This is a genomic window from uncultured Clostridium sp. (genome assembly GCF_963515715.1).
Lineage (GTDB): Bacteria > Bacillota > Clostridia > Clostridiales > Clostridiaceae > Clostridium_AW.
Map to the genome: position 1 here is coordinate 1 of NZ_CAUPZS010000028.1, position 54441 is coordinate 54441.

A 54441-nucleotide genomic window follows, 5' to 3' on the forward strand; every position below is an offset into this window, starting at 1 on the left:
ATGAAGAAATGACAAGTTATTTTCAAGGGATTGAAAAAGAATTAATATCCCATGTTGAATTTAAAGAAAGAGCTAAAAATGTAAAGGTAGTTATAAAAACTGGAGACTACACTCCTTATTCAAACATAATGTTGATTGCGGGAGTGCCATATTAAAAAATAAATGTTCTGGAGGTTTTAGTATGAAAAAAATAATAAATAACCCAGATAATTTTGTCAATGAAATGCTAGAAGGAATACTTGCTGCTCACAGTAAAGATTTAAGAACTGGGAATGGAGATAAAAGAGCTCTTGTTCGATTCGATGCGCCAGTAAAAGGAAAAGTTGCTATAGCTACGGGAGGAGGATCTGGGCACTTACCAGTATTCTTAGGATACATAGGAAAGGGAATGATAGATGGCTGTGCAGTTGGAAATGTATTTGCATCTCCAAGTGCAAATACTATGCTTAATGTAACAAAGGATATAGATGGAGGAGCAGGGGTTTTATACATTTACGGTAATTACGGTGGAGATGTTATGAACTTTGATATGGCTGCAGAGATGAGTGACCTTGAGGATATTAGGGTAGAAACTGTATTGGTAGCAGATGACGTGGCGTCAGCACCAAAAGGAAATGAAAGTAAAAGAAGAGGAGTTGCTGGACTATTTTATGCCTATAAAATAGCAGGTGCAGCAGCAGAGGAAGGAAAATCCTTAGATGAAGTAAAAGAAATTACAGAGAGAGCTCTAAATGGAACTAGAACAATGGGAATGGCCCTTTCACCATGCACTATACCATCAGCAGGTAAGCCAACCTTTACCATAGGGGAAGATGAAATGGAAATAGGTATGGGTATACACGGGGAACCAGGAATTAAAAGAGAAAAATTAAAGACAGCTGATGAAATAACAGAAGAATTGATAAATAGAATATTAGAAGATTTACCATATGAAAGTGGAGATGAAGTATCCATACTCATAAACGGATTAGGCTCAACACCAAAGGAAGAATTATATATAGTATATAGAAAAGCAAATACTATTTTAAAAGAAAAAGGAATAAAAATATACAGACCATACATTGGAGAATATGCAACTTCTATGGAAATGGGAGGAATGTCCATAACTTTAATGAAATTAGATGAGGAATTAAAGATGTTGTTGGACAAGCAAGCAGATACACCTTTCTTTCAACAGGTATAGGAGAGTATTATGGAAAGTATAAATATAATTCAAGTAAAAGAAATATTAAATAAGATAAGTGAAGTTATGGATGAATCTAAAGACTATTTAATAGAGTTAGATAGTGCAATGGGAGATGGAGATCTAGGGCTTACAATGAGTGAAGGATTTAGAGCTATAGTTGAAGAAATGGATAAGGTAGAAGGTAAAGACATAGGAGCATTTATAGGAAAGATGGGAATGGTTATGGGAAATACTGTTCCATCAACTATGGGTACATTAATGGCTACTGCTATGATGAAAGGTGGAAAAGCCATTAAGGGTTTAGAAAAAATTAGCTTAAAAGATATGGTGGATTTTGGGTATGCAGCAATTGATGGTATAAAAATGAGAGGGAAAGCAGAAGTAGGAGATAAGACTATATTAGATTCTATTTATCCAGCAGTTGAGAGCTTAAAAAAATCCTATGAAAAGCAGTTATGCTTTAAGGAAGCCTTCGAGAATGCTTACGATGCTGCAGAGATAGGTGTTATTATGACAAAAGATATGAAATCAAAGTTTGGAAGAGCAGCTTATTACGGAGAAGAATCTATAGGAAAGCAAGACCCAGGTGCCACTGCAGCAATGCTTTTATTCAAAGGGATATATTTGTATTTTAAAGAGTAATGATGACAAAATAATATATTGGAATGCTAAAGAGGAACCATAATGGTTCCTTTTTAATTTAATTTGAGATAATATAGTACTATAAAAAAGACATATGAATATTTTTAATAAGTATAAATTACTCAGTATTAACTATTAATTGAAATTAAGTTTGGAGGGTTAAGTTGTGTTTGATATAATAGTATTCGATGGTTTAAGTGAAGAAGAAAAGTATGAAAGCATGGTTACCATGTTAGAAGGATTAATAAAGGATGAAAAAGATGTAATAACAAATTTAGCTAATGCATCTGCTTTGATTAATGCTCTAATGGATAGAATAAATTGGGTAGGATTTTATATAATTAAAGATGGGGAATTAGTTTTAGGACCTTTCCAAGGAATGCCTGCTTGCACTAGAATAAAGGTAGGAAAAGGAGTCTGTGGCACCGCTGTAAGTAGCAAAACTATTATGAGAATAGAGGATGTACATAAATTTGAAGGGCACATAGCTTGCGATTCAGCATCAAACTCAGAAATAGTATTGCCTATAGTAAAAAATAATGAAGTATATGGTGTACTAGATATTGATAGTCCAATAGTTGGAAGGTTTACGGAAGTTGAGGAAAAATACTTAGTTCAATGTATGGATATACTAAATAAATATATTGATTGGGAGTTAATTAATTAATTTAATTCGGAATGTATAATTGATTTAATAATTGGTAGTTGAGAGTGGATAATTGAAAACTGATAGTTGGGATGGAAAAGTAGAAAAAAGGATTTTGGGAAGCCAAAGTCCTTTTTTATTTTAATATTTTTTTATAGAGTAGAACATAATAATTATGTAGTTTTTAACGAAGGAGAGAGAGTTATGAAAAATTTATTTGCTAATGATATAAAGAGCGGAGATAAAGTAAATACCAGTTTTATGATTATGAAAAAATTATATAAAGATAATGAAAATAACACCATTGCATATATAGGAGATAATAGCGGGGATATCAAGGCTATAATACCTGATAAAGAGGATCATCTTAATGTTGGAGATGTAATACAATGTGAGGCTTCGATGGATACCTTACTAAATATAGTTAGCTTTAAAAAGGTAGAATATTTCCTAATAGAAGAATATCTACCCACAGTAAAAATTCCTGTAGAAGATATAATGAATGAGATAAATAAAATATCAGAGGAAGAATTTAAAAGAGAAGATGTGAAAGCTTTAAATGATTATTTTTTTAATGATAAAAGTTTTTTAGAAAGATTTAAAAAAGGTATAGGCGGAGTGAGTATGCATCATAATTACTTAGGAGGTTTAGCAGAACACACTTTAAATGTAATGTATTTATCTAAGGTATTTTCCTATAGATATAATTGTAGAAATAAAGAAATAGCGATTTTAGGAGCTAAGCTTCATGATATAGGCAAGATATATGAGTATAATTTTGATGGACCATTTTCCTACACTTTAAGAGGAGAAATGGAAGGACATATAGTTATAGGGATAACTATGCTAGAGGAAGCATTTAAAGCTGATCCAGGAATGTATAGTGAAGATTTTAGGGAAAGAATTAAAGGCTGCATTGTTCAGCATCATGGAAAGCTAGAATTTGGTTCCCCAAAGAAACCTAGTATGGAAGAATCTCATATAGTGCATTATGCAGATTATGTAGACGCAACCTTCAATAAAATATCCCAAATTAAAGAAGGATTAGAACCTGGAACTTGGTCTAATTATGATAGAAGAATTGATGGAAAGCTTTATATTTAGTTTAATTAAAATTTGATAATTAAGAGTAGAGAGTGAGGGAATTTCATTACGAAATTCCCTCTAATATTTGTATTTCCAAATAAGTAATGTAATAGAAGGTGGAGTAAAAAGAAAAAATACTAATTTAATATTGACTTTAATTATTTTGTATATTAATATAGTTTGTATGCGAACTATATTAATGCTTTTTCCTTTATGAATTGACTAACATATATACATGGGTTAGAATTATTCTTATATTACGCTCGAGGTGATTTTATGAACTCAAATTTTGATAGCTTTAGAATAGCTATGTTAATAAAAGAAATATATTCTAAATCTATGTATGTAGTGGACGAAAATTTAAAAAATAGTGGCCTTACTCATCAGCAGATTATGGTAATCAAGCTTATAGCTCATAATAAAGAAATGACTATTTCTGATCTTTGTTGTGAAATGTCATTAGTTAAGGGGACAGTCTCTGGCATCGTTACAAGATTAGAGCAGTATGGATATTTAGAAAAGATAAAGTATGCTGATGACAGAAGAAATACCTATGTGAGATTTTCTAAAGAGGGAATGGAATTTGCTAAGAGTTTTAAAGAAACTATACAGGAAAGCTTTGATAATATATTCAAAGATTGTAGTGAAGAAGAGTTAAGAGAATTTGTAAAGGTGTTGAGAAATATTTCGTCAAAGATTAATAGATAATTTATAAGGAAAAAATCGTAGCATTATAAGTATGCTACGGTTTAAATAATAGAAAATAGTTCGCATGCAAATTATACTATATTAGGAGGGATATTCATGCAAGCTATAATTGAACCAATTTTTCATGTCGTATATCTAACAACGGTAATTTCTCTTGGAATTATTATGATAAAAAAGAGTGGGGACAATAAGTATTTCAAATTATTCGGCTACATGTCATTTGTATTAGGACTAGGGGACTCTTTTCACCTTATACCAAGGATATATGCCTTATTGACTACTGGTTTGGAAGCAAATGCCGCCGCTTTAGGTTTTGGTAAATTTATAACTTCTATTACAATGACTATTTTTTATGTTATTCTATATAAAATTTGGGTATTAAGATTTAATATAAAAAATTCTAAGATTCTAGATAATTGTATTTATGGACTTGCTTTTATTAGAATAGCTATATGCCTTTTTCCTCAAAATCAATGGTTAAATTATTATCCGTCTGTAAGTTGGGGTATTTATAGAAATATACCTTTCACAATTATGGGAATAATAATGATTTACATTATCTATAGGGAAGCTGATAAAAATAAGGACAAAGACTATAAACACATGGCCTTAGCTGTATTTTTATCCTTTGCTATGTATATTCCTGTTGTACTTTTGGCTAATATAAATAAATTGATTGGAATGTTAATGATACCAAAAACTTTAGCCTATGTATGGATTGTATTGATTGGATATAAACAGTTCAAAAATTATTTTAAAGAAAGCAAAAGCATAAACACAGGCGTGGAAATAACAAGTTAGTTAAGTCCTATTTAACTATTTACATTGTTATATTAGAAATAGACAACCCTAAGTAATGGATTCGATTTGTTATCGAATCTATTACTTTATATTAATAGAAAGATAATTGTTAACTGTTAAAAGTTAATTTATATTAATAATTTTAAATACCTTATTATTTTTAATATAAAATCTATTAGTATCGCTTTGAAATATGAAATGATCAGTTAAATCCTCTATTTTATTTACTTTTAAAAGTTCTTCTTTAAGCAATTTTTGAGGGATTTTTAAACCACTACCTACTATATGATTATCTTCTACAGCTTTTAAAAAAAGATGAAGTATAACTTCTTTGTAATCTTCAGGTGTTCTATTTCCTTTTAGCTTATTGCAAAATTTACAACAGATAACGAGATTGAAAACATCAATTGTTCCTTTTTCACTTTTGGGTAAATAGTGATCAAAGGTTATTTTGTTAAATTTTAATTTTTTTTTACAGTAGTAGCATTTACATTCATCGCGCATATATATGTAATGTTTATCTGCGTTAGATATGTTCATAAAGACCACTTATCCTTTCATTGCATATTATAACCCAATATTGAAGAAAAATATATAATTGGATAATGTTTTAATTGTTTTAATATTCCGCAAAAGAGCATATATATTACTTTTTAATGTATAATAAAATTTGTTATATTTTAAGAAAAAAAGGAGAAAGTATCGTGGAAATTAATAATTTTGTATTACCTAATAATGCTTTGGGAAATAGATTTAAGTTAGGTGTGAGATTTACACCAGACAGAACATTAAATAGATACTTAGACTATATACTATTTGTGGTTAAAAATGATTTCAAAGGGGAAGAATTGTATAACCTTTGTTTCAAAAAAGGAAGAAAATTTAATAACTTTACTTTAACTAGAGATAGTTTTGAGGGGTATTTATCTTTTCTTAAAAGTATTGACAACTGCGAGCACTCTCCTGAAGATAAAATTTACAAAGAATTTATTGCTAAAGGGGAGGAACAAAAGATAATAATATCCTCTTTAAATGAAGACTATTTTAAAGTATGTTCAATAAAAGAAACAGAAAAAGTATTTTTCGTATTAACTAGAGAAGAGATAATGGAACATTTATGTGCATTATATTCTATATACAGAGAAAAAGTATTGGTGGATAAATTGAACAAGTCATCAAATAGTTTTTTAAAGATAAATGAGAAGAATGAAGTGTACTTAAATGCTTTAAATATACTTATAAATGATGCCTTAGATAGAAATGATAAAAATATGTTTGATATATTATGTAAAGAAATAAGTAAATTAGAAAAATCCCATTAAAAATTATGGGATTTTTTATTTTTGTGAATAAATTTTATAAAGTTAGTCAAAAATATGAATGACACGAAATATAAAAGAAAATTCCAATTTATCAAAAGGAATTTCATAACATTGCTAACAAGAAAAATTTAATAATAGTCCCCTTTCAAAAAAGCATTCTAATAATAGTAGAGTGCTTTTTTACATGTTGTTTAATTAAGAATTAACAATTGAAAATTGAAAGAGTACTTTTAAGAAATTCCATTAGGGGATTTCTTTTTTATAATTAAATGATATTAATGCTTAACATTCTTCTTTATCAATTCCATAAATGTTTTAGGGGTGACTATTTCCACTTTAGGGTTTTCCTTTAGCTTATTTACAACTTTTTCAATATCATTTAAGGTTTTGCTCCAGGCATGAACATAAACAAAGGTGTAGCTATTAGAATTATAAATATCTGTTTGGCCGGAGTCAATTCTATGATTAATATTTCTCACTAACTCCTCTTCGCTCTCCAGATTACTCCAAAGTAAATCCCTACAGGATACTAAAGGTTTATTATTAGACCAAATGATCTCTCCGTGATAGTTGTCGTGTCTACGATAATCTAGATAAAATAGTCCCTGTATATTAGGCTCAATAGTAAACTTAGCCCAAAGATTAGTATCATGAAAAGAGGAGTCATCGATAATCGTTACATATTTTTGATCTGCTTTTTTCATATAATCATTTAATCTATGGATATATAACCCTAGGGCATTTTTAGGAAATTTGCTTGGGTACATATAGCCATTTCCAGAAGGTGACACTACAAAATAATCATTAGTAGATCCATGGGCTGCACTTTTGTAATATAAATTAAAAACAGTAGGAGCTAGATAATATAAGGATGGACTTAAGGACCAACCAAAATTAAATTTACCTCTATAAGGAGATCCATACCATTTAGGGGAATTATAATTGCTTCCAAGGTTCCATTGTTGATTATCTCCATCAGACATAATAAATGTTACATAATGAACATTTTCTTTATCAGGAATATTTGATAATGCCTTTTGAGTCATAGGTAATGATGGAAAGGCACTTAATACAGTTAAATTATAAGACCAATCTGCAGCAACCATGCTCACACCATATTTTGATGATGTGCTTACATTGATAAATTCATCTGGTCCCCACCCTAAGCAAATTGAATCAGCTTTCATGGAGGAAAATATTCTATCTCTAAGGGATGTATCAGTTATGCTATCCTCATAAAACATTAGAGATTTAGACATTATTCCATAGTCTCTTAAGGCTGTATCTTTCTCTGGAGAAAGCTGAATTATTATTGAATGGTTTAATCCAGAATTCCATAAATTATCATAAGCCCAGTTATTATCTGTGTTCCTACAGTCGCCTTTAATATTTGTTATACCGTGGGCTTGTACTTTATCTTGAATGGATTCATCAACTGCAATGGAGTTATTCAATGAGGCAAGAGAACATGCATTATTTATTGAAGGGTCTTTTAGTGATTTATTGCTATAAAGTACATATCCATCAACATAATTTTTAAACATATCTACTAATTTCCATGGATTTGAAATGTTTTCATATGAAACTCCATAGTTATCCTTTAAATCATCTAGCCATATTTGATAATCTGGTTGAGAGGAATTAAGTGTGTATATTTGAGAAGAACAATGACTATTAACTACCCCTTGAAGGGTAGCTATCATCGTTCTTTCACTAGGAGTCATTATATCTTGAGAAATTACATATAAATGAGTTGGAATTTTAGAGTTCTTTATATAGTTAGATGTATTTTTAGGGATAGAAGCAATAGGAAAAAAACCATTGCTATCACTAGTATGAGTTTTTTTCCAATCACTCCATTTAACATTGAAATCAGCACTATTTTCTTTACTATACTTATAGAAGCTTTGTAAAAAGTCATATCTTTTGCCACTAAAAAAAGATTTACTACGATCTTTATCAAAGTTTGCTAATAGAAGTTGTCTTTTTATAATATCATCAGCGCTAACTTCTTTTGAGTTTTTAACCATATCATACATAATCATGAAGGTAGTAGTTCTTCCTATACCATGTTTACAATGAAAATGGAACCATGCATTTTCAGGTTTAGATTTTACTACCTCGATAAAGTAATCAACCATATCATCCGTAGGTAACTTAGTATCAGTAACAGGAATACGAACATATGATAGTGATTTAGAAGTAACAAGCTGATTTTCATCTTCAACTTTTGTTGGAGTAATAGTTATATTAGGATGATTATAAAAAGAAATAGGCTCATTTAATTTAATACTATTTAGTCTCTTATTTTCATCTAATAAAACTTGATCCTTTGTCAAACCTATATTAGCATCATTCTTTGCATTAGCCCAACTAACAGGAATATCGTTAATAAATCCATGGGATTCTTGTCTTAAATCAACAACTGTTATAGGTAGTGAAGTTCCCATGTTATCTAGCATAAGAGGTAGATTGTATCCTGAAAATTGGTCACTACCAGAAATATTTAATGAGTTTAATCCACTAAGATTTACAGTTGTATCTTTCTTTACATTTGATAAATCAGAGGTTGTACGGAAATTTTTTGGCATATCCTTATAATGTCTTGAATCTAAAACAAGATGTACACTGTTAGGATCTATGGGTGCCGCAGAAACCTGTGCCATTCCATTTTTTATTGGTAAAGAGCAAAAGATGCTTAATAGAATTAAGAAAATAGATACGCGTACTTTTAAATTTTTATGCAATTAGAATCACCTGCCTTATATAAATTATAAATATATTTAATTTTTACTATACTTAATAAGTTCTATAAATATAATGTGGGCTATTTATAGAGCTTTTATACAAATTGCTAATTGGTTTCTAATGGAAAACAAGGCTAGGTGAATCATGATGTGAAAAATTATGAAGAAAGGATTAATTATAGTATAGATAGCGTTGGAAATTTATAAAAACAAAAGACATACAAATTTATGTATTTGCATGCCTTAAAATATTACTATAAAAAAATTTGCGTTATTTATATATTTTCAATTTGCCAGTCTATAGGCTCCTTACCTATTGAGGTAAGAAAATTATTAGCTTTAGAAAAAGGTTTACTTCCCAAGAAACCTCTGTGTGCAGATAATGGACTTGGATGAGTAGATTTTATTATGTAATGTTTGCTATTGTTTATTATATTTAATTTAGATTGAGCATTATTTCCCCATAATATAAAAACAATAGGATCTTCTCTATAATTTAATAAGCTAATTACTTTATCAGTAAAATGTTCCCAACCCATGTCTTTATGAGAATTTGCCTGGCCTCCTCTAACTGTCAATACAGTATTAAGAAGCATAACTCCCTGGCCAGTCCATTTCTTTAAATAACCATTATTAGGAATAAAACAGCCTAAATCACTATTAAGTTCTTTATAGATATTCATAAGAGAAGGAGGAGCTGGTACACCCGGTTTTACAGAAAAACTCAAACCATGTGCCTGATTAGGACCATGATATGGGTCTTGCCCTAATATAACTACCTTTACATCCTTGTACTGTGTATAGTGTAAAGCGTTAAATATATCATACATATCTGGATATATAGTTTTTGTTCTATATTCATTTATTAAAAATTTTCTAAGCTTTAAGTAATAATCTTTGTTAAATTCATCTTCTAATAAATTCTGCCAATCATTTTTTAATATTTGCATACAAATCACCCTAATAGATTATACCATAAAAGCTGGGAATATATAAAATCACTTTATAGTAAATAACTTAAGCTTTTATTAAGTATCGCTATGAAAATTTCATGATATAATTAACTTAATTTTCATTAGTAATAGAAAAATTGATAAATATTATATAAATGAGACGGTGGTATTTGATATGAATGATAATATAAATATATTGGTTGTGGAAGATGATGCAGATATAAACAATCTGCTATGTAAAATATTGGCTAAAGAAGGGTATAAGGTTAGGAGTGCTTATTCAGGTTCTGAAGCAAAAATGTGTCTTGAACATCAGGATTTTCAATTGGTTTTATTGGATTTAATGCTACCTGGGTTAACAGGGGAGAATCTTATTTATGAAATAAGAAAGGATAAAACCATGCCTATTATAGTTATTTCAGCAAAGCCTGGACAAGATATAAAAATAGAGGTGCTAAAACTTGGTGCAGATGATTTTATTTCCAAGCCTTTTGACACTCATGAAGTCTTAGCAAGGGTTGAAGCCCAGTTGAGGCGGTATACTGTATTTTCTAATATAAATGTGAAAAATAATATGTTAGTATATAAGGATTTGATTTTGAACCGTGAAACTGTAGGGGTTACAGTTAAAAATCAGTATATTTACCTTACGGCAAGAGAATTTACTATATTAGAACTTTTAATGGCTAATCCAAGTAAGGTTTTTACAAAATCCAATTTGTTTGAACACGTTTGGAATGAGGATTTTCTTGGTGATGATAATACAGTGAATGTACACATAAGTAACATTCGTTCAAAATTAGCTAAAATTGATCCTGACACAGAATACATACATACTGTATGGGGAATCGGGTATAAAATTAGTGATAAAACTTAATACTTTCTTAACCTTTTCTTTAGGTTATCTTGGTGATTATATTTTAATATATGATTATGCAAGAAAAAGGAGGGGAATTTAGATGTGTGATACAATACTTAAGACTAAAAACATTACTAAAAAGTATGGTAGTCATCTAGTCGTAAATAATGTGAATATAGATGTAAAACAAGGAGAGATTTATGGTCTCGTTGGTAAAAATGGAGCAGGAAAAACCACTCTGCTTAGAATGATATGTGGACTTACAATGCCCTCAAAGGGAGAAATTGATTTATTTAATGAAACATCTCAGAGTGGATTAAATAAATCTAGAAGGAGGACAGGATGTATAATTGAATCTCCAAGCTTTTATCCTTATTTATCTGTAAAAAAGAATCTTGAATATTATAGAATACAAAGGGGCATTGCAGAAAAAGAATGTATAGATGAAGTACTTAGAATTGTAGGTCTTGACGATGTCTCGAAGAAGAAGTTTAAAAAACTTTCTCTAGGTATGAAACAGCGTTTAGGACTAGCTTTAGCTTTAATGGCAACCCCAGATTTACTAATTTTAGATGAGCCTATTAATGGCCTTGATCCTACAGGAATTGTAGAGTTTAGAGAAATTTTATTAAAACTCAATAAGGAAAGAAATACTACAATAATTATATCCAGTCATATATTAGGTGAACTTTCTCAAATGGCAACTATGTATGGATTCATTAATAATGGAGAGCTTATAGAGCAAATATCCTCCAAAGAATTACAAGAAAAATGTAAGCGTTCCTTATCAATTAAAGTAAAAAATATTGAAAAAGCTATTGTTGTAATTGAAAAAGAACTTGGTTGCAATGAGTATGAAGTGTTAAACGATAATGAGATTAGATTATATGAGCACATAGATACTCCAGAAATAATAGCAGAGACACTTGTAAGTAATGGAGTAGTATTCTCTTCAATGAATCAAATTGGTGTAAATCTAGAGAATTATTTTATCAATTTGATTGGAGGTGCTCATCATGCTTAATTATATAAAAGCAGAGCTTTACAGAAACTTTAATAGGGCATATTTTTGGGTATATACAGGTTTTATGGCTATTTTTCCATTGATAATTAATATTTTTATTAAAACAACTAAGTTTGCATCTAATATGAACTTAACTGTGTTATTTGAATTTGCTAACGCTATAATTATAGCGGCAATATACTTCGTATTACCTATGGTTGACATAGCTACGGCAGAAGAAGAGAAGAATCTTACTTTAAAAAATGTAGCAGCCTTTGGAGTTTCAAGAAATAAATTAATAATGTCAAAAGTTATAGTGGCAACAATTCTTTCTATAATAGCATCAGTTATTATATTAACTGTGTTCTTTGGAAGTGGTACAATTTTATTTGGTGTCGGACAAAGTTTTACCTTAAATATTGCATTGGATTTTATGAGGAGATTATCAGCGGCAACCATACTCTGGATTGGAGCTATATCAGTATGTACATTCTTAGCTTTTGTTATTAAAAACAATAACGTGTTTGCTTTTGTTTATGCGGGAATATTTTCTATTTTGGGGATTATTATTTTACTTCTTTCAAAGTTTGTTTCTGATAAATTTCAGTACATTTATAATATACTCATTACCACTCAGTTAAAAAATTTAACTAGAGATGATTTAACCGTATTTGTAGAAGTAACAAATTCTCAGTTGAGTTATGCAGCTTTAGTAGGGATTATATATACCATAGTATTCATAGGTTTAACTATGATGTATGTTAAAAATAAGGAGATTAAATAAAGAGGGTGAGCGGTGTTTATGCAAGGGGTTACGTTAGGGTTAATAATTGTTTTTCTTATAATTATAGCGGGGATATTTGCCACCCTTTATATTTTACTATATAAAGAAGTAAGGAATATAACCAATCAATTGAAGGAAATTAATAAAGTTAAAACCAACTCAAAAATATTATTATCCTCTTCTAATAAGGGAGCAGAAAAGCTAGCTTTAGAAATAAATAAAGCTTTAGAAGAAAAACAGAAAGCGGAAGTTGAACATAAGAAAATGGATTTGGAAATTAGGCAAGCTATTGCAAATGTATCCCATGATTTAAGAACACCTTTAACATCGATAATGGGATATATCCAACTTATGGAGGATAGTAGCCTATGCGAGGAGGAAAAGAAGGAGTATATAGATATAGTAAAAAAGAGAACTAAGTCCCTACAAGTTTTAATAAATAGCTTCTATGATTTATCAAGGCTAGAGGGAAAAGAATATAAATTTTCTCTTAAATCCATGAATTTATATAATATACTATGTGACACAATAGCTTTATTTTATAATGATTTTTTAGATAAGGGAATAGAGCCTAGTATGAATTTAGAGGAGAATTTTCCTTTAGTTATTGTTGATGACAATGCAGTGAGGCGCATAATTTCAAATTTGATACAAAATATGCTTAAATATAGTAAGGAATTTATAAATATATCTCTAAGGCAGCAGGAAAGTTATATAATAATGACTTTTACAAATGATGCTAAAGATTTAAAGAAAGAGGATGTAGAGCATTTGTTTAATCGTTTCTTCACGGCGGATCGTACTAGAAGCGGAAAAAATACAGGGATTGGTCTTGCCATAACTAAGGAACTAGTAGAACAAATGGGTCACGAAATCTTTGCAGAACTATTAGAGGATAAGCTTAGCATAATAGTAAAATGGAAAATAAGGTATGGGGCATGAAGGTAATTTGTTTAATTGAGAATTGAAAATTATGGATGAAATTTTTAAGTTAAGAATTGAAAATGAAAAGTGAAGAGTGAAGGAATTTCATCCAGTACTCTTCACTCTTAATTTTTAACTTTTAATTCTATAAAATTGCTTTGCAATTTTATTATTTTGTATAGTTATCAAAATATCCTTGTATATATATAATAGGTGTACCCTTATCTCCACTTCCTGAAGTTAAGTCGGAAAGAGAGCCTATAAGGTCAGTAAGTTGTCTAGGGGTAGTACCCTGTGATTCCATAGCACCCATTAAGTCTGACTCTTTATTTGAGATATATTCTGAAATAGCTTTCTTAAGTTCTTCTCCTCTTAAATCAGAAAAGTTATTATCTGCAAGATATTTTAACTTCACTTCGTTAGGAGTACCTTCAAGACCTGATGTATAAGCTGGTGATACAACAGGGTCAGCAAGTTCCCAAATTTTACCCACTGGATCCTTGAATGCGCCATCTCCATAAACCATAACTTCTACAGTTTTTCCAGTCTTTTCTTTAAGGATGGATTGTACAGTATCAACCACAGGCTGACAATTACGTGGGAAAAGTTTAACGCTTTCTTCGGTTGCTTTATTTGAACCTAAAAGGCCATAGTTTTCGTTATATCCACTACCATCTATAGATGAGGAAAGAATATCATCTAGGCTATAAACTTTATCTGCACCATTTGCTTTTAATATTCTTTTTGTTCTAAGTCTTGTGTGAATGTCGCAAGTAAGAACAGATTTTGTATAGTTTAAAATGGTTTTCGCATTGTTTGAAAATATAACTTCACAGTCAACACCGTACTCTTCAATTAAAGATTTATAATAATCAATATAATCAACACCAGTAAAAGTATGTTTGTTATGTCCAAAATGGCCACGAAATTCTTCTTCTGTTAAAGAATCTGTCCAAGGATTGATTCCTTTTTCATCAAGTAAATCTATATCTACTAAATGATTACCTACTTCATCTGATGGATAGCTAAGCATTAATACAATTTTTTTAGCTCCTTTTGCTATACCACGAAGGCAAATTGCAAAACGGTTACGGCTTAAAATAGGAAATATTACTCCAATAGTATCGTCACCAAATTTTGAATTTACGTCTTTTGCAATTTGGTCAATAGTTGCATAATTTCCTTGAGCACGAGCAACTACAGATTCTGTTACAGTAACAATGTCTTTATCATTAATTGAAAATCCTTCTACTTCTGAAGCTTTCAATACCGCATCTACAACTATTTTTGCAATATCGTCTCCTTTATTGATAATTGGGGCACGTAGACCTCTAACTACAGTTCCAACAACTCTTTCCATTTTATCTCTCCTTAATTAATTTCAATTTGAATTAAGTTTTATTTTATACTTGTAGTATACATCATTTTTATGGTATAAGTAAAATAAATAGATATAATGTTAGATATAAGGGGTGCTTATATGGTAAACAAGTTAGATTTATATAGAGTGTTTTGTGAAGTAGGTAAATGTGAAAGTTTTTCTAAAGCAGCAAAGTCACTTTACATGACACAGCCCGCTGTAAGTCAAGCAATTATGCAACTTGAAAGAGAACTTGAGATACGATTATTTATTAGAACGCCTAAGGGAGTAATACTTACTAATGAAGGTAAAGTTTTATTTGAATATGCAAGTTCTGCCATAAACTTAATTAGTGCAGGAGAAAAAAAGCTTTTAGAATCAAAAAATTTAATGTTGGGTGATTTAAAAATAGGGGTAGGAGATACTATTTCACGATATTTTTTATTGCCATATTTAGAAGAGTTTCATAGCCAATATCCAAATATTAAATTAAAGATTATAAACAAAACAACCTTAGAGCTTTGCCCTATACTAAAGTCAGGAGAAATTGATATTGCTATTTGCAATTTCCCTATTGAAGACTCCTCTTTAGAGATAAGGAAATGCGCAGATGTTCAGGATATTTTCGTTTGTGGAGAGGATTATAAAAATAAGCTATCAACTCCTTTAAGCTTTAAGGACATAATAAATTTTCCGTTGATATTGCTTGATCCTAAATCAAATTCAAGACAATATGTAGAAAAATATATGCTATCAAAGGGTGTTAAAATTACCCCGGAAATAGAACTTGGCTCCCACGATTTACTATTAGAATTTGCAAAAATTAATTTAGGTATAGCTTGTGTTGTTAAAGAATTCTCTAAGGAGTATTTAGAAAAAGGCATATTGCATGAGGTAAAGATGATTGAGGAAATACCCAAAAGAAGCATGGGATATTGCTTTTTGAAAAGTGTATCTCTTTCACCCGCTTCAAAAAAATTTGTGGAGATATTGGATGGGAGATAAGGTAAACCGTATCATAAGTGAACGCGAAACTTACTAGAATTGGATAAAGAGTTATTAAAACAGCTTACAATATAAGAATTAATATGGTTTAGAATATATACTTCTCCCATTAAATAATAAGAAAGATGTTAAATGCATGAAACTTTTAACATCTTTCTTAAGCTCTATTTAATTACATTACTCGTATTGTATGATATCCTTCATGTACTGCAGTAAGGATTTTTCTTGGTGATTCTGCATCTCCGATAACAGTTAAATCTTCAACCTTTCCTTCCAATTCATTCTCTAATTGATTATTTGAATAGTAGCCAGCTGCAATAATAACTGTGTCACATTCAATTATATGTTCTTGTCCATCTTTTGAGTAACTAATTCCGGATGGAGTTATTTTTGTTACTTTTGCATTACCTACAACTTCAATGTTTCTTTCTTTAATGATTGTTCTTAATGCTTGATCATTGTTTAGGCAATGTTCTGAAATTGCCAAAATATCTTCTAACATTTCTACGATTGTTACTTCCTCAGCAGTTTCCTTCATATATGCTGCAGTTTCACAGCCAACAAGACCACCACCGATTACAACGACTTTATTACCTGGTTTTTTAAGTCCTAATAAATAGTCATTTGCAGGAGCAGCTGTTTCAATTCCCTTAATTGGAGGCATAAACGCTTTTGAGCCAGTAGCTAATACAACCTTGTCATATTTACCAGCTAAAACAGTTTCTGCTGTAGCTTCCTTATTCAATATAATCTTAACTCCAAGTTTTAACACTTGACGTTCCATATATGTAATCAATCTTAATACGTCATGCTTAAATGTTGGTAGACCTGCCGCCCATAGATTACCACCTAATCGTGAGGACTTTTCCCATATTTCCACATCAAATCCACGTTTAGCGGCAGCAATAGCAGCTGACATCCCACCAGGACCACCACCAATAATCAATACAGATTTCATCACATCATTTTTTTCTGGAAGTTGATAGTCACCCTCTGCATAGCATAATGGATTTACAGCACAATAATAATGTTTACCTGAAAAACCTGAAAGCAAGCATTCATTACATCCAATGCAAGGAGCTATGTCCATTGTATTTCCTGCCTTAACTTTGTTCGCCCAAGCTGGGTCTGCTAACATTTGATGTGCTAATACAATATAATCAGTTTTACCTTCAAGAACAGCTTTTTCAGCTTTCTCAGGATCAAACATTTTACCTTGTCCAAGAACTGGTAAAGTTACTGTCTTCTTAACAGCTTCGACAACATCCATTTGATGTTCTTCTTTTTCATATACTGTAGAGATTGCTTTATGCCAAGCTTCATAGCAACCAACGTCAACATGAAGAGCATCTATATTTGCAGCTTCAAGTATTTTAGCCATTTCCAATCCTTCTTCTAATTCACGTCCTCCTTCAACACGATGTACAGGTGTGAATTTAACAAGTATAGGGAATTTTGCACCAACATTTTTTCGAATTGCTTCAATACATTCTAAAGTAAATCTCATACGATTTTTTAGTTCTCCACCATACTCATCTGCACGATTATTCCATTGCTTTGAATGGAACTGATCTAATAAATATCCACCATATGCATGTAATTCTACTGCATCAGCACCAGCCATTTTTGCAAGACTAGCTGAAAAACCTACTTTTTCTACAATGTCATGAATCTCTTCTTTTGAAAATGGTTTGCATTTCAAATTTGGGAACCAAAAAGCACTGCATTCACTTGCTGAATAAGGTGGAGTAAATGGATCTGTAAATTGTTGACGACCTAAACCTGGTGAAATTTGTACACATACCTTAGTACCATAATGATGACAACGTTCTATTAACATATTCAAACGTTCAACATGATGAAAATTACTAAGTTCGGTGCAAGGACGGGGCTCATATTTAGTCGTAACAACGTTTGCACCAGTGATGATAAGACCTGTTCCTCCTTTAGCACGTTCCTCAAAGTAACGAATACCTTCTGAGCAGTATGAACCATCAGCTTCTCCTGTTGTTCCCATAGGTCCCATAACAATACGATTTTTAAGTTTCATACTCCCAATTTGTGTTTTCTCAAATAATTTTAACATAAAAACCCTCCTCTTACCTCGGTTATATATTATAGTACCGCAGTAATATAGTATCAATTTGGTAAATAATAGTCAATATGGATTTTGGAGAAATAATATGTTACTATATAATTGATTTTGTTCACTATTTATTGAATAAATTCGGAGGAAATTATGACAAAGAAAACTACTAAAGATTTTATAATAGAGACAGCCAATAAATTATTCCTTGAAAAAGGTTATCAAAACGTTACAGTTGTAGATATCTGCGAAGCATGTGGCATTTCTAAGACTACTTTTTATTATCATCTTAAATCAAAGGAAGATATTATTTTACGTTTCTACGATTCATTGACACATAATATAAGCCAGCATCTTATGTCTATTCTTACCATGGATAATTATTGGGAACAATTAATGGTATGTTTTGAATCTCTTGTAGCTGAAGCTTATAAATATGGGACTGATTTTTTTAGTCAAATGATGATTAGCAATTTAAAAGAAGACTTTGGAAGCTATGATTTTAGGGATGAATTAACTAATATTGCCATAATGATTATTAAAAAAGGTCAGGAATCAGGCCAAATAAGGAATAAAAATAGTGCGAAAGACTTATATAAAGCATCTGCCTACGCATTTTTAGGATATGAAGTGACTTGGTGTATTAAAAAAGGGAAGTTTGATTGGAAACAAGAAATTCGTAAATCATTGGAAAATATTTATGATGTGGCACCAGAATTTAGGAAGTGATTGAAATTTATTATAACGAGGAGAAAACAACCCCCAATTTGGGTTATGCTTCCTCGTTTTTTCATATATGCTTTATATTTATATTATATTTGCAATTTCATTTAATTCTTCTGATAATGAAGTTATTTGTTCTATAGTAGCACTAACTTCCTGAGTTGCGGCTGCTTGTTCCTGACTGGATATTAATGAACTTTGACTTTTTTGATTTGATTGTTCTACTTTACTTATGATATCATCTGTAAGTTTATTAATTTTAGAAATTGTACTTTTTGATTGTTCAGATAAATTTCTAATTTCATTTGCAACAACACCAAAACCTTTACCCAAATCTCCTGCTCTAGCTGCTTCAATAGAAGCATTTAAACCTAACATTTTAGTTTGATTAGCTATTTGATGTATGAAATTACTAACCTCATTAATTTGCTCTGATAATTTTGTTATTTCTTTAATATTTTCACTTAATGCTTGTTCGTTTATATGTATTTCTGATGCTGATGCAGCTAGCTCTTCAACTGTAGCTGCTATATTTGAAAGACTGTTTTTCATGCTATCTGACATATTACGTAGATTTATTTCAGCTTCTTTTGCTCTAGTTACCATTACAACTCCAGCAGATTCATTACTCTCTTCATCAAAATACGGTGATACTAATACTCTAATAGGCTTTCCATACTCAAAACTATCAAAATCAAACCTTTTATTTTTGCCAGTCCTTAGACATTCACTAATATTTGCATCATCTGTTATATCAAAACCTGGACCTACTTCTGGTATATCAAATTTTTCAGTTGCATATTTTTGAAGTACTTCCTTTTTATCTGTTATTGTTATGTATGCACCCTCTATAAACGTTTCATTTATAATTGGGGCAAAGTATTTAAATGCATTTTCTAAATGATGTATTATTGGAATTATCATATAAAATGTACCAACACTCTCATTTTCATCATTAATAATAGGAATAGCTGTTATTTTTAATCTAGTTCCATATACTTCTTTAGAAATATTTTCAGTTATAATCTTTTTTTCATGACTAGCCCTTAATATTACATTATTTCTATCTACTTTTTTACCAATCTTAAACTCTTCAATGTTGAATGAGTTTGAAGAAATCTGCCAAGTTATATCATCTCCCTCCATAATTCCAAATATCCCTTGATTTATTACATTGTTAAGTTGTACTTCGGCTAAATCCTTTATATAATTTAATGTATTAACATGAATCATTGTCTTTCCCTCCTGCTAAATAAAAAATTATAAAACATTATTTTAAAATTATGTTAGTTAATACTATTATTGTTATTATTTCGACAAATATTTTAGTAATCCTTCTTATTTATTCTAATATTTGTATGTAATCTTTTTTTATACAGAAAATAATTGTTATATGGCCAGTTGGCCAGAGTACTTATTATCAATTATTCTTTATTTTTTCTATAAATGCTTTTGCAGCCTTGGATATAGAAATGGAGCTATTTAGTATGTATGAAAAATGTCGTCTATAGCTTTGATCTAATTCCATAGGACGCGCTACAGAGTATGAAATGGGTGATAGAATCAATTTTGGAAGATGTCGCTGAAAAGGCTAAACAAGCAGCTAAAAACTTTTAGCCATTACAATAAAACTGTAATGGTAACAAAGGTAAAAAAGAAGATGATTAGGTGATTTTCACGTTAATCGTCTTCTTTTTAATTGTAGAAAATTAAAATAGTTAGAATAAAACATATTAGGTATAGCATTAAATTGGTAGTATTTAGTATATGCACGAAAAATTTCATATTGGATAAATAGCTAGTAAAGCAGAAGATGTTTTACTAGTTTATTTTTTTACAAAATGATAATATTTAATTCATTGACTACATGGTCTGTTTTTAATATAATAAATACAGACCATGTAGTCAATATTTATTTGGAGGAAGAAAAAATGAAGCAAGAAGAAAAAAATAAAATTAGCAAAGATAAAATATTAAATGCAGCTATTGTAGAATTTGGAACTAAAAATTATGGAGATGCATCTTTAAATAATATTTGTAATGATAATAATATTTCAAAAGGTCTTATCTATCACTATTACAAAAATAAGGATGATTTATTTTTAAGTTGTGTAAAGTATTGTTTTGATGAATTTGTAGATTATCTTCAAAGTGAAGAGTGTGGTCAAAATGATCAAAATGATTTTCAAAGTATTATGCAAAAATATTTAAATTTAAGATATGATTTTTTAAAAGATAATATTTACTTAAGCCATATATTTTTTAATGTGGTTTTACAACCACCTATGCATTTAAAACAAGAAATCAAAGCTTTAAGAAAGAATTTTGATAATCTTAATATTAGTACTTATCGATTTGCTTTAAGTAAAATAACACTAAGAGAAGGTATAACAGAAGAAGAAGCAATAGAATATTTTTGGATTTTTCAAGAAATGTTCAATGGATATTTTGAAAGCAAAGCATATGAGAACTGTGATTTTAATGGTTTAATTAAAGCACATGAAATCAACATTGGAAAAATATTAAATATTATGATTTATGGCATTGCAAAGGAGGACTAATAATAATGGTACTTTTACTGTTAAGATTAATAACAGCAGTTGTAATTGCTTTTTTTATTGGTAAATTAGTTTCAAGAATAAAACTACCTGCTATTTTAGGGTGGTTACTTACGGGGATGATACTTGGTCCTCACGCAGTGGGACTTGTAAATGAATCTGTTTTAAATGCTGAATGGTATAAAATTGCTGTGGATATTTTGGAGTGTGTGTTAGGGCTTTTAATTGGAACAGAGTTAATTTGGAATAAAATTAAAAATTCAGGCAAACAACTTATAATAACAACTTTAACACAATCCTTAGGAGCATTTTTTGTAGTTACTTTAGTATTCGGAGTTATATTTTACTTTACAGGTATTCCAGTATATCTTGCTTTTATTTTTGGAGGCATTGCTCTTGCGACAGCACCAGCACCTGCGTTATCAATTGTAAGAGAATTTAAAACAGATGGTCCTGTAACTAGAACATTGATTCCTATGGCGGCACTTGATGATATGGTAGCAGTTGTTGTATTCTTCTCAACTATTGGAGTTGTAGCTGCTAATGTTTCAGAACAAAAGATACCTATATATATGATTTTATTATTTGTATTATTGCCAATTATTATTGGGATTGTTACAGGATTTTTGGCAGGATTTTTACTTAAAAAAGATAATACATCCAAAAAAACTATATTACTTTTAGTTACAACTATATTAATATCAGTAGGTGTAGGATTTATATTCGATAATGTAATTTTACCTAAGCCAGTATTAAACTTTATGTTAATTGGAATGGCTTTTTCAGCTACATTTGCTAATATGATTTCAGAGGATAGACTAAATGAAATAATGAATGCATTTAATCCTATTTTAGGTATATCTATGATTGTAGTAATATTAAACCTAGGCACACCACTTGACTATCATTTAATTTTTGGTGCAGGGTTATTTACTGCAATCTATATTATTGCAAGAGCGGTAGGAAAATATACTGGAGCATTCTTTGGAGCAACTATTACTAATTCGCCAAAAACCGTAAAGAAATATTTAGGACTTACATTATTACCGCATTCAGGAGTATCACTAGTATTTACAGGAATAGCAGTTTCTGTTTTAGCAGGTCCTGATCCAGAAAGTGCAAAAATTATACAAGGTACAATTGCAGCAGCAGCAGTAATAAATGAAGTTATTGCAGTAATTGTCGCTAAAAAAGCTTTTGAATGGTCAGGAGAATTCAATAAGAAAGATGATATTGAACTTGGTGGAAGTAAATCAACTACCATAGCCTAAAGGCGAAGGGTTGTCTAGCGGTGGAATTATAACCACCGCTTTAACTTTATTATATGGACATAGATGAGACAGAGTTATTTACGCATTAACTATACTCTTTGTGGTTATGATATTATTTAAGTAATTAAAATATCATCAGGAGGCTTAACATGAATAAAATAAATGTATTGGAAGTAAATTTTAATTTTAATGGAGAAAGCAATACTATTTATCCAGTTATATTAGAAGATGAAAATGAGATGATCTTAGTTGACTGTGGATATCCTAATTTTTTAAATTTAATTGAAGAGGCTGCAATAAGTAGTGGCGTTAACATAAAAAATTTATCTAAAATAATTATAACTCATCATGATTTTGATCATATGGGATCCCTAGCAGAATTTAAGAGAAAATATCCTACTATACAGGTGTTAGCATCAAAAGAAGATGAGCCTTATATTAATGGTAGTGAAAAATCATTAAGATTACAGCAAGCAGAAAGCATATATGATTCTTTATCAGAAGTAGAAAAAGAGAATGCGGAAGGTTTTCATAAAATGCTTGAATCAATAGAAAGTTGTAATGTAGATATATGTTTAGAGGATAGAGAGGATTTTGATTTTTGCGGCGGTATCGAAATAATATCTACACCAGGTCATATGCCAGGACACATATCGATTTATAATAAAGAGAGTAAATCATTAATAGCTGGAGATGCTTTAGTTATAGAAGATGGAGAATTAGTTATTGCATTGCCGCAGTATACTTTAGATATGAATGAAGCTAGAAATTCTGTTAAAAAACTTTTAAATTATGATATAGATAGAGTTATATGTTATCACGGTGGAATATATACAAAGGATATAATAGAAGCGCTTAAAAGAATTTAATATTGAAAAATACAATTATGAAACCCTAGATAATAAAGAAGTATGTTGTCTAGGGTCTTTATTATACATCCAGAATATAGTTTATATCAAATAGAAATTGATAATATAAAAAATTAATCTGATTGGATAGTTGGAGATGGAGATATTTACATTTTGTATATTTTATAATTTCAATTACAATACAAATAAGAGTGTATATTTTCACTCTGTTAATAAATTATACATTGTTATTTTACATATCTAATTTATAATAAACGAATAATATGGAATAATATGCGGAAATATGACTGTTTATTGTTTTTAATGTAGTGGTAACAGCAATCAGAGTGAGGTGCATTTAACTTTGGAAGAACAAGAAACTATTCTAGGATTAACAGAAAAAGAAGTCATGGAAAGAAAAGAAAAAGGAAAAGTTAATATTGTAGAAGAAAAAAATGTGAAGTCAAACTGGGAGATTATTTCAGACAATGTATTTACCCTATTTAACTTATATAACTTTCTAATTGCCATTGCTTTGGCGATGGTTGGAGCATATTCTAATTTAGCCTTTATTTTAATAATTATATTAAATGTAAGTATTGGAACTTTTCAAGAGATACATGCTAAAAATATGGTGGCTAAATTATCTGTATTAACAGTATCAAAAATAGATGTAATAAGAAATGGAAAAGAAATTAAGATAAATGTTGATGAAATAGTTTTAGATGATATTACTATACTTAATATGGGAGATCAAATTTCTTCAGATTCAGTTGTTTTAGATGGAAAAATAGAGGTAAATGAATCTCTACTTACTGGAGAATCAGATACCATAGTAAAGAAACCAGGAGATAAACTATTTTCTGGAAGTTATGTTGTTAGTGGAAAATGCCATGCAAAAGTTGAGAAGGTAGGTAAAGATAATTTTGCAACACAGATTGCTCAAAAGAGTAAAAAACATAAAAAGGTAAATTCAGAATTATTAAATTCTATGAGAAAAGTTACAAAGTTTACAGGTTTTATAATAATACCAGTTGGTATATTGCTATTTGTTGAAGCATTCTTCTTTAGAGGAGAGTTACTAAAAAGCTCTGTAGTATCAACATCAGCAGCATTACTCGGAATGTTACCAAAGGGATTAGTATTATTAATTAGTATTTCTCTTGCAACTGGAGTAATAAAGCTTGCAAAGAAAAAAGTATTAGTTCAAGATTTATATAGTGTTGAAACTTTAGCACATGTAGATACCCTATGTCTTGATAAAACCGGTACTATTACAGAAGGTAAAATGCAAGTTTCAAATGTGGATATCTTTAATGATAAAATCATGCCCATTTCAGTAGATAAAGCATTAAGTGCCTTTGTTGCTGAAATAGGGGATAATAATGCTACTTTTCAAGCATTAAAAGAATATTTTCAAGGAAATGATAGGTATGAGATAGTAGATAAAACAACATTCTCATCTGAAAGAAAATGGAGTTCAATTACTTTTAAAGGTATAGGATCTATAATTGTTGGCGCACCAGAGAAATTGATGGATAAAAGTGACTTTATAATGCCAGAAGAAAAGATAGAACTACAAAAATCAGGGAAAAGAGTTTTACTTTTAGGTTTCTCTAAAGACATAGTAGAGGAAGAAGTATTACCAAGTCTAGAGATTGTAGCAACAATAGAATTGTCAGATCCATTAAGAAAAAATGCAAAAGAAATGTTAGGTTTCTTTAAAAGTGAAGGTGTTACGGTAAAAATAATTTCAGGAGATAATCCATTAACAGTTTCAAGTATATCTAGACAGGCTGGTTTAGAGGATTATGAATCTTATATAGATCTATCTACAATAGAAAATGATGAGGAAATAATAGATTTAGTAGATAAATATAGTATATTTGCAAGGGTATCACCAAATCAAAAGAGTTTAATAGTAAAAGCACTACAAGCAAAAGGACATACTGTGGCAATGACAGGAGATGGAGTAAATGATGTTATTGCATTAAGACAAGCTGATTGTAGTATAACACTTCCAGAAGCAAGTGATGTAGCAAAACAAGTTTCACAAATTGTACTTTTAAATTCAGATTTTAGTGTGCTAAAAGATGTTTTAATGGAGGGAAGAAGAGTTGTAAATAATATTACAAGTGTTGCTAGAATATTCTTTATAAAAACATTATATTCAGTAATGCTATCAATATTAAATATTATAACTTGTACACCATTCCCATTTATACCAATACAAATTACATTAATAGATCTTATAATTGAAGGGTATACATCATTCTTTATATCCTTTGAGCCAAATGGTAAACAAATAAAGGAACCTTTCTTGAAAAGTGTACTTAAGAATTCATTCCCATATTCTTTGGTTATAATAATTAATATTATAATACTATATTTGGCAGCACCAGCTTTAAATATGTCGGTAGCAAATATGACTACAATTATGTATTATATGATTGGATTTACCAGTATTTTAGCGGTGATAAGAGTATGTAGACCATTTAATAAAATGCGTGTATTCTTATGTAGTACAACAGCTGTAGGATTTTTTGTAGCAGCACTTTTATTTAGGAAACTATTACATTTAAGTAATTTAGGGATGCAAGAATTAATTATATTCTTGATAATGGCCACTTTAAGTACAATATTGATTTTGATAAAGAATGTTATATTTAAAAAATATGAGATTTAATTAAATATTAATAAATAGAGGGCTGTATCAGATTGATATATTAAATCAATTATGATACAGTCCCTTTATTTATGTGTGTGAAAGAGGTAACTAAGCTAGTAGATAAACATAACAATATTGAGGCTGAATGTACAGTGATAAATCATGACACTTTAAAATCCAAAGGCGTCTATGATATAATTTAGAAGTTGAAATTATTTACATGTTAAGAATATGGGGTGACAATAAATATGACATATGAAAATGGATTTAAATATGATAAAGAATTACATGAGAGTTTGAAAATTGACTGCCAAAAATGTTTTGGATTTTGCTGTGTTGCATTATACTTTTCTGCTTCTGAAGGTTTTCCAACGGACAAAGATGCCGGCAAGCCTTGTATAAATTTACAATCTGATTTTAAGTGTACTGTTCACAAAAATCTCAGAGAGAAGGGTCTTAAAGGATGTACTGCTTATGACTGCTTTGGAGCGGGGCAAAAGGTTGCTCAAATTACATATGGTGGACAGGATTGGATGAAAAACCCAGAGACTGCAAAGAAAATGTTTGATGTGTTTTTGGTTATGAGGCAACTTCATGAAATGCTATGGTATCTAACAGAAGCATTTAGAATACAATATGATAGCGTTATTAAAGAGGAAATTAGTCATATGATAAGTGAAACGGTAGGTCTTACTAATCTGGATGCTGATTCTATCATAAAGCTAGACTTAGTAGCGCACAGAAGTAATGTTAACGCTCTACTTTCAAAAACTAGTGAGCTTGTGAGAACTAAAGCTCGTAGAGGAGTGAAAACTACTTTAAAACGCAAGAAAACAATTGTCGGAAGGTTAAATCTTATTGGTTCAGACCTTAGAAAAATTAATCTAACAGGAGAAGACTTGAGAGGAGCATTTCTTATTGCAGCGGATCTTAGGGGTGTTGACTTAAGTGGAGCAGACCTTATCGGAGCTGATTTGAGAGATGCTGATATAAGAGGAGCTAATCTCACAAATAGTATATTTATTACGCAAGCCCAGATTAATGCTGCTAAAGGAGACTCTAATACAAGGTTACCAATATCAATAGTTCGTCCTTCGTATTGGGATAAATAATTGGCTGAGAAATAAATTTATGGAGTGAGAATGTTGAATAATAATGATGAATTCCAGAAGGAATTGCAAAGAGTACTGAATACTGAATCTCTTCAGGATGTACTTGATTATATGGAAAAAAATATTGTTTCTTTTTTCTCAACACCAAATATTGCTCAGTATTACCATATGGTCAAGGATATAGATATATCAACTTCAAGTAGAATGATGCCTATACTTATTAAAGCTTGGTTGGCTTTTTTGAGTGGAGATAATGCAGGTTTTACATCAACTGTAAAATATATTAATGAAGCAGAACTTAAAGGATGCTATGAGAGCTCCTTTTATTATGCTCTAAAAGCATTGGCGGAATTTTCGACAGACCCTATGGAAAAACTTAAATACGCAAAACTATCTGTGGATATTCTTCCAAAGGGAGATAAGGGGCTTTTTATGGCAAATGCAAAGCTTACTTATGGACAAATACTTTCTGGTTTAAATCAATACCGCCATGCTGCAGAAATGTTTGATGATTCATTTCAAATATTTAAATCCTTGGATATATTTTTTCTTGCAGTTATAGCCTTTGTAAATAAATCACTTAATAAATATAAACTAGGAGAAGTTTCTTACGTTATAGATGAATGCAATAAAATATTAGTCATGTCTGCCAGTTTTAAAGAAAAGGCGGAGGAATACTGGAATATTATACATCTACCTCTAGGTATGTGTTATTACGATTTAAACAAATCAAACCTTGCAGTGCATCATTTAAAACTTGCTAAGTCAAGTATTGATAAAATGAGTTTACTTCATATGCATGGAATAATTGAGCTTTATCTGTTTAAAGCATATTTTATACTTAATGATGAAGCTGGCATGGAAGAAATTCTTAAACAATCGGAAGTTGACTTTGGAGAGATGCACTATACTATGACCGATTTACTTATTTCTATGTTTAGGATAATGTCCTGCATGGAAGAGGATAGAAAGGCGATTCAGCAAGATATCGAAAGATTTGAAGTTGAATATATGAAGGTGGGGGAAAAAAGCCCCTTTATACTTCTTGAAACTCTTGGCTATTTAAAGTTAAAGGGATACAGTGACTTGATTACAATAGATGATATATTAGAAAGCTTAAAAAAACTACGTTTTATTGGTCTTGTATCATATATTCAGATGTTTTTAATTTTACTATCTGAAATTTATTTTATTGAGAATAAACGAAAGGAAGCTGAATTATGTCTCAAGGAAGCAGTATCTATTTACAAGGAGTATGGTATAAGCGTTAATTTTTGTATCTTCCCTATGAAATCTGTTGAACTTTTAAAAGCAATTGATAACAAATTATATAAAGTTTTGGAAAAGAATCATATTTCAAATGAACTTACTTGTAAGGACTCTTTACTTTCACCGAGAGAAAAAGAAGTTATGCAATGTATTGCCTTGGGAAAGAGCAATGATGAAATAAGTAAAACACTGTTTATCAGTGTTGGTACTATAAAATGGCATATAAATAATATTTTTGGAAAGCTTGAAGTAAAGAATAGAGTACAAGCAATTGAGAAGGCAAAAAGCTTAGGAGAGATTTCTTAACTTCATCAATATTAAATAGAATCTTATAACATAACCAAAAACCTAACCTAGGTTAGGTCTTTTTTAAATTTTTCTCCTGTAAAATAAAGATATAATATTTCAGGAGGATTTGACTATGGAAACATTACAAAGTCATTATTACCAATGGTGGGGAGTGGTATTTTTTATTATTATTTATTCGATAGCACTTCTATTTGTACCATTTTATAAAAAGATGAATAGAAAGCCTGCCACAGCTTATTTTGCTTTTATTCTTGCTTTCGCAATAGAAATGCATGGAATTCCTATGAGCATGTATCTTATTTCATGGATAATCGGAAAGAATCTGCCAGAGGGAGTTTTATGGGGACATACCTTTTTTAATCAAATAGGATATGCTGGTATGTACTTAAACATAGTATGTGTAGTTATTTCAGCGTTTCTTATCATTAATGGATGGTATAACATTTATCATAAATACTGGTCAAAGAAGTCAGGGAAGGGCAAGGTAGTAAAAACAGGTGTATATAAGTATATTCGTCATCCTCAGTATACAGGATTTATACTTTTAACTGTTGGAATGATTCTTGAATGGGCAACACTGCCAATGCTTATTATGTGGCCTTTTATAATATGGATGTATTATAGACTTGCAAAAAAAGAAGAAAAAGATATGATTGAGGAATTTGGAGAGGAATATATCATGTACATGAAGAAGACTAAAATGTTTATTCCATTTATAATATGATTATAAATTATTGTAATAATGCAGTTAATCAATTAAAAAAGCCCCTAAAGCCCTAAGAAGTAAAAGTATAATATAGATTAAGCTTTAAATAGTTGAATAAATAATCTAATACATTTTAAAATATGGGCTTTAAGGGCAATAAAGAAATTTAAAAAGATTAATGTTTTAGTAATCAGTAATTGGAGCATTAATCTTTTTTCTTGAAATAAAATATCTTAAAAAGCGAAGATAACAAGGAGTGTAAAACCACCATAAGCATATTGTAACTAATAAATGACTTGCAGACAAAGAAGCTTCTATAGATATCTGTAAAATTACTAGATTATAAGTGATGGATAACTATAACAACTTATGATAGTATAGTAGTAAAAAAGGGGATTTGATTATAATGCTTATACAAAGAGGTTATCGTACAAAATTAGGAGATATTCACACACCTATTAAGATTGATTTTAATATCACTGGACCATCAGAATATGATATTAGTTGTTTCGCCGTTGATAAAAATGATCAACTATATGATGATATGTACATGATTTTTTATAATCAACTAAAGTCACCAGATGATGCAATTTGCATGAATGGAACTACATTTAATGTAAATTTGTCTAAATTACCTTCCAAGGTTGTTAAGCTTGTGTTTACAATTAGTATTGATGGTGATGGAACTATGAGTATGATTCATCAAGCTAACATTAAGCTATCACAACTTCGTCAAGAAGATTTGGAGTTAAATTTGACAGGTAGTAATTTTAAAGATCAAAAAGCAATTATTGCTATTGAGATATATAATAAAAATGAATGGAGAATGAATGCTGTAGCAAATGGTTTTAATGGTGGTCTTTCTCAGCTATTAGAAGAATATGGTGGGGTAGAGGAGAAAGATGATGAGCCTACACAGCCTATAGTATCACAACCAGTGCCAGTTGTCCAAGCTTCAAAAATTTCATTAGAGAAAAAGTTAGAGAAAAATGCTCCACAACTTGTAAGCTTGGCTAAACCACTAAAATTAGCATTAGAAAAAAATAAAGTTCCCGATATAGTTGCAAAGGTAGCACTTATACTTGATATATCTGGATCAATGAGCAGAATATATAAAAATAGAACGGTTCAGTCAATTGTTAATAAAATATTGCCTTTAGCCATACAATTTGATGATAATGAAGAATTGGATTTTTGGTATTATGGGACCACTCCAAAGAGGATGGACAATGTTACTATGTTCAACTATTATAATGCGGTTCCAGCAGATTACAGACCTTTAATGCTATCTCTTGGAGGTGGAAATTATGAACCTGCTGTTATGAGAGAAATTATTGAAGAATATCGTAACAGTTCTATACCAGCCTATATTATATTTATTACTGATGGAGGAGTAGGAGCTAAAAGAGAAATTGAGCATTTAATAGTGGAATCATCAAGGTATCCTATATTCTGGCAATTTGTTGGAGTCAGTGGTTCTGGATATGGAATATTAAAGCATTTAGATACAATTAAAGGTAGAGTTGTAGATAATGCTGGTTTTTTTGCTCTAGATGACTTTAATAAAGTTAAAGATAGTGAGTTGTATGATCGCCTGTTAAAGGAATTTCCAAGTTGGTTATCTGAAGCAAAAAACAAAGGAATTATTAGAAGGTAGCTTAGAAGTTAAAAATTATATTTGCTAATTAAAAAAGAAAGCACAATTCAAATTAAAGTTTAAGAACATTTGAAAAAAGGAATATAAAAATATTTCATTAAATGCGTCAATAATAGTATTTATATATTTCAACATTACATAAGTGAGCAATCAAACATATTATATAAGAACAGAGCTAATGTTAATAAAAAACATTAGCTCTTTATGTGTACACGGCAAGGAAAATGAAAGGTTAACAAGATTCATAATCCATAAGGACACGGATTAAATGAAATACCTATACAATGGGCTACATCGGAAGAAGTAGTTAGTCAAGTGTGGAAAATGACAACAAAGAATGGAGGAACAGCAATTAAACTAAAATTAGGAAATGGTGAAAGCATAATTACAAAGTAAGGTAAGGAGATAAGTAATGAATATATATGAAGAAATTAAAAATGTGAAAACTAAAGAGGACTTTTTAAGATTTTTAGAAATACTAGCAAATGATAGAAGAAGTAATTCAGATGAATGGGAGAATAAGAGTGTAGAAGATTATTTACTATCAATACAATCTTGGATTGAGGATATGGATGGATATTATGAAAATAATAATCTTGAAGTACCCAAAAATATCGATTGGAATTTCATTGCTAATATTTTTTATGTAGGAAAAGTTTATGAATAAGTAGGTAAACTTGCTACATAAACAGAAATATAGAGGTTGCATAAGATTAATAAATATTAGTATGATATAAAATAAATAAAAATAGTAATAACATTCAATGTAGTTTCTAGATTTACTATTTGTTGAACAAAGTCCAGAGGTAGAAAGAATGATATTTGAATATAAAGAATAAATCCCAAAATTTTAAATAAGGGAGTAAATTTTAATAAATAAGGGGCGAAATATATTTTGAAAAGATTAAGAAGAGAAGAATTGATAAGCTTAGTAAGTAAAATAGTAAATTGTGAAGGAACAGAAAAAGAGATTGATGAGATGATAGAAATTGTAGCAAATAATGTTCCACATCCAGAGGTAAGTGATTTAATATATTGGAATGAGAAAGACTTTACTCCTGAAGAAATAGTGGATATAGCATTAGGTTATAAATTAATACAACTAAAGAAAGAGTTGGAGATATAATAAGCGAGCATAAATGGGGAGGATTATAAAAATGAACATAGATGATTTTAAGAAAATTTCATTAAACGGTAGGGTTGCCTATGGGATTAGATGTTTTGAAAATACATTATTATTTTTAAACTATGATGTTAATGAGTGGAGAATGGTTTTAGAATATTTATGGGAATTCACTAGTATACAGTACCTTGATGATTGGAATGGTATTATAGCTGAAATAATTCCAGAAAATTTACTGGAATTTAAAACATATGAAGAGCACGATTTTGAATATTTAGATGAAGAGAAGTTCAAATATCTTTATAATTTATATAAAAACATCGATGAAAAAATAGATTTTGTGATGAGAGCAATTTATAATATTGGTATTAGTCATGCATATAGCATAATAGTAGAATATGAACAAAGAAGCTTAGATGAGCTGGATATACTTATCAATTATATGACTAAAAATAATATACCTTTACCAGATGTTAAGCCAATTGAAAGATTTTCAGTTGAGGAAAACAAAGGATGGGGTAATAAATTTGATGGAAGAAGCATTTCAAGCATTTTGTAGAGTTGAATAACGAAATTATGCATCAATAGAGGTGATGAAATTGACAGATGTATTTTACTTTTATGATCATATGTTTATATTTGTGGATTATAAAACTCCAGAATGCCATAAACATCTTGCGAAACATATGATTTTCAGTCTTGGTGACAAAATGGAATGTTATATTGATGATAAAAAATTATTATGTAGGGGTATATGTATTGATTCAAATGTTGAACATACTATAAAAGTTTGTTCGCAAGGTATGATTATATTTCTTTTTGATGAAACAAGCAGTCTTGCTTTTCAGCTTAAGGATAAATACCTTAATGGAAAGAATTTTTCTATAATTGATGAAGATATAGTGGATGATGTGGTAAACATATGGAGAAGTAATGTGGATAATAGTAAAGAAATTGATAAGTTAATTCTTTTAGCCTGTGGCTTGAACATGTCATCTATGCAGGAATATGATCAACGAATTGTCACAGTACTTGAGAGGATTGAAAAAGCTGAGGGGATTTATAAAGACACTATTGAGGAGCTTTGTGATGAAGTTCATCTTTCACAAAGTAGATTATCCCATCTTTTCAAAGAGCAAGTAGGTGTATCCCTTACAGGTTTTCTTGTTTTTGAAAAAATGAGAAAAACCTGTGATTATGTGATGATGGGTGAAAATTTAACAGATGCTGCAGTTCGTGCAGGATTTTATAGTTCATCACATTTTTCAGCAACTTGTAAAAGAATGTTTGGCCTATCTTTTACTGATTTTGCAAAAACATTAAAAGATTAGCGTATTTTTGAAAGTAGCAATATTCTTTGTAAGCTATAATATAGTCACTGAAAAGCTTATGGAGGATATTTATGATAGAATTTAAAAAAGGTTCCTATAATTTAAATGATGAACCAAACTTTAATTTTCAACTTAATCGTGTAATTATGTGGGACGGAGGAGCTCTTGAAGATATTGAAAAAATATCTCATAAAATTACTGATAGTGCTTCATGGAAAAAAGAACTCATAGAACTTGGTGACAAGGCCTTATTAGAAAACAGGACTAAGGAAGCAATAGCTTATTATAGAATGAGTGAATTTTTTATGTATGATGGTGACCAGGATAAAAAGAAATACTATATGCTTGCAACAGAGATGTTCTATAATTATTATGCTGATTATTTTAATAATGGTATAGTTTCACGATTTGAAATACCTTATGAGGAGATTAAACTTCCTGTTATGTACGCAGAAGCAAAAGGGGAAAAAAAAGATACTATTCTTCTCCATGGGGGAAATGATTCGTACTTTGAGGAGTTTTTCTTTACAATGCTTTATTTTGCAGAAAATGGATTTGATGTATATCTCTTTGAGGGACCAGGTCAGGGAGGTGTAATAAGGACACAGGGAAAACACTTTACCTATCAGTGGGAGAAACCAGTAAAAGCTATACTTGATTTTTTCAATCTTAATGATATTACTATAATTGGGGCCTCACTTGGAGGAATGTTAGCTCCACGTGCTGCTGCTTTTGATAAAAGAATACAGCGTGTTATTGCGTGGTCAATATTTCCGAATTTTTTTGATGTTATTTTGTCTAATGATTCTAAAAAGGAACAAGATGTTATTAGATGGTGCGTAAAACATAAAATGAAGTTTCTTATAAATGCTGCTGTAAACAAAGAAATTAAAAATGGTAGTGAAATTACAAAATGGGGACTTCTCCACGGAATGTATGCATATAAGGCAAAAACACCTTATGAATATATAACAAAGATGAATAAATATCAGATGCTTGATGTTGCTCATAAAATTGACCAAGATATGCTTATAATTGGGGCAAATAAAGATCATTTTATCAATTATCATATAGTAGGAAAAGAAATTGATGCATTAATAAATGTAAGATCCCTTACTGTTCGAATATTCACAGATAAAGAAAATGGTGAGGGCCATTGTAATGTGGGCAACCCCAAACTGTGTTTTGATACTATGATGAATTGGATTGAGCAAATAAAAAAGAGGGACTAGAAATAAGAGATGACGGCGGTGGTATAACCTATGCAGTTAGATTCGATATTAATGGAAGATAGGTATATTCTTTAGAACAGAAGAAACAATATTATAGAAATAAGTTTAATTAATTAGGAGGAGCTATGATTTTAGTTTTTTCAGTGGATAATAATTGGAACATTGGATATAAGGGTGATTTATTATATAAAATATCTGAGGACTTAAAAAGGTTTAGAAAGTTAACAGAAAATAATATTGTTATAATGGGAAGAAGAACTTTTGAATCTTTGCCAGATAAAAAAGCACTTCCTAACAGGATAAATATTGTGATTACTGAAAATAAGGAATATAAGGGCCGCAAAGGAGATAATATTATCATTGTTAACTCCATAGAAGAATTACTTTCCGTATTAAAAGAAGTAAATCCTAATAATGCGATGGAAAACTTTGTTATAGGGGGAGGGAATATTGCAAGGCAGATAATGCCCTACTGTACCAAAGCCTATATAACTAAGATATTAAAATCCTTTGAAAAGGCAGATACTTCTATGCCTAATTTGGATTTACTTGATGATTGGAAGATAGTAAAAGAGTCGGAGATATATAAGCAAGAAGATGTAGAATATAAATATGTAGATTATGTTAAAGTTACTTAAGGGTCTGCTTCCACAATCATTAATGTTTGATTACATGAATATATTTGATGATTGTTATAGGGTTGCAAGTGAATTTTGCTCATTTGCAGCCTTTTATATTAATTTTGAATGTTCATTTGCAAATATAATGGACACATACAGATGAACACATTATAGCTTATTATATTTAAAGTAAGCTATTTTTTTTATACAATTAAGAAAAGGTATTAAGCATTTATACGAGTATTTAAATAATGGAAGATATCATAAATAATCAAAGAATAGAATTAATATGTACAAGAGGATCGTGAATATATGAATAAAAATTATAAAGAATCAAATATAAATAATATATATTATACATGATAGAGAGACTCTTTATAAGCATGCTGTTAAGAAGGAAATGGTGGAGTTTAATGAAAATAAAGAGATATATAATAATGAAGCATTTACAGGATTAATAAACCCTGAAAAGATCCTTAAAGAGGGACGTAGTGAGGAAGAGCTCTCTAAAATTCAAAAAAGTTTAGGAAAAAATATCATACTAAAAAATATATAGTATTCTAGCTATAAAAATCTCTGTGAGTATATAGCAAGTGGAATTAAGTATTTTCTGGAGACACTATGGTAATGAAAGAGCTAATATTTCTAAGAAGGAAGCATTGGTTCTATTTTTATGAAGAGAAATATAAGGGAGAAAATACGATGAAATATTAATAGGAGTGGAGAAATGCATAAGAAGGAAGATTTTAAAGATTTAACTATGTACGAAGAAATAGCCTATAGCATAGCATGTTTAGAAAAATTGTGTTTAGAGCGGAACATAATGAGCAAGAAAATGGCTGCATTTATAGAAATACTATGGGGATTCACAAAGGATTTTGATTGTTGGGAAGCCAATATCCATAGTCTCAAACTTAACTCAAAAAACATTGAAAGATATGAATTAGACAATATTGACAATGAAAAAAAGAAGATTATAGCTAATGTCATTGAGAGATTATTTAGAATTTGCTTAGGAAATTTATATACAGAGTATAGATATACAAGTGCATTGGAAGATATATTGAGTATTGAAGAACATTTAGAAAAAAATAAAATAGAATATCCAGATTTAAATTTTTATATAGGAAGAGAAAAAATTTATCAAGATGATTTAAGTATGCTTAGATGTGGTAAATATAATTTAACAAACAGTATTCCCTTTAGAGAAAAATAGCAATTTGGAGGATAAAATGGAAAACTTAGATTTTAATAATATATCCATAAGAGGAAGATTTGTATTTGCAGTGGAATGTTTATTGAAAGTAATTAATAAGTTTCATATTGTAACTAATTTTGATACATTTGTTGACAATTTGTTGGAGTTTACTAATTGCTCTAAAATGGAATTATGGGAAACAAAGATAATAATATTATTACCAGAAGAATTAAATAATGATACTCTTTCTTATGATTTAGATTACGATGAAGATATAGGTGAAGAAGAACAACAACTTTTAACAGAGGTGTTTTTAGAAGTTTTGAATGTTGGGAGAGCAAACTTATATAAGAGTTTTGAGAGTGATATAACATTACGCCATGTGATGAACATAGTAAACTTGCTAAATGAAAATAATATAGAATTACCAAGTATTGATAAAATAAGATTTTCAATGGTTTCGGAGAATGATGGATGGGGAAATGCATTTGATTACAAAATTGGATATGATAATGCTTAAATAAATTTATTATGGAGGAAAAAATGGATAAATGTTTATATTTAATAAAAGTAGATAATTTATATGGATATATAAACCTAAAAAATTTAAGCTTTGGTAGAAAGGAATAATGAAACTTTAATAAGGAAAAACTATAGGCTAGAGTTATATGGAAAGGATGAATGATATGTCTTTAAACCATAGTATTTATGTCTATAGTGAAATTGGAAAATTAAAATCTGTTCTTCTTCATTGTCCAGGTGAAGAAATAGAAAATATAGTACCAGACTATCTAAGAAGGCTTCTATTTGACGAAATTGCCTATTTAGATCAGGCCCGCAAAGAACATAATCAATTTGCTGATATCCTAAGAAATGAAGGTGTAGAAATTATCTATCTTACTGATTTAATGGCGGATGTTTTAGAAGATTCAGAAGTTAGGGAAGAATTTTTAAAGGAATTTATGGAGGAAGGAAAGGTTGTCACAGAAGGGCTTCAAGAGGCTATGATGGAGTTTTTCAGCCCCTATACTTCAAGGGAGTTTATAAAAAAATGCATAGCAGGAGTTAGAAAAGAAGAACTTAAACATATCAAACCTAAATCCTTAGGTGACATGATTAAAAATCCATATCCTTTTTACCTTGATCCAATTCCTAATATGTATTTTCAAAGAGACCCTTTTGCAGCAATCGGGAAAGGAATTTCTTTAAATGTTATGGCTAATGAAACCAGAAACAGAGAAACTATATTTGCAAAATATATTTTTAAATATCATCCTAGATTTAAAGGTGTACCTAGATGGTATAACAGGGATAAAACTCACTCAATTGAAGGGGGAGATATTCTAGTTCTTTCTGACAAAGTTTTAGCTATAGGAATTAGTGATAGAACTAAACCAATAGCTATTGAAAGAGTAGCTTATAATCTTTTAAGTTCCGAGGAGGGTTTTGAAACTATTTTAGCTTTTGATATTCCAAAGACAAGAGCTTATATGCATTTAGATACAGTATTTACTATGGTTGATTATGATCAGTTTACCATATATCCGGTCATTGAAGAGCCTCTAGACGTATATAGTATTACCAAGGGAAAAAATGATGAGATTAACATTAAATATGAACAAGGAGATTTGTCTGATATATTAAAAAAACACTTGAATTTATCAGCGGTAAATTTAATAAGGTGTGGAAATGGGGATAGTATTGCAGCCAGTAGAGAGCAGTGGAATGATGGAAGTAATACTCTTGCTATATCACCAGGAAAAGTTGTTTGTTATAATCGCAATCATGTAACAAATAAAGTTTTAAGAAAAAATAATATAGAGGTACTAGAATTTGAATCCTATGAATTATCTAGAGGGCGTGGCGGTCCAAGGTGCATGAGCATGCCTTTAGTTAGAGAAAACTTATAAAAATTGATAAAGATGGAAGAATGGTTAAAGCCATTCTTTTTTATATTCTACTATTATAAAGGAATTGTCCGCATATCTAGGGTATTTTCAGTAGTATAAATATTTATTATTAGAAACCTGTTATAATATAAAACATATACGTATGAAGATAAGTAATATCAATGTATTTTATGGAATAATACATCAAGTTATAGAAAAATAGAAGGGATAAAAAGTTAAAATGAGAATAAATAAACTTCTTAGCAATCTTGGTTTTTGTTCTAGAAGAGAAACCAATAGACTTATTGAAGAAAATAGAATAACGGTAAATGGAGAACTCTGTGAACCAGGGCAATGGGTAGAAGAGGAAGATATTATCCTTATAGACAATAAGCCAATTCCAGTGAAAGATAAAATTTATATTGCATTGAACAAACCAGTAGGAATTATTTGTACTGCAGCAAGGGAGATAGAAAATAATATAATTGATTTTATAAATTACCCAGAATATATTTTCCCAGTAGGCAGATTGGACAAAGCTTCTCAAGGGCTAATATTGATGACCAATGATGGTGACTTAGCAAATAAAATTTTAGAATCAGAAAGTGAACATGAGAAAGAATACATAGTAACTGTTAATAAACCTTTTGATGATGCTTTTTTAAAAGGAATGGCTGAAGGTGTAGAAATTTGTGGAGGTAAAACAAGACCTTGTAAGGTCACTAGAGTTAATGAAAATACTTTTCGTATTATTCTAACACAGGGAATGAACAAACAAATTCGAAGAATGAGCAAGGTTTTTGGATATACAGTTATACGATTAGAACGTATTCGAATTGTTAATATAAAGATAGATGACATAGGTGCGGGTAAATGGCGCAATCTTACGGAGGAAGAGGTAATAGAATTAAGAAATCTGTAAAGATAAATTCTATTGAACATAAAATAAACCAGTGCTTGAATAACACTGGTTTTATTATTTAAATTAAAAATGATTATATAAAACAGTTTGTGAAATATCTTTCCTTTTTGTATGATTTGGATGGACTTTTGCATCTTTACTTGGATAGCCTAATGGGAGAATGCATACTGGTTCAATATTTGATGGTATATTAAAAGCCTTACGGACAGCAACTGGATCAAAATGACCAACCCATGTTGTACCTAATCCAAGTTCAGTAGCTTCTAGCATCATATGTGTGGCAACAATACTTGCGTCGATATCAGTATGAATTTTTCCATCATAGCTACGCTTCCATGCCTCATCTTTGTCAGCACATACAAGTAAAGCCATAGGTGCATCGAAGTGAAAAATTGTACAATCTTTTAATTTAGCAAGTGCCTCATCACTTTCAATTATTAAAATTCTTTGAGGTTGATAATTTACAGCAGTAGGTGCTAATTGGCCAGCTTGCAAGATTAAATCTAATTTTTCGTGTTCAACCTTCTTAACATCAAAATATCTTAAAGAGTATCTTTCCTTTGCTAGTTCTATAAAATTCATAGAAATACCTCCTTATTCTTTTATAAGAATTTTTTCTACTTCAGCTATATATAGCGTATGATGATCTTTTTCAGGATACCATTTTTCATCTAGTTCCCTTTCGATAAAGCATTCAGGCTTAAAATCTTGTGCATATAATTTCTTGCATGTAATTACAAGATTTGCTTCCTCAAAGTAGGGGATATTATCTAAATGTTGAATTGTTAAATTAGATTTTGAAATCTTATCTTCATCTTTACCGGATACAGTTCCAAGATAACTTAATTGTTTTTTGAAGCTTTCATCAAAGAATGTTAGAGAAAAAGTATTAGAGTTATTTACAAATTCTTTAGTAAAACGCCCAGGTCTTATAACAATATAAGTTACATTTTTACCCCACATAAAACCAAAACCGCCCCATGCTGCAGTCATTGTGTTTACTTTATTATCCTTCTCAGCCGTGATGAGCATCCAATCTCTACCTATAAGTTGAAATGGGCTTTTGTTTAATTCCTCAGGTTTGATTTCTATAAATTTATTCATAATAAAATCTCCTTTCATGATATAAATTATTATATAAATTATTTTGCAAAATATTCTTATATAAATTATTATATAAATAACAATAAAAAGATAGTATGCACTTTAATGTAAGATACTAACCAAAAGGAGAGTAATGGGATGGATAAAGAAATAGAAGTAAACTCAGAGCCATTTGAATATACACTATCTGTAATCGGAGGTAAGTGGAAGATGACTATAATGTTTTGGCTACATGCATGTGAAGTGTTGCGTTATGGAGAACTAAAGAGATGTGTTAAAGGCATTACTCATAAAATGTTAAGTAGTCAGCTAAAGGAACTTGAATCTGATGATATTATAGTGCGTAAAGAATATCACCAAGTACCACCAAAAGTAGAGTACTTTTTATCAAAGAAAGGACTATCTCTTATGCCTATTTTAGAGGAAATATGTAAGTGGGGACATTTAAATATTGAAGATAGTGATTGTGTAGATTAAGATTTATCAATTCATGTATTTTATCAATTATGCTATTTTAAATATATTTTGAGAGGAGATAATTAATCTTAATGATTGACAATGGAAATATAGAGAAGCAATTTAGTAATGAATTAATTCTACTTCACTCTAAGGATCATATTGCCTTTTTCACAGATAAAGTAGATACTCATTATCACAGTCATAATTATATTCAAATTACTATTGGACTTGAGAAAAGTTTTAATATTACTGTAGAAAATGACTTCCTCTATACAGAGGGGATTATTGTAAATTCTAACATTAGTCATAGGTTATATGGATATAATGAATGGCAGTTATATTTATTAATTAACCCAGAATCTCTCTTTGGGGAGGTAATAAAAAGAAATTTATTACAAGAAAAACAAGTATATGTGTTAGGAGAAAAGGAGATAAGGGATGTTATTCAACTTGATATTAAATCAATGCCAAAAATGATTAATTCCATAGAATATGGTGAGTTTATAAAAAGATTAAAAGAAGTTTTAAATATATCAAATTATAACCTACAACATAAAATAGATCATCGTATACAAAAGGTTTTAACTTACATAGGAGATTATCCATTAGATAAATTATCTGTTAAAGAATTAAGTAATATGATTTTTTTATCAGAAAGTAGATTATCACATTTGTTTAAAAAAGAAATCGGCATATCTTTAACCAGCTATATACTCCATGAAAAATTAGAAAAAGCTTTTTATTTAATATTTAATGGATTAAATATTACTGATTCAGCCATTGAAGCTGGATTTAGCAGTTCTTCTCATTTTACTCGCGCTGTTCGGGACAAGTTAGGAATGGCTCCAAGAGAGATTATAAAAAACAGCAGATATTTGAAAGTATAGTTATAAAAATGCCCTTATAATAAAATAAAAAGGGTGATTATATGAATATGTATTTAAAACAAACCACATTATTAGATTTTAATACACCATCTATTCAAGATTTAATTATCAATAAGGGATGGAAGGATTTAGAGGAAGAAGAAAAGATTAAAGCGGTTTATGATTTTGTACGAAATGAAATCAAATTCGGCTACAATAGAAGTGATGATATACTTGCTTCTGAAGTTTTAAAAGATGGATATGGACAATGTAATACAAAAAGTATACTTTTAATGGCTTTGTTAAGGGCTTTAGGTATTCCATGCAGAATTCACGGTTTTTATATAGATAAGAAAATGCAAAAGGGTGCATTAACAGGTATTACTTATTTATTCGCTCCTAAAAAAATCGTTCATGCTTGGACAGAAGTGTATTTCAATAATCAGTGGGTAGCTTTAGAAGGGGTAATTATTGATGATAAATATCTTGACCAAGTAAAAGATAAACTTTGTAATTTTAATCAGGGCTATATAGGTTATGGAATTTCTGTAGATGATAAAGAGCAGATAAACCTTTGCTGGCAAGGGCAAAGCACATATATCCAAAGTTTTTCTATTACAGATGACTTAGGTATTTTCAATAGCCCTGATGATTTCTTTAGGGAATATAATAATACTAGTAACAAAATAAAAAGATTTGTATTTAATATTTTAAGAAAAAGAATCAATAAAAAATTAGATTGGATCAGATATAATAGATAATTTAATGATAAATATAGAATACAATGATTATTATACGCATAGTACCTTGACAGACATAGTACTATGCGTTATATTGTTGTTAGGAGGTGATTTTATTGACTCTTAGCAATGTGAGTAGCGACCTTATAAGAGGTAATATAGATACAATTATACTTTGTGTTTTATGTAAAAAAGATAGTTATGGTTATGAAATTATAAAAACTATAAAGGAAAATAGCGGCGGTAAATATGAGTTGAAAGAGCCTACTCTTTATTCTAGCTTAAAAAGATTAGAGGCTCAAAACATGGTGGAATCCTATTGGGGAAATGAAAGTCAAGGTGGTAGAAGAAAATACTATAAGATTACCTCAGATGGTTTTGAGATGTATGAGAGTAATTATGAAGCTTGGAGAGTTGCCCGAGATGTTATTGACAAATTAATTGAAGTGAGATAGGAGGGAATGTATATGAAAGATCTTGAAAAGTATGTTGATGGACTATTTGCAAATTATAAAAAAACAAAGGATATAGAAGATTTACGTGAAGAAATTTTGAGCAATCTTGAAGCCAGGATTAAGGATAATATGGATAGTGGACTAGATTATAAAGAAGCATATGATGAAGCCGTAAAAAATATTGAAAGTATTGATATGTTTATTGATGATAATAAAGAAATATATATTAATAAATTTAAAAGAGAATTGGCTCAAATAGGAGTTTTATACGCTTTGATCGGATGGATATTTACCATACCATTAAGATTGATATTTAGATCTATGATAAACAATATTTTTATGATTGCATTGATTTGTATAGGGATAATATATTTATTTATGATTTACAAAAAAGATGATGAATATTTAAGCAAAACTTCAATAATCGACATGCATGATATTAACACTCTAAAAAGATACACTTGGATTATTTGGGGGATATTTATGTCTTTAATGACGTTAGTTAATTTTGCCCTTCGCTTTGCAAGTAATGTTTGGTTTTCACGTCCAGTTAGAATTGACGGACCATATCAATTTGCAATGATAGTAGGTAGTTTTTTCATACCTTTGTTATCAATAGTAATTCCTCTATTTATAAATAGAGCTTGTAAGTTAATAAATGAATATGAGGTGAATTAATAGTGAAAAAACGTAATTTTATAATAATTATTTTGCTTGTAATTGGGGTGGCAGCATTTGGATCTACAGAATTTATTCTTAAACCAAGACAAGAAGAGAAGAAAGCTAAATACCTATTAGCGCAGCAAAGTTCAGTGACACATGATTTTAAAAATGTGCTTAAATATAAAACCCAATACATGGGGGATAGTTCAAATATTATAAATCTTAATTATTCACTTCCACTAGGTAATATTCCTCGAACAAATGAAATTAACTCAGATAAGCTTGAATATATAATCAATTATAAAGAAAGCGTATCAAACATTGGAGAAGAAAAAGTTAAAACTGATTTAATTTACAATGCTACAGCAAACTTTGCCTTGATAGATAACTTGGAAGCAATTACTTTTAATTTTACAGATTCCTCATACAAAATAACAAGAAATGATGTGGAAGATTGGTATAAGATAGATCTATCTTCTCTTGTAGATGAGACAAAATGGTCAAAAGAGGTTCAAGAAAAGTTAGGGGAAAAAAATTATGTAGATGAATTTTGGAAGGCTAACTTTATGGAGATAAAGGATAGGGTTGCAAGTAGTTTTTAATATGATTTTAGTATATTAGAAATAGTTTAGTTAAAGATAAAATTGTATGGTAATTTTTAAAAAATTGCTATACAATTTTTATATATGATTAAATTTGGAGGAGAAAGTATATGTTTGAAGGGATAGATAAAAAGAAAGCTTTATTGGATAGTAAGAGACCGTTAGATAGAAAAGCAGCAGAAAATTTAAAAAAATACTTTGATGTTGAGTTAACATATAATTCTAATGCCATAGAGGGAAATACTCTAACAATTACGGAGACTAAAGTTATTTTAGAAGATGGACTTACTATAGGAAAAGGTAAAAGCCTTAAAGAACACCTAGAGGTTATCAATCATAAAGAAGCAATTGATTACATTGATGATATAGTTAGTAGTGACATAGATATATCTGAAAGAGTAATAAAAAACTTACATTACATAATACTTAAAAGTATAGATAATAAAAATGCTGGTGAGTATAGAAAATCAAATGTATTGATAAGTGGTAGTAGACACAAACCAGTAGAACATTTTTTAGTGCCAGAAAAAATGCAGGAGTTAATAGATTGGTATAAAGAAAATAAAAGTAAAATGCATCCAATTCAATTGGCAGCAATGTTTCATTTTAAGTATGTATATATCCATCCATTCATTGACGGAAATGGTAGAAGTGCAAGATTATTAATGAATTTAATTTTGATGAGAAATGGATATCCAATTACAGTTATAAAAACAGAAAATAGAGATGAATATATGAAATCACTAGAAAAAGCAAGTCTACAAGAAGATGCTACTGATTTTATAAAAATTGTAGCAGAAGCAGTAGAGAGAAGTTTAGACACTTATTTATATATAATAGGTTAATTCTTAGTCATAAATTTTTTACTACATCAAAGCAGAGAAAACATAAATTTCTCTGCTTTTTTTATATAATTTTTTAGCTAAAATTTATCCGATGACTACCATCCGTAATACTCCCATCTTCTACAAGTGGGAGATATTAGAACTCTTGAGCTTCAGCGATTTAGAGTTTTTATGCTGTGCATAACGGATGCTACGTCACTGGATAAGTTTTTCTAAGCTTCAGCTGGAGTAAGTATTCTTTTTAAGCAAACTCCATCTGAAGCTAAGAATCACTTGATTCTATTTGACAAGTATGTCACAACGTGATATAGTTTAATTATGATATGTCACGATGCGACATATCGTGATTAAACATAGTTAGGAGAGGCAGTATGAGTGTGGAAAAGGTATTAAAAGCATTTATCCCAATGACGGAAACCGCATATTATATTCTTCTTTCGCTTACAGAACCGAGGCATGGATATGGAATAATACAGCATGTTGAAAAAATAACTAATGGAAGAATTAGGCTTGGATCGGGAACTGTATATGGCACATTATCTAAAATGCAAAAGAGTGGAGTTATCTCTGTGTATTCTGATGAGGAACGAAGAACCATATATGAAATAACTGACATAGGGAAGATTTTAATCAAAGAAGAGATCAATAGAATAAAAGAGTTATACAATAATGCACTTACATATGAGGAGTGGTTTTATGAAAAAGATAATTAAACTTTTTTGGAGCTTTAATATTATTAAAATAGAAAAATGGTTATCAGAAAAAGCTTTAGAGGGATACATATTAAAAGATGTAAATATGATAACTAGAGTATTTACTTTTGAAAAAGGAGAAGGTAAAAAACTGACCTATAAAATTTGTTGTGAAGCTAAAGGAACAAAAGATATTCAAAACGCTCTAAAAAAAGATGGATGGTATAAGGTATGCAATAAAGGTAAGTGGTTCTTTATTACCAATGAAAAGGAAAAAGAAGAGATAAAAATATATCCATCAAGAGAAAGGTTATTAAAAAGAATCAAAATATTAAAAAGTATATTAGGGTTTATAGCATTATATTATGGAGTAAGTTTTGGGATATTTTCTATACTGTTTGTTCCAGTTATAATTGCATGGATATTTGGATTAGGAAATATCCAATATATAAATGAAGCTAGTGAGGAAAGCATTGAATCCGGTGTTTCATATTTTACAAATAAAGATATTTCTGGTGTAGTTTCTGTATTAGCAGTTATTTCTATATTGTCCTATTTAATTTTTAAATTAAATACCAGGGAAAAAGAATTAAAGGGAAATTGCACTTCCAATTTAATTATTTCTGATGATAATGTTATATTAGAGGAAGAAGAAGTAAGTCCTAAAAAAGGTGTAAAGACGATAAAAAAATTAAAACTTGGATGGATGTATTCACCAGATAGACTGGAAAATTGGTTAGAGCAGATGGAGAGTAGAGGATTTAATTTATATAAGGTAAATAACTTAGGAACTAAATTTTATTTTGTAGAAGGAAAACCACGTAAAATAAGGTATGTTACAGATTATCAAAATTTAGAGAATAAAGCCTGCTATGAAATATATAAGCAAGATGGGTGGAAATTAATTTTCAATAGTATGGGAAGTACGACTAAATGGACTATATGGGGAAAAGAATATGTTGATGAGCGTCCAGAAATATATTCAGATAAAAGTGATATGGTTAAGCACGCTAAAAAAGTATTAATATCATATTCGATTTGGCTAATTCCAGTTATAATTATGTTTATGTTTCAAGTAAAAATGCAAATGACACTAGTTATGAAGTATGGGTATAAAATGTGGGGATTTACATTGATTCCTATGATAGTGTTAATATATTTTTGTTATCTATATTATAGCGTTATAGTTTTTTATAATAGAACGAAAAAACAATTGATAATTTAAAAGATTATCATAAAAGGGCAGAGAAAACGTAAAATTCTCTGCTTTTTTATATGCTCTTTTATTTGTTGGAAAATATTGTTGACGAAAATCATATAGTAGAATACAATAATATTAACAGTGTTAATATTACTAATTGTGTTAATGTAACTAACAGTGTTAATCAAAATGAAGAGGTGAATTTATGAAAACTTTAATTTTAGTTAGTTCTAAATATGGAGCGGCTGAAAAGTGTGCAAAGCTTATTATGAAAGACTTAGAAGGAAAAGTAGATATGATAAATTTAAAAAATAAAGAATGCAAAGAGATAGATAGTTATGACACTGTAATTATTGGAGGCTCTGTTTATGCTGGTAGAATTGGAGAAGAGATAAAAAAAATTATTGAAAATAATAAAGAATCTCTATGCAAAAAAAATGTAGGATTATTTGTTTGCTGCAAAGAGGAAGGAGAAAAAGCCCAAGAATTTATGAAAGCTAATATTCCAGAATGGCTTATTGAAAGAGCTTTTATAAAAGAACATTTAGGTCATGAAATTAATTTAGAGAAAATGAATTTTTTAGAAAGATTCCTTTTGAAAAACATATTTAAGGTAAAGGAAAGTTACTCAATGATAGATTATGATGCATTAAAGAGATTAATTGAAAAAATAAACAGAATGGATGTTGTAAATGGATAATAAGGAAATACAAAGACAGAGAATGATGAGATATTTTATAGATGCAGCAAAAGAAATTATTAAGGAGGAAGGAGTAAAGGAGCTAACGGCTAGAAAAGTTGGTGAAAAGGCCGGTTATTCTTATGCTACCATATATAATTATTTTAATGATTTAAATACATTGCTTGCATATTGTTCCTTTGACTTTCTTGAAGATTGTTATAGATATGTAGTAAGTTTTAAAAATCACACAGAAGATTGTAGAGAACGAGTTGGCATATGCGGAGCAGCATATTTTAGGTATTTTGCTGAAAATCCTGATATGTTTCAGATTATATTTTTAGAAGAATTAGGAAAAGCCTCGGAAGAAGTTATTAAAGATTTTACCCAACCTTCGGTAGCTCTCCTCCTTGGTGAAACAATAGCTGAATGTTCTAAGCAAGGTTATATAAGAGAAGAAAACATTGGATTCTTAGCAGAATTGATTACTTCCTCTATTCATGGAAAGCTTTTATTCTTCTTAAAAGGAAGAAATACAGAAGGGTTAGAGGATATGATTACTTCTATTAAGAAGGAAATAGAATTTCTTATTGAATTGGTGGGGTGAAAATGAGCAAAAATAAAGTAATTAGAAGAATTTTAACTGTAATGATAATTATAGTGATTGGAATGTTTATGGCTATCTATATAAGTATTCAAGGGCTTAATAAAAAAATAAGAGCAGTAGAAGTAAATAATGTAGATTTATATAAAGTAAGTGATGGGGAATACAGCGGTGAGTATGGTTTTAAAGAAATCATAGGAGCTAAAGTTAAGGTAACAGTTAACAATAATAAAATAACGAATATTGATTTAATTGAACACAAATATGGACTTGGGGAAAAAGCAGAAGTTATCACCAGTAGAGTTATTGACTCACAAAGTTTAAGTGTAGATGTGGTTTCAGGGGCAACAGCTAGTAGTACAGTTATATTAAAGTCAATAGAAAATGCATTAACACAATAAAAAATGGCAAGCGAGGGCAAGCGAGAATGAAGCTTTAGCTTAGCTAAAACTTCATTCTTGAAAGGTTTTTAAAAAATTTCTTGCTGGGGTTGATAGATATTTATTTTTTAACCATACTATAGCTGTTTGTGTCATTAAAGATGGAGCATTAATCTCCATGGCTTTTAAATTATCCATTGAAACGAGATTAGCCCAAGTGGCTGGTACAATAGCTACTCCTATTCCTTTGCTTGCCCAAGATAATATTAATCTAGGGTCATCATTTACACAAAGTATCTTGGCCTGAAAACCTGCTTTTCCACAGGCCTCCATTATCATGTGTTCATATCTTATATCAACTAATAAAGGTTGATTTTTTAATTCAGATAAATATATCCATTCTTCATTATTATCCCAAGATAAATCAATGCTAGTTGCGGCTACCATGGGCTCGATTGGCAAATATATGGATTCAAAAATTTCTGGGTTTAATGGAGTTCTTACAATTCCAATTTCTATGACCCTGCTTTTTAACATTTCTAATATCTTATATGTGCTACCTTCTCTTATTTGAAAACTTATATTAGGATATTTTTTGTGAAAGGTGTAAACTCTATCCTGTAAAAGAGTAGCCCCAGCAGTTGCAATACTGCCGATGGATAATGTGCCCTGAATTCCTTCATTAAAATCCTTTAGTTCCTTTATTGTAGTTTCTGTTAATTCTAAAATCTGTTCAGCTCTACGCTGTAGCATCAGTCCAGCATCAGTTATTTGAAATTTTCTAGTAGTTCTCTCAATCAATTTAACTCCTAATTCATCTTCGAGAAATTTTAATTGTTGGCTCAGATAAGGCTGAGCTATGTGCAATCTTTCAGCAGCTTTAGTTATGTTTCCTTCTTCAACAATAGCGAGAAAATAAGTAAGTTGTCTATTATCTATAATAATTATCACTCCATATATTTTATTTATATATATTTTTATATAAGTATAAGAGTTTTTAGATATTTTTCATATATATAATTACTTGATATAATAATATATGAAGAGACAAATAAAGTCAAAAGTTAGTAAGAGTAATACGAATAGATTGAATAAATAAAAATTAATAGTGTTTGCATTTATCCAAGTCCATATAAAAAGGAGGGGACAAGATTAGATCTAAATCTAATTTGTCACATCCTCCTAATCCACCTAATTTGATTCTGCTGTAGTAGGCAGAATTTTTTTTGCAAAATTCTCTTTTGGAAGACTTAATAAATTTAATAAACTTAATAAACTGCATTTCATAAGGATTTAAATTATAGTATTACTTTTTTATATGTTTCTATTTTATGAACAACCATTTAATGTTATATTATAATTAAGTTACAATTTAGGAGTGGAGTGATTTTATGGAGTTATATAGAGAGCCTATTATTACAATTAGAGATTTATATATGAATTTTGGAGATAAAGAAGTGTTAAAGGGTATAAATCTAGATGTTTATAAGGGTCAAATAATAGGATATATAGGGCCTAATGGTGCAGGAAAAAGTACTACAGTTAAAATTATGTTAGGACTTATTGAAGGATATGAAGGAAAGATTGAAATCTTTGGTGAATCCATAGAAAAAGGAGCTATAGAATACAAAAGAAGAATAGGATATGTTCCTGAAACTGCGGATATTTATGACAGTCTTACTGCAAAGGAATATTTAACATTCATAGGTGAACTATATGGATTGACACCTAGTGAAGTAGATGATAAAGCTAAAAGACTTATGAATATATTTGGTATAGAAAATGCATATAATTCTAGAGTTTCATCTTACTCTAAAGGAATGAGGCAAAAGGTTGTAATAATATCTAGTCTAATACACAATCCAGATATATTATTTTTAGATGAACCATTGAGTGGCTTGGATGCAAATACGGTAATGATAGTAAAAGAAATTTTATCTAAATTGGCAAGCAAGGGTAAGACTATATTTTATTCCTCTCACATAATGGAGGTGGTTGAAAAGATCAGTAGTAGAATAGTGCTGTTGAACGACGGACAAATAGTAGCAGATGGAAGCTTTGAAGAGCTTAAAGATACATGTAGTGAGGGATCTTTAGAGCAAATATTTAATCAACTTACTGGTTTTAATGAGCATGAAAGTAAGGCGGAAGAATTTGTGACTATAATTGAAGAAGGTGAGAGCTATGAAGGAATTTAAGGTGTTAAAATTTATAGATAAATTTAAGTTTTTATTCACTAAATTCGGAGTAGATTACCAAGCCATGAGAAGAATTCTTCAAATAAAGCTGATAATGGATGGCAGAAGAGTACCTACCGTTATGAATAATTACAAAAATGATGAAAAAGAGGAGGAAAACAAGTTCTTCAAATCTTTAATATCATATTTCCTTTTAGGAATAGTTCTAGCCATATTAGTGGGTTTTAAATTTAATATGATGTATCAAATGACTATGTTTTTCGGTATAATGATGTTTATGTTAATGACTACTTTAATTTCAGACTTTTCATCTGTACTTTTAGATTTAAGGGATAAGAATATCATATTTACAAAACCAGTAGATAGCAAAACAATAAATACAGCCAAAGTCATCCACATATTAATATATATGTTTTCTGTTACTACTGCAATAACAGGTTTATCGCTTTTAGTATCTTTAAGGCATGGAGTTGTATTTTTCTTAATTTTATTTTTCGAAATAATTTTCATAGATATATTTATGATTGCGATTATAGCGGCATTGTACACTTTCATATTAAAATTTTTCGATGGAGAGAAGTTAAAGGATATAATAAATTATGTTCAAATAATATTAACCATATTTTTGACCGTAGGATATCAATTTATAGGAAGGCTATTTAGTATTGTAGATATAAATGTAGTTTTCAATCCTAAATGGTGGCAATATTTAATTCCTCCAATCTGGTTTGCAGCACCTTTTGAAGTGATTTTAAATAATAACTATAATAGTTCTATTTTGATTTTAGCTTTAATGGCCATAATTATGCCTATTGTTTCTATAGTAATATACATTAATCTTATACCTACCTTTGAAAGAAATTTACAAAAGCTCAATAATAATTCTAATTTTACAAGTAGGAAGAAAAAGTCCATAAGTGAAAGTGTAGGTAATCTCATTTGTTTTAATAAGATTGAGAAAATATTTTATAAATTCACATGTAATATAATAAAAAATGAAAGAGAATTTAAATTAAAAATATATCCTTCCTTAGGATTTGCTATAATATTTCCTTTCATATTTTTGTTTAATACAATTTCAAAAGGAACTTCACTAAGTGAATGGATTAACCATTTAAGCTCAACAAAATATTATTTTAACATATATTTTTGTGCCATGTCTTCTTCTACTATAATTATGATGATTAAATACTCGGAAAAGTATAAAGGGGCATGGATTTATAAGGTAGCTCCCATAAAAGAAATTTCGCCAATATTTAAGGGAACCATAAAGGCCTGTTTAGTAAAGCTTATAATTCCAATATATATAGTTGATGCAGCTATATTCTCATTGATATTTGGTATTAAGATATTACCACATTTAATTATAGTATTCTTAAACATAATATTGTATGTAATCTTATGTTTTAAGGCATTTAATAAAGCACTGCCATTTTCCAAGCAATTTCAGGCTACTCAGGATGGGGAAGGATTAACAAGTTTTTTATTATTTATTGCTTTAGCAATTATGGCAGGAGTGCATTATGGACTTACTAATCTTGGATTTAATATTTATCTATATATGGGTATATTAAGTATAGGGGTTATTATATTCTGGAAAAATGCATTTAACATATCTTTAGATAGCATGAATTAGGAAAGGGTTGTCTCAAAGTAGAAAATAATTTCTAGGGTGAGACAGCTCTTTTTATTTTAAAAATAAATATAAATATAGCAGAATTTATCACCAAAGCATTGGAACTAGTTGATTATATGATAAATGAATATGATATAAAATATAGTAAAATAGTATAAATATTATATTTTATCATAATATATGGTATAATATAAAATAATAGGTACAATAATAGGAATGGAAGGCTATCCTTTTTATCCGATGACTACCATCCGTAATACTCCCATCGCACTCAGTTAAAGCGATTTAGAGTTCCTATGCTGTGCATAACGGATGCTACGTCCCTGGATAAGTTCTTCTAAGCTTCAGCTGGAGTAAGTATTCCTTTTAAGCAAACTCCATCTGAACCTAAGAATCACTTGATATGGCCAATAATTATACCTCCAAAATCTTTAATGTTGAAGTTAAAAATAACATTAAAGTCCCTTATATTAGAAATAGTATAAGGGCTTTTTATTAAAATTAGAAATGGAGTGATTTAAATGAAAGTATTGTTCTGTAATATAGGATGGATGAAAGAATATAAGGGTATTAATGAAGATGATACCATTGCCTCTATTACTACGAAATCAGATAAAAATAATAAGGATGCAGAACAGTATAACTTTTTAAACCTGGATGGGTATTATTACGGATATGCTTCTACTAAATCAGGTAGCAAGAAGAAAACTGAGTTACAATTAGAAGAGATAGATCCTAAAGAGGAAGGAACAGAATTCTTAGATGATGTGCTAGTTATTTGGATGGCCAAAAGACCAAATGATAAAGCTGGTAGTAGAATAATAGGCTGGTATAAAAATGCTAGGGTTTATAGAAACTATAAAGAAAATTCCTTAGGAGCATACAATATAAGGGCAAAGGTAAAAGATAGCTTATTAATACCCCCTATGCATAGAAGTTACTTAATATATCCTGCAAGAATAATAGGAACAGGAAAAGGCATGGGACAGTCTAGTATATGGCTTCCTAAAGGAGAAGACGCAAAAGAAATAGTGGAAAATTGCATAAACTATATAAATGATTATAGTTATGAGAGGTTCGATGACCACATTACAGAAGATCAGTTAAATTTTATCACGAAAGATAAACTAGACTCAATAGATTCTTACTTTAAAAAAGGTGAGGAACTTCTACATATAAATCCTCTAAAAACAGTTCAATATTGCAATAAACTTATAGATGAAAAAGGCGAAGATTTAGATATCCTATACAATAAAGCTTTAGGTCTTGAGAAATTAAGATTTTATACCAAAGCAAGGGAATTACTTAAAGATATACTTGCGAAGGATAATAGCCATAAAGAAGCTAAAGCTAAGTTTGATAATATTAACAAATTGCTTAAGGATATAGATGGAGCTTCTTAATACTTATTATAGGGAAAGGTTTTACAAAGATTGATTATTCTCAAATAGAAAGAAGTAAGGCACGTAGTGAAGCCGCTCTAAAAAAGTCGCTATTTCACTATATACCTTACTTCTTTTATGTTTAGCAGTTATATTTGTAAAAGTGAGATATTCTATATATTATAATAAATTGGTTTATCAAACATTTATCTTTAAAATTTCATTGTGAAAAACTTAAAATGCTATGTAATGTGACCTATGCATTTGAGCAAAATCTAGAAATTCTTAATTTATTTTAGAAAAATACCGTTAAGATGCTGTACATGTTTGACCTGATATGCTCCCTTTAAGGTAGACAGATTAAAAAATAAAAATCTGTCACTAGAA

General features: G+C 29.6%; 57 protein-coding genes. 48 read left to right on the forward strand and 9 right to left on the reverse strand.

Features of this window, described 5'->3' with window-relative positions:
• The first annotated feature begins 8 nt into the window (after nucleotides 1-8).
• The 7 genes from RYO54_RS20220 to RYO54_RS16235 all read left to right on the forward strand — a co-directional run bounded on the left by RYO54_RS20220 (nucleotide 9) and on the right by RYO54_RS16235 (nucleotide 5069).
• Nucleotides 9-155 carry an RbsD/FucU domain-containing protein gene (locus tag RYO54_RS20220; protein ID WP_399549645.1) on the forward strand — a complete coding sequence of 49 codons (147 nt, stop codon included), beginning with the start codon at nucleotides 9-11 and terminating at the stop codon, nucleotides 153-155.
• A gap of 26 nt (nucleotides 156-181) precedes the next feature.
• Nucleotides 182-1183 carry a dihydroxyacetone kinase subunit DhaK gene (dhaK, locus tag RYO54_RS16210; protein ID WP_315121084.1) on the forward strand — a complete coding sequence of 334 codons (1002 nt, stop codon included), beginning with the start codon at nucleotides 182-184 and terminating at the stop codon, nucleotides 1181-1183.
• Nucleotides 1184-1192: 9 nt separating this feature from the next.
• Nucleotides 1193-1828: a dihydroxyacetone kinase subunit DhaL gene (gene dhaL / locus RYO54_RS16215; protein WP_315121086.1), complete on the forward strand. Its 636-nt coding sequence runs from the start codon at nucleotides 1193-1195 to the stop codon at nucleotides 1826-1828.
• Nucleotides 1829-1994: 166 nt separating this feature from the next.
• Nucleotides 1995-2495, forward strand: a complete 501-nt coding sequence (locus tag RYO54_RS16220; RefSeq protein ID WP_315121089.1) for a GAF domain-containing protein — start codon at nucleotides 1995-1997, stop codon at nucleotides 2493-2495.
• A 183-nt stretch (nucleotides 2496-2678) separates the two neighbouring features.
• On the forward strand, nucleotides 2679-3578 hold the full coding sequence (locus RYO54_RS16225; RefSeq protein WP_315121091.1) for an HD domain-containing protein: 900 nt from the start codon (nucleotides 2679-2681) through the stop codon (nucleotides 3576-3578).
• Nucleotides 3579-3836: 258 nt separating this feature from the next.
• On the forward strand, nucleotides 3837-4268 hold the full coding sequence (locus RYO54_RS16230; protein WP_315121093.1) for a MarR family transcriptional regulator: 432 nt from the start codon (nucleotides 3837-3839) through the stop codon (nucleotides 4266-4268).
• A gap of 96 nt (nucleotides 4269-4364) precedes the next feature.
• Complete coding sequence (locus tag RYO54_RS16235) at nucleotides 4365-5069, forward strand: hypothetical protein (protein WP_315121095.1); 705 nt, start codon at nucleotides 4365-4367, stop codon at nucleotides 5067-5069.
• 123 nt (nucleotides 5070-5192) lie between these two features.
• Here the strand turns inward: RYO54_RS16235 and RYO54_RS16240 are convergent, their stop codons facing one another.
• Nucleotides 5193-5609, reverse strand: a complete 417-nt coding sequence (locus RYO54_RS16240; protein ID WP_315121098.1) for an HNH endonuclease — start codon at nucleotides 5607-5609, stop codon at nucleotides 5193-5195.
• Between the two features lie 164 nt (nucleotides 5610-5773).
• On the opposite strand from RYO54_RS16240, the gene RYO54_RS16245 reads away from it, so the two are divergent.
• Nucleotides 5774-6391, forward strand: a complete 618-nt coding sequence (locus tag RYO54_RS16245) for a hypothetical protein (RefSeq protein ID WP_315121101.1) — start codon at nucleotides 5774-5776, stop codon at nucleotides 6389-6391.
• Between the two features lie 275 nt (nucleotides 6392-6666).
• Here RYO54_RS16245 and RYO54_RS16250 read toward each other — a convergent pair whose 3' ends face one another.
• Complete coding sequence (locus RYO54_RS16250; protein ID WP_399549634.1) at nucleotides 6667-9057, reverse strand: GxGYxYP domain-containing protein; 2391 nt, start codon at nucleotides 9055-9057, stop codon at nucleotides 6667-6669.
• A 356-nt stretch (nucleotides 9058-9413) separates the two neighbouring features.
• Nucleotides 9414-10088 carry a uracil-DNA glycosylase gene (locus RYO54_RS16255; RefSeq protein WP_315121107.1) on the reverse strand — a complete coding sequence of 225 codons (675 nt, stop codon included), beginning with the start codon at nucleotides 10086-10088 and terminating at the stop codon, nucleotides 9414-9416.
• A gap of 178 nt (nucleotides 10089-10266) precedes the next feature.
• Between RYO54_RS16255 and RYO54_RS16260 the strand changes: the two genes are divergently transcribed.
• The 4 genes from RYO54_RS16260 to RYO54_RS16275 all read left to right on the forward strand — a co-directional run bounded on the left by RYO54_RS16260 (nucleotide 10267) and on the right by RYO54_RS16275 (nucleotide 13679).
• Nucleotides 10267-10968 (forward strand): response regulator transcription factor, encoded by a 702-nt coding sequence (locus tag RYO54_RS16260; protein WP_315121109.1) that lies wholly within the window; start codon nucleotides 10267-10269, stop codon nucleotides 10966-10968.
• Between the two features lie 82 nt (nucleotides 10969-11050).
• Nucleotides 11051-11974 carry an ABC transporter ATP-binding protein gene (locus RYO54_RS16265; protein ID WP_315121112.1) on the forward strand — a complete coding sequence of 308 codons (924 nt, stop codon included), beginning with the start codon at nucleotides 11051-11053 and terminating at the stop codon, nucleotides 11972-11974.
• A complete protein-coding gene (locus RYO54_RS16270) occupies nucleotides 11967-12737 on the forward strand; it encodes an ABC transporter permease (RefSeq protein ID WP_315121113.1) in 771 nt (256 codons plus the stop codon). The genes RYO54_RS16265 and RYO54_RS16270 overlap by 8 nt, the downstream gene beginning before the upstream one ends.
• An 18-nt stretch (nucleotides 12738-12755) precedes the next feature.
• Nucleotides 12756-13679, forward strand: coding sequence for a HAMP domain-containing sensor histidine kinase (locus RYO54_RS16275; protein ID WP_315121116.1), 924 nt, complete (start codon nucleotides 12756-12758; stop codon nucleotides 13677-13679).
• 151 nt (nucleotides 13680-13830) lie between these two features.
• Here the strand turns inward: RYO54_RS16275 and RYO54_RS16280 are convergent, their stop codons facing one another.
• Nucleotides 13831-15021, reverse strand: a complete 1191-nt coding sequence (locus RYO54_RS16280) for a coenzyme F420-0:L-glutamate ligase (RefSeq protein WP_315121118.1) — start codon at nucleotides 15019-15021, stop codon at nucleotides 13831-13833.
• Between the two features lie 120 nt (nucleotides 15022-15141).
• Here RYO54_RS16280 and RYO54_RS16285 point away from each other — a divergent pair, with 120 nt between their 5' ends.
• On the forward strand, nucleotides 15142-16026 hold the full coding sequence (locus tag RYO54_RS16285; RefSeq protein ID WP_315121121.1) for a LysR family transcriptional regulator: 885 nt from the start codon (nucleotides 15142-15144) through the stop codon (nucleotides 16024-16026).
• Between the two features lie 172 nt (nucleotides 16027-16198).
• On the opposite strand, the gene RYO54_RS16290 is transcribed toward RYO54_RS16285, so the two are convergent.
• Nucleotides 16199-18112, reverse strand: coding sequence for an NAD(P)/FAD-dependent oxidoreductase (locus RYO54_RS16290; RefSeq protein ID WP_315121122.1), 1914 nt, complete (start codon nucleotides 18110-18112; stop codon nucleotides 16199-16201).
• Nucleotides 18113-18265: 153 nt separating this feature from the next.
• Between RYO54_RS16290 and RYO54_RS16295 the strand changes: the two genes are divergently transcribed.
• On the forward strand, nucleotides 18266-18841 hold the full coding sequence (locus RYO54_RS16295) for a TetR/AcrR family transcriptional regulator (RefSeq protein ID WP_315121125.1): 576 nt from the start codon (nucleotides 18266-18268) through the stop codon (nucleotides 18839-18841).
• A gap of 78 nt (nucleotides 18842-18919) precedes the next feature.
• On the opposite strand, the gene RYO54_RS16300 is transcribed toward RYO54_RS16295, so the two are convergent.
• Nucleotides 18920-20068: a methyl-accepting chemotaxis protein gene (locus RYO54_RS16300; protein ID WP_315121128.1), complete on the reverse strand. Its 1149-nt coding sequence runs from the start codon at nucleotides 20066-20068 to the stop codon at nucleotides 18920-18922.
• Between the two features lie 698 nt (nucleotides 20069-20766).
• Between RYO54_RS16300 and RYO54_RS16305 the strand changes: the two genes are divergently transcribed.
• From RYO54_RS16305 to RYO54_RS16395, 19 genes are all read left to right on the forward strand, one after another.
• The gene (locus tag RYO54_RS16305; RefSeq protein WP_315121131.1) at nucleotides 20767-21396 is read left to right on the forward strand and encodes a TetR/AcrR family transcriptional regulator; all 630 of its coding nucleotides are present in this window, start codon (nucleotides 20767-20769) and stop codon (nucleotides 21394-21396) included.
• 5 nt (nucleotides 21397-21401) lie between these two features.
• Entirely contained in the window at nucleotides 21402-22664 is a 1263-nt protein-coding gene (locus RYO54_RS16310) for a cation:proton antiporter (RefSeq protein ID WP_315121135.1), read from the forward strand.
• A 149-nt stretch (nucleotides 22665-22813) separates the two neighbouring features.
• Nucleotides 22814-23533 (forward strand): MBL fold metallo-hydrolase, encoded by a 720-nt coding sequence (locus RYO54_RS16315; protein ID WP_315121137.1) that lies wholly within the window; start codon nucleotides 22814-22816, stop codon nucleotides 23531-23533.
• Nucleotides 23534-23876: 343 nt separating this feature from the next.
• Nucleotides 23877-26198, forward strand: a complete 2322-nt coding sequence (locus tag RYO54_RS16320) for a cation-translocating P-type ATPase (protein ID WP_315121139.1) — start codon at nucleotides 23877-23879, stop codon at nucleotides 26196-26198.
• Nucleotides 26199-26428: 230 nt separating this feature from the next.
• Nucleotides 26429-27292: a pentapeptide repeat-containing protein gene (locus RYO54_RS16325; protein WP_315121141.1), complete on the forward strand. Its 864-nt coding sequence runs from the start codon at nucleotides 26429-26431 to the stop codon at nucleotides 27290-27292.
• 33 nt (nucleotides 27293-27325) lie between these two features.
• Nucleotides 27326-28867, forward strand: coding sequence for a LuxR C-terminal-related transcriptional regulator (locus RYO54_RS16330; RefSeq protein WP_315121142.1), 1542 nt, complete (start codon nucleotides 27326-27328; stop codon nucleotides 28865-28867).
• Between the two features lie 115 nt (nucleotides 28868-28982).
• Nucleotides 28983-29594 (forward strand): isoprenylcysteine carboxylmethyltransferase family protein, encoded by a 612-nt coding sequence (locus RYO54_RS16335; protein WP_315121145.1) that lies wholly within the window; start codon nucleotides 28983-28985, stop codon nucleotides 29592-29594.
• 388 nt (nucleotides 29595-29982) lie between these two features.
• The gene (locus RYO54_RS16340) at nucleotides 29983-31233 is read left to right on the forward strand and encodes a VWA domain-containing protein (RefSeq protein ID WP_315121146.1); all 1251 of its coding nucleotides are present in this window, start codon (nucleotides 29983-29985) and stop codon (nucleotides 31231-31233) included.
• 412 nt (nucleotides 31234-31645) lie between these two features.
• On the forward strand, nucleotides 31646-31900 hold the full coding sequence (locus RYO54_RS16345; protein WP_315121149.1) for a hypothetical protein: 255 nt from the start codon (nucleotides 31646-31648) through the stop codon (nucleotides 31898-31900).
• Nucleotides 31901-32128: 228 nt separating this feature from the next.
• Entirely contained in the window at nucleotides 32129-32359 is a 231-nt protein-coding gene (locus RYO54_RS16350; RefSeq protein WP_315121151.1) for a bacteriocin immunity protein, read from the forward strand.
• Between the two features lie 31 nt (nucleotides 32360-32390).
• Nucleotides 32391-32915 carry a hypothetical protein gene (locus RYO54_RS16355; RefSeq protein ID WP_315121153.1) on the forward strand — a complete coding sequence of 175 codons (525 nt, stop codon included), beginning with the start codon at nucleotides 32391-32393 and terminating at the stop codon, nucleotides 32913-32915.
• 40 nt (nucleotides 32916-32955) lie between these two features.
• A complete protein-coding gene (locus RYO54_RS16360) occupies nucleotides 32956-33687 on the forward strand; it encodes an AraC family transcriptional regulator (RefSeq protein ID WP_315121155.1) in 732 nt (243 codons plus the stop codon).
• Between the two features lie 71 nt (nucleotides 33688-33758).
• Entirely contained in the window at nucleotides 33759-34919 is a 1161-nt protein-coding gene (locus RYO54_RS16365) for an alpha/beta fold hydrolase (protein ID WP_315121158.1), read from the forward strand.
• Nucleotides 34920-35044: 125 nt separating this feature from the next.
• The gene (locus RYO54_RS16370) at nucleotides 35045-35557 is read left to right on the forward strand and encodes a dihydrofolate reductase (RefSeq protein WP_315121161.1); all 513 of its coding nucleotides are present in this window, start codon (nucleotides 35045-35047) and stop codon (nucleotides 35555-35557) included.
• 385 nt (nucleotides 35558-35942) lie between these two features.
• A complete protein-coding gene (locus RYO54_RS16375; protein WP_315121164.1) occupies nucleotides 35943-36095 on the forward strand; it encodes a hypothetical protein in 153 nt (50 codons plus the stop codon).
• 171 nt (nucleotides 36096-36266) lie between these two features.
• Nucleotides 36267-36755: a hypothetical protein gene (locus RYO54_RS16380; protein ID WP_315121166.1), complete on the forward strand. Its 489-nt coding sequence runs from the start codon at nucleotides 36267-36269 to the stop codon at nucleotides 36753-36755.
• A 16-nt stretch (nucleotides 36756-36771) separates the two neighbouring features.
• Nucleotides 36772-37257, forward strand: a complete 486-nt coding sequence (locus RYO54_RS16385) for a hypothetical protein (RefSeq protein WP_315121169.1) — start codon at nucleotides 36772-36774, stop codon at nucleotides 37255-37257.
• Between the two features lie 148 nt (nucleotides 37258-37405).
• Nucleotides 37406-38647 (forward strand): arginine deiminase, encoded by a 1242-nt coding sequence (gene arcA / locus RYO54_RS16390; protein WP_315121173.1) that lies wholly within the window; start codon nucleotides 37406-37408, stop codon nucleotides 38645-38647.
• A 220-nt stretch (nucleotides 38648-38867) separates the two neighbouring features.
• A complete protein-coding gene (locus RYO54_RS16395) occupies nucleotides 38868-39548 on the forward strand; it encodes a pseudouridine synthase (protein ID WP_315121176.1) in 681 nt (226 codons plus the stop codon).
• Nucleotides 39549-39611: 63 nt separating this feature from the next.
• Here the strand turns inward: RYO54_RS16395 and RYO54_RS16400 are convergent, their stop codons facing one another.
• Complete coding sequence (locus tag RYO54_RS16400; protein WP_315121179.1) at nucleotides 39612-40130, reverse strand: nitroreductase family protein; 519 nt, start codon at nucleotides 40128-40130, stop codon at nucleotides 39612-39614.
• A 12-nt stretch (nucleotides 40131-40142) separates the two neighbouring features.
• On the reverse strand, nucleotides 40143-40652 hold the full coding sequence (locus RYO54_RS16405) for a flavin reductase (protein ID WP_315121181.1): 510 nt from the start codon (nucleotides 40650-40652) through the stop codon (nucleotides 40143-40145).
• A 138-nt stretch (nucleotides 40653-40790) separates the two neighbouring features.
• On the opposite strand from RYO54_RS16405, the gene RYO54_RS16410 reads away from it, so the two are divergent.
• From RYO54_RS16410 to RYO54_RS16465, 12 genes are all read left to right on the forward strand, one after another.
• Nucleotides 40791-41129: a helix-turn-helix domain-containing protein gene (locus tag RYO54_RS16410; RefSeq protein WP_315121184.1), complete on the forward strand. Its 339-nt coding sequence runs from the start codon at nucleotides 40791-40793 to the stop codon at nucleotides 41127-41129.
• 71 nt (nucleotides 41130-41200) lie between these two features.
• Nucleotides 41201-41998 (forward strand): AraC family transcriptional regulator, encoded by a 798-nt coding sequence (locus tag RYO54_RS16415; protein ID WP_315121187.1) that lies wholly within the window; start codon nucleotides 41201-41203, stop codon nucleotides 41996-41998.
• 41 nt (nucleotides 41999-42039) lie between these two features.
• On the forward strand, nucleotides 42040-42738 hold the full coding sequence (locus RYO54_RS16420) for a transglutaminase-like domain-containing protein (protein ID WP_315121190.1): 699 nt from the start codon (nucleotides 42040-42042) through the stop codon (nucleotides 42736-42738).
• 95 nt (nucleotides 42739-42833) lie between these two features.
• Nucleotides 42834-43172 (forward strand): PadR family transcriptional regulator, encoded by a 339-nt coding sequence (locus RYO54_RS16425; RefSeq protein ID WP_315121193.1) that lies wholly within the window; start codon nucleotides 42834-42836, stop codon nucleotides 43170-43172.
• A gap of 12 nt (nucleotides 43173-43184) precedes the next feature.
• Nucleotides 43185-43850, forward strand: a complete 666-nt coding sequence (locus RYO54_RS16430; RefSeq protein ID WP_315121195.1) for a permease prefix domain 1-containing protein — start codon at nucleotides 43185-43187, stop codon at nucleotides 43848-43850.
• A 2-nt stretch (nucleotides 43851-43852) separates the two neighbouring features.
• Nucleotides 43853-44437 (forward strand): DUF4825 domain-containing protein, encoded by a 585-nt coding sequence (locus RYO54_RS16435; protein ID WP_315121196.1) that lies wholly within the window; start codon nucleotides 43853-43855, stop codon nucleotides 44435-44437.
• Nucleotides 44438-44547: 110 nt separating this feature from the next.
• Nucleotides 44548-45282, forward strand: coding sequence for a Fic family protein (locus RYO54_RS16440; protein WP_315121199.1), 735 nt, complete (start codon nucleotides 44548-44550; stop codon nucleotides 45280-45282).
• A 371-nt stretch (nucleotides 45283-45653) separates the two neighbouring features.
• Nucleotides 45654-45995, forward strand: a complete 342-nt coding sequence (locus tag RYO54_RS16445) for a PadR family transcriptional regulator (RefSeq protein WP_315121202.1) — start codon at nucleotides 45654-45656, stop codon at nucleotides 45993-45995.
• Nucleotides 45979-47199 (forward strand): DUF2812 domain-containing protein, encoded by a 1221-nt coding sequence (locus RYO54_RS16450; RefSeq protein WP_315121204.1) that lies wholly within the window; start codon nucleotides 45979-45981, stop codon nucleotides 47197-47199. Before RYO54_RS16445 ends, RYO54_RS16450 begins: the two co-directional genes overlap by 17 nt.
• Before the next feature lie 181 nt (nucleotides 47200-47380).
• Complete coding sequence (locus RYO54_RS16455) at nucleotides 47381-47875, forward strand: flavodoxin domain-containing protein (RefSeq protein WP_315121207.1); 495 nt, start codon at nucleotides 47381-47383, stop codon at nucleotides 47873-47875.
• Entirely contained in the window at nucleotides 47868-48461 is a 594-nt protein-coding gene (locus RYO54_RS16460) for a TetR/AcrR family transcriptional regulator (RefSeq protein ID WP_315121209.1), read from the forward strand. The genes RYO54_RS16455 and RYO54_RS16460 overlap by 8 nt, the downstream gene beginning before the upstream one ends.
• Before the next feature lie 2 nt (nucleotides 48462-48463).
• Nucleotides 48464-48859: an FMN-binding protein gene (locus RYO54_RS16465; RefSeq protein ID WP_315121211.1), complete on the forward strand. Its 396-nt coding sequence runs from the start codon at nucleotides 48464-48466 to the stop codon at nucleotides 48857-48859.
• A gap of 51 nt (nucleotides 48860-48910) precedes the next feature.
• Here the strand turns inward: RYO54_RS16465 and RYO54_RS16470 are convergent, their stop codons facing one another.
• A complete protein-coding gene (locus RYO54_RS16470) occupies nucleotides 48911-49789 on the reverse strand; it encodes a LysR family transcriptional regulator (RefSeq protein ID WP_315121213.1) in 879 nt (292 codons plus the stop codon).
• A gap of 440 nt (nucleotides 49790-50229) precedes the next feature.
• On the opposite strand from RYO54_RS16470, the gene RYO54_RS16475 reads away from it, so the two are divergent.
• The 3 genes from RYO54_RS16475 to RYO54_RS16485 all read left to right on the forward strand — a co-directional run bounded on the left by RYO54_RS16475 (nucleotide 50230) and on the right by RYO54_RS16485 (nucleotide 54075).
• Nucleotides 50230-51036 carry an ABC transporter ATP-binding protein gene (locus RYO54_RS16475; RefSeq protein WP_315121216.1) on the forward strand — a complete coding sequence of 269 codons (807 nt, stop codon included), beginning with the start codon at nucleotides 50230-50232 and terminating at the stop codon, nucleotides 51034-51036.
• Complete coding sequence (locus RYO54_RS16480; RefSeq protein ID WP_315121218.1) at nucleotides 51023-52672, forward strand: hypothetical protein; 1650 nt, start codon at nucleotides 51023-51025, stop codon at nucleotides 52670-52672. Before RYO54_RS16475 ends, RYO54_RS16480 begins: the two co-directional genes overlap by 14 nt.
• Nucleotides 52673-53193: 521 nt before the next feature.
• Complete coding sequence (locus RYO54_RS16485; RefSeq protein ID WP_315121220.1) at nucleotides 53194-54075, forward strand: hypothetical protein; 882 nt, start codon at nucleotides 53194-53196, stop codon at nucleotides 54073-54075.
• Nucleotides 54076-54441 lie beyond the last annotated feature (366 nt).

Excerpts from the sequence above, each read along its gene's own strand:
- RYO54_RS16265 (WP_315121112.1), top strand. The coding sequence starts at position 11,051 with ATGTGTGATACAATACTTAAGACTAAAAACATTACTAAAAAGTATGGT.
- dhaL (WP_315121086.1), top strand. The coding sequence starts at position 1,193 with ATGGAAAGTATAAATATAATTCAAGTAAAAGAAATATTAAATAAGATA.
- RYO54_RS16455 (WP_315121207.1), top strand. The coding sequence starts at position 47,381 with ATGAAAACTTTAATTTTAGTTAGTTCTAAATATGGAGCGGCTGAAAAG.
- RYO54_RS16460 (WP_315121209.1), top strand. The coding sequence starts at position 47,868 with ATGGATAATAAGGAAATACAAAGACAGAGAATGATGAGATATTTTATA.
- RYO54_RS16270 (WP_315121113.1), top strand. The coding sequence starts at position 11,967 with ATGCTTAATTATATAAAAGCAGAGCTTTACAGAAACTTTAATAGGGCA.
- RYO54_RS16335 (WP_315121145.1), top strand. The coding sequence starts at position 28,983 with ATGGAAACATTACAAAGTCATTATTACCAATGGTGGGGAGTGGTATTT.
- RYO54_RS16485 (WP_315121220.1), top strand. The coding sequence starts at position 53,194 with ATGAAAGTATTGTTCTGTAATATAGGATGGATGAAAGAATATAAGGGT.
- RYO54_RS16225 (WP_315121091.1), top strand. The coding sequence starts at position 2,679 with ATGAAAAATTTATTTGCTAATGATATAAAGAGCGGAGATAAAGTAAAT.
- RYO54_RS16420 (WP_315121190.1), top strand. The coding sequence starts at position 42,040 with ATGAATATGTATTTAAAACAAACCACATTATTAGATTTTAATACACCA.
- RYO54_RS16325 (WP_315121141.1), top strand. The coding sequence starts at position 26,429 with ATGACATATGAAAATGGATTTAAATATGATAAAGAATTACATGAGAGT.
- RYO54_RS16295 (WP_315121125.1), top strand. The coding sequence starts at position 18,266 with ATGACAAAGAAAACTACTAAAGATTTTATAATAGAGACAGCCAATAAA.
- RYO54_RS16315 (WP_315121137.1), top strand. The coding sequence starts at position 22,814 with ATGAATAAAATAAATGTATTGGAAGTAAATTTTAATTTTAATGGAGAA.
- RYO54_RS16235 (WP_315121095.1), top strand. The coding sequence starts at position 4,365 with ATGCAAGCTATAATTGAACCAATTTTTCATGTCGTATATCTAACAACG.
- RYO54_RS16410 (WP_315121184.1), top strand. The coding sequence starts at position 40,791 with ATGGATAAAGAAATAGAAGTAAACTCAGAGCCATTTGAATATACACTA.
- RYO54_RS16445 (WP_315121202.1), top strand. The coding sequence starts at position 45,654 with ATGAGTGTGGAAAAGGTATTAAAAGCATTTATCCCAATGACGGAAACC.
- RYO54_RS20220 (WP_399549645.1), top strand. The coding sequence starts at position 9 with ATGACAAGTTATTTTCAAGGGATTGAAAAAGAATTAATATCCCATGTT.
- RYO54_RS16475 (WP_315121216.1), top strand. The coding sequence starts at position 50,230 with ATGGAGTTATATAGAGAGCCTATTATTACAATTAGAGATTTATATATG.
- RYO54_RS16275 (WP_315121116.1), top strand. The coding sequence starts at position 12,756 with ATGCAAGGGGTTACGTTAGGGTTAATAATTGTTTTTCTTATAATTATA.
- RYO54_RS16480 (WP_315121218.1), top strand. The coding sequence starts at position 51,023 with ATGAAGGAATTTAAGGTGTTAAAATTTATAGATAAATTTAAGTTTTTA.
- RYO54_RS16285 (WP_315121121.1), top strand. The coding sequence starts at position 15,142 with ATGGTAAACAAGTTAGATTTATATAGAGTGTTTTGTGAAGTAGGTAAA.
- RYO54_RS16230 (WP_315121093.1), top strand. The coding sequence starts at position 3,837 with ATGAACTCAAATTTTGATAGCTTTAGAATAGCTATGTTAATAAAAGAA.
- RYO54_RS16415 (WP_315121187.1), top strand. The coding sequence starts at position 41,201 with ATGATTGACAATGGAAATATAGAGAAGCAATTTAGTAATGAATTAATT.
- RYO54_RS16465 (WP_315121211.1), top strand. The coding sequence starts at position 48,464 with ATGAGCAAAAATAAAGTAATTAGAAGAATTTTAACTGTAATGATAATT.
- RYO54_RS16440 (WP_315121199.1), top strand. The coding sequence starts at position 44,548 with ATGTTTGAAGGGATAGATAAAAAGAAAGCTTTATTGGATAGTAAGAGA.
- RYO54_RS16405 (WP_315121181.1), bottom strand. The coding sequence starts at position 40,652 with ATGAATAAATTTATAGAAATCAAACCTGAGGAATTAAACAAAAGCCCA.
- RYO54_RS16400 (WP_315121179.1), bottom strand. The coding sequence starts at position 40,130 with ATGAATTTTATAGAACTAGCAAAGGAAAGATACTCTTTAAGATATTTT.
- RYO54_RS16380 (WP_315121166.1), top strand. The coding sequence starts at position 36,267 with ATGCATAAGAAGGAAGATTTTAAAGATTTAACTATGTACGAAGAAATA.
- dhaK (WP_315121084.1), top strand. The coding sequence starts at position 182 with ATGAAAAAAATAATAAATAACCCAGATAATTTTGTCAATGAAATGCTA.
- RYO54_RS16355 (WP_315121153.1), top strand. The coding sequence starts at position 32,391 with ATGAACATAGATGATTTTAAGAAAATTTCATTAAACGGTAGGGTTGCC.
- RYO54_RS16250 (WP_399549634.1), bottom strand. The coding sequence starts at position 9,057 with ATGGCACAGGTTTCTGCGGCACCCATAGATCCTAACAGTGTACATCTT.
- RYO54_RS16365 (WP_315121158.1), top strand. The coding sequence starts at position 33,759 with ATGATAGAATTTAAAAAAGGTTCCTATAATTTAAATGATGAACCAAAC.
- RYO54_RS16300 (WP_315121128.1), bottom strand. The coding sequence starts at position 20,068 with ATGATTCATGTTAATACATTAAATTATATAAAGGATTTAGCCGAAGTA.
- RYO54_RS16240 (WP_315121098.1), bottom strand. The coding sequence starts at position 5,609 with ATGAACATATCTAACGCAGATAAACATTACATATATATGCGCGATGAA.
- RYO54_RS16290 (WP_315121122.1), bottom strand. The coding sequence starts at position 18,112 with ATGTTAAAATTATTTGAGAAAACACAAATTGGGAGTATGAAACTTAAA.
- RYO54_RS16450 (WP_315121204.1), top strand. The coding sequence starts at position 45,979 with ATGAAAAAGATAATTAAACTTTTTTGGAGCTTTAATATTATTAAAATA.
- RYO54_RS16310 (WP_315121135.1), top strand. The coding sequence starts at position 21,402 with ATGGTACTTTTACTGTTAAGATTAATAACAGCAGTTGTAATTGCTTTT.
- RYO54_RS16305 (WP_315121131.1), top strand. The coding sequence starts at position 20,767 with ATGAAGCAAGAAGAAAAAAATAAAATTAGCAAAGATAAAATATTAAAT.
- RYO54_RS16345 (WP_315121149.1), top strand. The coding sequence starts at position 31,646 with ATGAATATATATGAAGAAATTAAAAATGTGAAAACTAAAGAGGACTTT.
- RYO54_RS16280 (WP_315121118.1), bottom strand. The coding sequence starts at position 15,021 with ATGGAAAGAGTTGTTGGAACTGTAGTTAGAGGTCTACGTGCCCCAATT.
- RYO54_RS16260 (WP_315121109.1), top strand. The coding sequence starts at position 10,267 with ATGAATGATAATATAAATATATTGGTTGTGGAAGATGATGCAGATATA.
- RYO54_RS16395 (WP_315121176.1), top strand. The coding sequence starts at position 38,868 with ATGAGAATAAATAAACTTCTTAGCAATCTTGGTTTTTGTTCTAGAAGA.
- RYO54_RS16385 (WP_315121169.1), top strand. The coding sequence starts at position 36,772 with ATGGAAAACTTAGATTTTAATAATATATCCATAAGAGGAAGATTTGTA.
- RYO54_RS16255 (WP_315121107.1), bottom strand. The coding sequence starts at position 10,088 with ATGCAAATATTAAAAAATGATTGGCAGAATTTATTAGAAGATGAATTT.
- RYO54_RS16370 (WP_315121161.1), top strand. The coding sequence starts at position 35,045 with ATGATTTTAGTTTTTTCAGTGGATAATAATTGGAACATTGGATATAAG.
- RYO54_RS16430 (WP_315121195.1), top strand. The coding sequence starts at position 43,185 with ATGAAAGATCTTGAAAAGTATGTTGATGGACTATTTGCAAATTATAAA.
- arcA (WP_315121173.1), top strand. The coding sequence starts at position 37,406 with ATGGAAAGGATGAATGATATGTCTTTAAACCATAGTATTTATGTCTAT.
- RYO54_RS16340 (WP_315121146.1), top strand. The coding sequence starts at position 29,983 with ATGCTTATACAAAGAGGTTATCGTACAAAATTAGGAGATATTCACACA.